Annotated in this window: 48 protein-coding genes (1 of these 48 running past the window's edge); 21 read left to right on the top strand and 27 right to left on the bottom strand. The window is 66.6% G+C overall.

Annotated features, from left to right (window positions below):
- Positions 1-16 carry the 3' end of a hypothetical protein gene (locus tag IFT54_RS15805; protein WP_244649112.1) on the top strand. It extends 1046 nt beyond the left edge of the window, so only the last 16 of its 1062 coding nucleotides appear in the window; its start codon lies beyond the left edge, outside the window; it ends in the stop codon at positions 14-16.
- 107 nt (positions 17-123) lie between these two features.
- Here IFT54_RS15805 and IFT54_RS15800 read toward each other — a convergent pair whose 3' ends face one another.
- Positions 124-3249, bottom strand: coding sequence for a TonB-dependent receptor domain-containing protein (locus IFT54_RS15800; RefSeq protein WP_192071335.1), 3126 nt, complete (start codon positions 3247-3249; stop codon positions 124-126).
- A 227-nt stretch (positions 3250-3476) separates the two neighbouring features.
- Between IFT54_RS15800 and IFT54_RS15795 the strand changes: the two genes are divergently transcribed.
- Complete coding sequence (locus IFT54_RS15795) at positions 3477-4010, top strand: hypothetical protein (protein ID WP_192071334.1); 534 nt, start codon at positions 3477-3479, stop codon at positions 4008-4010.
- A gap of 65 nt (positions 4011-4075) precedes the next feature.
- On the opposite strand, the gene IFT54_RS15790 is transcribed toward IFT54_RS15795, so the two are convergent.
- Together IFT54_RS15790 and IFT54_RS15785 are read right to left on the bottom strand one after the other, a co-directional pair.
- On the bottom strand, positions 4076-5563 hold the full coding sequence (locus IFT54_RS15790) for a glycosyltransferase family 39 protein (RefSeq protein ID WP_192071333.1): 1488 nt from the start codon (positions 5561-5563) through the stop codon (positions 4076-4078).
- A gap of 63 nt (positions 5564-5626) precedes the next feature.
- Entirely contained in the window at positions 5627-7933 is a 2307-nt protein-coding gene (locus IFT54_RS15785; protein WP_446740678.1) for a glycoside hydrolase family 3 N-terminal domain-containing protein, read from the bottom strand.
- A 164-nt stretch (positions 7934-8097) separates the two neighbouring features.
- On the opposite strand from IFT54_RS15785, the gene IFT54_RS15780 reads away from it, so the two are divergent.
- From IFT54_RS15780 to IFT54_RS15750, 7 genes are all read left to right on the top strand, one after another.
- Positions 8098-9165 carry a LacI family DNA-binding transcriptional regulator gene (locus IFT54_RS15780; RefSeq protein ID WP_192071332.1) on the top strand — a complete coding sequence of 356 codons (1068 nt, stop codon included), beginning with the start codon at positions 8098-8100 and terminating at the stop codon, positions 9163-9165.
- The gene (locus IFT54_RS15775) at positions 9162-12227 is read left to right on the top strand and encodes a TonB-dependent receptor (protein WP_244649110.1); all 3066 of its coding nucleotides are present in this window, start codon (positions 9162-9164) and stop codon (positions 12225-12227) included. Before IFT54_RS15780 ends, IFT54_RS15775 begins: the two co-directional genes overlap by 4 nt.
- Before the next feature lie 66 nt (positions 12228-12293).
- A complete protein-coding gene (locus IFT54_RS15770) occupies positions 12294-13748 on the top strand; it encodes a glucoamylase family protein (protein WP_192071331.1) in 1455 nt (484 codons plus the stop codon).
- 66 nt (positions 13749-13814) lie between these two features.
- Positions 13815-14714 carry a hydrogen peroxide-inducible genes activator gene (locus IFT54_RS15765; RefSeq protein ID WP_159511622.1) on the top strand — a complete coding sequence of 300 codons (900 nt, stop codon included), beginning with the start codon at positions 13815-13817 and terminating at the stop codon, positions 14712-14714.
- A gap of 93 nt (positions 14715-14807) precedes the next feature.
- On the top strand, positions 14808-16496 hold the full coding sequence (locus tag IFT54_RS15760) for an ABC transporter ATP-binding protein (RefSeq protein ID WP_192071330.1): 1689 nt from the start codon (positions 14808-14810) through the stop codon (positions 16494-16496).
- Positions 16486-17577, top strand: coding sequence for an efflux RND transporter periplasmic adaptor subunit (locus tag IFT54_RS15755; RefSeq protein ID WP_192071329.1), 1092 nt, complete (start codon positions 16486-16488; stop codon positions 17575-17577). Before IFT54_RS15760 ends, IFT54_RS15755 begins: the two co-directional genes overlap by 11 nt.
- Positions 17574-18977, top strand: a complete 1404-nt coding sequence (locus IFT54_RS15750) for a TolC family protein (protein WP_342354847.1) — start codon at positions 17574-17576, stop codon at positions 18975-18977. The genes IFT54_RS15755 and IFT54_RS15750 overlap by 4 nt, the downstream gene beginning before the upstream one ends.
- 16 nt (positions 18978-18993) lie before the next feature.
- Here IFT54_RS15750 and IFT54_RS15745 read toward each other — a convergent pair whose 3' ends face one another.
- From IFT54_RS15745 to IFT54_RS15730, 4 genes are all read right to left on the bottom strand, one after another.
- A complete protein-coding gene (locus IFT54_RS15745; RefSeq protein WP_192071328.1) occupies positions 18994-20862 on the bottom strand; it encodes a gamma-glutamyltransferase family protein in 1869 nt (622 codons plus the stop codon).
- An 83-nt stretch (positions 20863-20945) separates the two neighbouring features.
- Entirely contained in the window at positions 20946-22118 is a 1173-nt protein-coding gene (locus tag IFT54_RS15740) for an MFS transporter (protein ID WP_192071427.1), read from the bottom strand.
- Positions 22119-22255: 137 nt separating this feature from the next.
- Positions 22256-23617 (bottom strand): ATP-binding protein, encoded by a 1362-nt coding sequence (locus tag IFT54_RS20930; RefSeq protein WP_192071327.1) that lies wholly within the window; start codon positions 23615-23617, stop codon positions 22256-22258.
- Complete coding sequence (locus IFT54_RS15730) at positions 23614-24291, bottom strand: response regulator (protein ID WP_192071326.1); 678 nt, start codon at positions 24289-24291, stop codon at positions 23614-23616. Before IFT54_RS15730 ends, IFT54_RS20930 begins: the two co-directional genes overlap by 4 nt.
- Before the next feature lie 149 nt (positions 24292-24440).
- Here IFT54_RS15730 and IFT54_RS15725 point away from each other — a divergent pair, with 149 nt between their 5' ends.
- The 5 genes from IFT54_RS15725 (at position 24441) to IFT54_RS15705 (ending at position 30854) form a co-directional block, all read left to right on the top strand.
- The gene (locus IFT54_RS15725) at positions 24441-25736 is read left to right on the top strand and encodes a glycosyltransferase family 4 protein (RefSeq protein WP_192071325.1); all 1296 of its coding nucleotides are present in this window, start codon (positions 24441-24443) and stop codon (positions 25734-25736) included.
- A gap of 68 nt (positions 25737-25804) precedes the next feature.
- Positions 25805-26734: a lysylphosphatidylglycerol synthase domain-containing protein gene (locus tag IFT54_RS15720; RefSeq protein WP_192071324.1), complete on the top strand. Its 930-nt coding sequence runs from the start codon at positions 25805-25807 to the stop codon at positions 26732-26734.
- Between the two features lie 55 nt (positions 26735-26789).
- Positions 26790-27587 (top strand): hypothetical protein, encoded by a 798-nt coding sequence (locus tag IFT54_RS15715; protein WP_244649108.1) that lies wholly within the window; start codon positions 26790-26792, stop codon positions 27585-27587.
- Between the two features lie 87 nt (positions 27588-27674).
- Positions 27675-30140 carry a S9 family peptidase gene (locus tag IFT54_RS15710; RefSeq protein WP_192071323.1) on the top strand — a complete coding sequence of 822 codons (2466 nt, stop codon included), beginning with the start codon at positions 27675-27677 and terminating at the stop codon, positions 30138-30140.
- Between the two features lie 60 nt (positions 30141-30200).
- On the top strand, positions 30201-30854 hold the full coding sequence (locus IFT54_RS15705; RefSeq protein ID WP_192071322.1) for an SOS response-associated peptidase family protein: 654 nt from the start codon (positions 30201-30203) through the stop codon (positions 30852-30854).
- A gap of 103 nt (positions 30855-30957) precedes the next feature.
- Here IFT54_RS15705 and IFT54_RS15700 read toward each other — a convergent pair whose 3' ends face one another.
- From IFT54_RS15700 to IFT54_RS15690, 3 genes are all read right to left on the bottom strand, one after another.
- The gene (locus IFT54_RS15700) at positions 30958-31539 is read right to left on the bottom strand and encodes a hypothetical protein (RefSeq protein ID WP_156360467.1); all 582 of its coding nucleotides are present in this window, start codon (positions 31537-31539) and stop codon (positions 30958-30960) included.
- 12 nt (positions 31540-31551) lie between these two features.
- Positions 31552-31974 (bottom strand): hypothetical protein, encoded by a 423-nt coding sequence (locus IFT54_RS15695; protein WP_244649106.1) that lies wholly within the window; start codon positions 31972-31974, stop codon positions 31552-31554.
- A 179-nt stretch (positions 31975-32153) separates the two neighbouring features.
- Positions 32154-32612 (bottom strand): hypothetical protein, encoded by a 459-nt coding sequence (locus IFT54_RS15690; protein WP_056408993.1) that lies wholly within the window; start codon positions 32610-32612, stop codon positions 32154-32156.
- Between the two features lie 191 nt (positions 32613-32803).
- Between IFT54_RS15690 and IFT54_RS15685 the strand changes: the two genes are divergently transcribed.
- On the top strand, positions 32804-33175 hold the full coding sequence (locus tag IFT54_RS15685) for a hypothetical protein (protein ID WP_192071321.1): 372 nt from the start codon (positions 32804-32806) through the stop codon (positions 33173-33175).
- 67 nt (positions 33176-33242) lie between these two features.
- On the opposite strand, the gene IFT54_RS15680 is transcribed toward IFT54_RS15685, so the two are convergent.
- Positions 33243-35117, bottom strand: a complete 1875-nt coding sequence (locus IFT54_RS15680; RefSeq protein ID WP_197984715.1) for a putative bifunctional diguanylate cyclase/phosphodiesterase — start codon at positions 35115-35117, stop codon at positions 33243-33245.
- 316 nt (positions 35118-35433) lie between these two features.
- On the opposite strand from IFT54_RS15680, the gene IFT54_RS15675 reads away from it, so the two are divergent.
- Positions 35434-35592, top strand: coding sequence for a hypothetical protein (locus IFT54_RS15675; RefSeq protein ID WP_156363512.1), 159 nt, complete (start codon positions 35434-35436; stop codon positions 35590-35592).
- An 81-nt stretch (positions 35593-35673) separates the two neighbouring features.
- On the opposite strand, the gene IFT54_RS15670 is transcribed toward IFT54_RS15675, so the two are convergent.
- The 7 genes from IFT54_RS15670 to IFT54_RS15640 form a co-directional block, all read right to left on the bottom strand.
- Entirely contained in the window at positions 35674-36360 is a 687-nt protein-coding gene (locus IFT54_RS15670; protein WP_166747011.1) for a response regulator transcription factor, read from the bottom strand.
- Entirely contained in the window at positions 36361-39036 is a 2676-nt protein-coding gene (locus tag IFT54_RS15665) for a sensor histidine kinase (protein ID WP_192071320.1), read from the bottom strand.
- Complete coding sequence (kdpC, locus tag IFT54_RS15660) at positions 39036-39626, bottom strand: potassium-transporting ATPase subunit KdpC (RefSeq protein ID WP_192071319.1); 591 nt, start codon at positions 39624-39626, stop codon at positions 39036-39038. The genes IFT54_RS15665 and kdpC overlap by 1 nt, the downstream gene beginning before the upstream one ends.
- A 12-nt stretch (positions 39627-39638) precedes the next feature.
- Positions 39639-41675: a potassium-transporting ATPase subunit KdpB gene (gene kdpB, locus IFT54_RS15655; RefSeq protein ID WP_192071318.1), complete on the bottom strand. Its 2037-nt coding sequence runs from the start codon at positions 41673-41675 to the stop codon at positions 39639-39641.
- 12 nt (positions 41676-41687) lie between these two features.
- Positions 41688-43391, bottom strand: a complete 1704-nt coding sequence (gene kdpA, locus IFT54_RS15650) for a potassium-transporting ATPase subunit KdpA (protein WP_192071317.1) — start codon at positions 43389-43391, stop codon at positions 41688-41690.
- 14 nt (positions 43392-43405) lie between these two features.
- Complete coding sequence (gene kdpF / locus IFT54_RS15645; protein WP_037531783.1) at positions 43406-43495, bottom strand: K(+)-transporting ATPase subunit F; 90 nt, start codon at positions 43493-43495, stop codon at positions 43406-43408.
- A gap of 106 nt (positions 43496-43601) precedes the next feature.
- Positions 43602-44480 (bottom strand): TorF family putative porin, encoded by an 879-nt coding sequence (locus tag IFT54_RS15640; protein ID WP_192071316.1) that lies wholly within the window; start codon positions 44478-44480, stop codon positions 43602-43604.
- A 185-nt stretch (positions 44481-44665) separates the two neighbouring features.
- Between IFT54_RS15640 and IFT54_RS20775 the strand changes: the two genes are divergently transcribed.
- Both IFT54_RS20775 and IFT54_RS15635 read left to right on the top strand, forming a co-directional pair.
- Entirely contained in the window at positions 44666-44794 is a 129-nt protein-coding gene (locus IFT54_RS20775) for a hypothetical protein (RefSeq protein ID WP_274602307.1), read from the top strand.
- A complete protein-coding gene (locus tag IFT54_RS15635) occupies positions 44778-45257 on the top strand; it encodes an SRPBCC domain-containing protein (protein WP_192071315.1) in 480 nt (159 codons plus the stop codon). The genes IFT54_RS20775 and IFT54_RS15635 overlap by 17 nt, the downstream gene beginning before the upstream one ends.
- Before the next feature lie 390 nt (positions 45258-45647).
- Here IFT54_RS15635 and IFT54_RS15630 read toward each other — a convergent pair whose 3' ends face one another.
- The 3 genes from IFT54_RS15630 to IFT54_RS15620 are packed head-to-tail and all read right to left on the bottom strand — an operon-like array spanning position 45648 to position 46647.
- Positions 45648-46124: a hypothetical protein gene (locus IFT54_RS15630; RefSeq protein WP_192071314.1), complete on the bottom strand. Its 477-nt coding sequence runs from the start codon at positions 46122-46124 to the stop codon at positions 45648-45650.
- A gap of 32 nt (positions 46125-46156) precedes the next feature.
- Positions 46157-46411, bottom strand: coding sequence for a helix-turn-helix transcriptional regulator (locus IFT54_RS15625; protein ID WP_244649104.1), 255 nt, complete (start codon positions 46409-46411; stop codon positions 46157-46159).
- Positions 46411-46647: a hypothetical protein gene (locus IFT54_RS15620; protein WP_192071312.1), complete on the bottom strand. Its 237-nt coding sequence runs from the start codon at positions 46645-46647 to the stop codon at positions 46411-46413. Before IFT54_RS15620 ends, IFT54_RS15625 begins: the two co-directional genes overlap by 1 nt.
- Positions 46648-46857: 210 nt before the next feature.
- Here IFT54_RS15620 and IFT54_RS15615 point away from each other — a divergent pair, with 210 nt between their 5' ends.
- Complete coding sequence (locus tag IFT54_RS15615; protein ID WP_192071311.1) at positions 46858-47988, top strand: FIST signal transduction protein; 1131 nt, start codon at positions 46858-46860, stop codon at positions 47986-47988.
- Positions 47985-49874 carry an EAL domain-containing protein gene (locus tag IFT54_RS15610; RefSeq protein ID WP_192071310.1) on the top strand — a complete coding sequence of 630 codons (1890 nt, stop codon included), beginning with the start codon at positions 47985-47987 and terminating at the stop codon, positions 49872-49874. Before IFT54_RS15615 ends, IFT54_RS15610 begins: the two co-directional genes overlap by 4 nt.
- Before the next feature lie 37 nt (positions 49875-49911).
- Here the strand turns inward: IFT54_RS15610 and IFT54_RS15605 are convergent, their stop codons facing one another.
- The 3 genes from IFT54_RS15605 to IFT54_RS15595 all read right to left on the bottom strand — a co-directional run bounded on the left by IFT54_RS15605 (position 49912) and on the right by IFT54_RS15595 (position 52698).
- On the bottom strand, positions 49912-50622 hold the full coding sequence (locus IFT54_RS15605) for an SDR family NAD(P)-dependent oxidoreductase (protein ID WP_192071309.1): 711 nt from the start codon (positions 50620-50622) through the stop codon (positions 49912-49914).
- 85 nt (positions 50623-50707) lie between these two features.
- Positions 50708-51469, bottom strand: coding sequence for an SDR family NAD(P)-dependent oxidoreductase (locus tag IFT54_RS15600; RefSeq protein WP_192071308.1), 762 nt, complete (start codon positions 51467-51469; stop codon positions 50708-50710).
- A 143-nt stretch (positions 51470-51612) separates the two neighbouring features.
- Positions 51613-52698 (bottom strand): catalase family protein, encoded by a 1086-nt coding sequence (locus tag IFT54_RS15595; protein WP_192071307.1) that lies wholly within the window; start codon positions 52696-52698, stop codon positions 51613-51615.
- A 348-nt stretch (positions 52699-53046) separates the two neighbouring features.
- On the opposite strand from IFT54_RS15595, the gene IFT54_RS15590 reads away from it, so the two are divergent.
- A complete protein-coding gene (locus IFT54_RS15590) occupies positions 53047-53388 on the top strand; it encodes a PilZ domain-containing protein (protein ID WP_031395616.1) in 342 nt (113 codons plus the stop codon).
- Between the two features lie 63 nt (positions 53389-53451).
- On the opposite strand, the gene IFT54_RS15585 is transcribed toward IFT54_RS15590, so the two are convergent.
- The 3 genes from IFT54_RS15585 to IFT54_RS20560 form a co-directional block, all read right to left on the bottom strand.
- Positions 53452-54639 (bottom strand): DUF1624 domain-containing protein, encoded by a 1188-nt coding sequence (locus IFT54_RS15585; protein ID WP_197984714.1) that lies wholly within the window; start codon positions 54637-54639, stop codon positions 53452-53454.
- Entirely contained in the window at positions 54640-56709 is a 2070-nt protein-coding gene (locus IFT54_RS15580; RefSeq protein WP_342354846.1) for a TonB-dependent siderophore receptor, read from the bottom strand. It lies immediately after the preceding gene.
- A 649-nt stretch (positions 56710-57358) separates the two neighbouring features.
- Complete coding sequence (locus tag IFT54_RS20560; RefSeq protein ID WP_244649102.1) at positions 57359-57631, bottom strand: hypothetical protein; 273 nt, start codon at positions 57629-57631, stop codon at positions 57359-57361.
- Positions 57632-57671: the final 40 nt, after the last annotated feature.

Here is a 57671-nt window from a genome sequence, read left to right as displayed (position 1 = left end):
GCCCCTGCTGGGCTAGGCGCTCGTCCCGCCACCACGCGCAGCCGATAGTTTCGCGGTCGAGCCCGAACAAAAAAAGGGGCGGTTCCGAAGAACCGCCCCATTCAAGACCGAGATGGCCTGACCCTAGAAATGCAGGTTCGCACCGATCGCAAAGCGGCGGCCCAGTGCGTCATACGTCGACGGATAGGTGTTGCCGCTGTTGAAGCTGGTCGAACCCACCGTCGACCCGACGAGCGGCGGCTGCTTGTCGAACAGATTCTGGACCGTGACGGTCAGGTCGAAATTCTCGGCAATGCCGATCCGCGTCGACAGGTCGATATAGTCGTAGGACGGGATCCGCGTGAAATCCGCAGACTGGCCGGCGAGAGCGCCACCGGTGAGCGTACCACTGAACGCCGCCCCGTTACCGTTGACGACATCGTCCGGCTCCTGCTGGACGTTATCGATGTGACGCCACAGCACCGAAACGTCGATGTTGTCGACGAAGGTGAACGTCGCACGAGTGTTCCAGGTGAATTCGGGCTGGATCGAGCCCGAGCCCCCAGCCGCAGCGCTGGCCGCGCCACCGCAATTGACCGAATAATAGCCGATGCACTCACGGGTGATGAGGCCCGGTGCGGCCTGGAAGGTCGCAGAGTTCGACCAGTTGCCCTGGAACGACAGGCCCAGTTTGACACCCTGAGTCAGCGGCGTGCGATAGTTGATCGCGAGATCGATACCATCGGTCTTGACGGTGCCAAGGTTCGAGATTGCAGCCAGCAGACCCCGCGTGGTTGCCGGATCGCCGTCGAGGCCGCCCGTGACCGGGTTTCGCGAGATCGCGAGGCAGGCCGGGCTGGTGGCGCTCGCCGCGGTGATGGTGTCGAAGCAGCTGGAGATGATATCGCCCGGCGCGAACTGCGAAATCGCGCCCTTGATCTTGATGTTGTAGTAATCGACGTTGATCGAAAGGCCGGGAATGATCTGCTGCGGCTGGATGACGAGGCCGAGCGTATAGCTGTCCGACTTTTCCGGACGCAGGTCGAGGTTACCGCCGGACGTGATGTTCGCCTGACCCGCAGTCGGAACCGCAATGAGGCCGATGGTCGAGGCCGGCGCGCCCTGCGCGAGGCAGACGGCGCGCAGATTGGCATCGTTGACCGGCGCTGCACCGGCGCAACGATCGGTCGCCAGGTTGGTCAGACCCGTATTCACCGGCGAGAACAGCTCGCTGATCGTCGGTGCACGGACGGCACGCTGGTAGCTGCCGCGAACCTTCAGGCCCGTGACAGGCTCCCAGCTGCCGCCGCCCTTGTAGGTGGTCGTGTTGTACGAGGGCGAGTTGGCCGCGAACACCTTGTAGTGCGAGTAGCGGACGCCCGCTTCGAGCGTCAGGCTCTGGAAGAACGGACGATCCTGGACGAGCGGCGCGATAAGCTCGCCGAAACCTTCGCTGACTTCATAGCCACCGTCGATGTTCGGCGCGGCGCCACCGGCACCACCGAGTTCGCCAGCGGTCTGTGCCAGCGTATCCGAACGCTGCGACGCACGGTACTTGCGATACTCCGCACCGGCCGCGAAACCGATCGAGTCGCTCGCGAACGGTGAAGCAAAGCCGAAATCACCGTTGAGGACCGCGCGGGCCTGCGCCAGCGAGGTACGAACGGTCGTCGTGCTCTCACCCGTGATATACGAGGTCATATCGGGGGTGATCGAACCGTCGGCACCGAAGACGTTGAGCGGAACGCAACCGGTTCCCGCGTCGATCGCCGCACCGCCGGGCGCACCGCCAAGGCAGCTCGTGGTATTGGTTGCATAGACCGCGGACCGTACGCGCGACGTCAGGACATAGCCCTGCAGCGTCTGCGTATTCTCCGATTCACCGTAACCGCCCGAGACGTCGAGCTTGATACCCTCGGTCAGCCCCACCTTCACGCCGGCACGATAATCGAAGATCGTCGTCTGGAAGTTCGAGATGCGCGGCCCGACCTCGGTCGTCCGGCGCGACAGGTTTGTCGTGATCGTGCGGAAGTTCGGGTTTGCCGTCGTCACGCCGCCCACGGTGACGGTAGGGCTGGTCGCGGCTGCGGCAAGGTCGCACTGCGCCTGCGTGATGCTGGCGGCGGCGCAGAACTGATTCCGCGCACCGGCCGGCAGGTAGGGGTTCGACAACGGAACAACGATCGACGAGTTGAATACACCCGACGGCGCGATGATCGTGTCGACAGTATTCTTCGAGAACAGGCCGCGCGTATAGATTTCGACGCTGTCCGACACTTCGTAATGGCCGGCGCCATACATGTTGAACCGCTCGAACGGCGTCTGGAAGATGTTGTACGGGTTGAAGTTGAACGGAATGACCGCCGTCGTCAGCGAACCCGTGGCCGGGTTGATCTGGCGACGACCGCCAAGCGTGAAGACCGATGGGACCGTCGTGCCCGAGCCGCTGCTCGCGCCCGAGAACGAGTCGTAATTCTGCACCGAATAGTCGCGCTCGCCCTGATAGACGGGATCCGACTGCTGGTACCCGACCGAGAAGACCGCGTTACCGCGGCCATCGTCGAAATTGGCGCCGATCGTGATGTCGCCGCGGAAATACGCGCCATCGCCACGCTCGGTGATCTGGTTCGAGACCGAGGCGTCGATGCCCGAGAAATCCGACCGCGTGATGAAGTTGACGACGCCCGACACTGCGTCTGCGCCGTAGGTGGTCGCGGCGCCGCCGGTCAGCGTGTCGACCCGCTCGACCAGTGCGAGCGGGATGTTGTTGAGATCGACGCGACCGAGCAGACCCGAGGGTGCGATGCGGTTGCCGTCGAGCAGGACGACGTTGCGGAACGAGCCGAGGCCGCGAAGATCGACATAGGACGCGCCGCCATTGCCGTTGTTGACGGCCGAACCGATGCTCGGCGTTGCACCCGGCAGCGTGCGCAGAATGTCTTCGGCGGTGTTCGACTGACGAAGCTTGATTTCCTCCTGGCCGATGACAGTCACTGGCGACGAGGCGATCAGTGCGGGGTTCTTGATCAGCGAGCCGGTGACGACGATGTCACCCTGGCTGTTCTCCGTGCTCGGCGCGGCTTCCGACGTCGTCATGCCGACTTCGCCCTGGGCGTTGGCGCCCGGCGTGGTCGACTGAGTCGCGGTCGCGCCGCCGGCGCGGATCCCTGAATTGTCACCTTGGACCTGTGCGAAGGCTGGCGTGGCGAACGTCGTCGCCCCCATCAGCAACGTGGTCGCAAGCAAATGGGCGCGAGCAGCAGATGTCATAAATACCCCTTTGTCGCCGGTGATTGCACCGTGCATTTTCTCCGGTTTTTCCGGTTCTGGTCACGATCTATCCAACCACGCCATTGCGCTGCAACAATTATCGTCGATTCGGACCTTTTCTCATTTCGTTTGCGACATCACCGTGACATAACCGCAACATAGTGTCGTATGGCGAAACCCGAGGCCGGGTTCTGCCAAGCCAAAGCTCATAAGGCGATCATATGCGAATGTTGTCGGCCATCTCTGTTACCCTGTCAGCGCTGCTCGTCGGCGCCCTGCTGATCGCCCCGGCTGTCGCCGCGCAGGCCAGAGAAGACTCTTCGAAGACATTGGATGCGCTGGCCGCGTGCCGGGACATAACGGCCGATGCAGCCCGGCTTGCCTGCTTCGACACGACCGCCGGGCAGATTGCGCGCGCGCGCCAGGCAGGCGACCTGCTTGCGCTCGACCGTGGCAAGGTTATTGAGCGCAAACGCCAGCAATTCGGCCTCGCCGATGCCGGTCAGAGCCCGCTCGGCGGCGGTGAGGCGGATCGCGTCACACGCGTTACGGAGGTGCAGACCACGATCACCACGGCAAAGCCGGCGAGCTATGCGCGGTTCGCGCTGCAACTGGCGAACGGCATGGTCTGGGAAACGATCGAACCGCTCTCGCTGCAGCCCCGGCCGGGTACCGCAATTACCATCCGGCAGGCCGGCTTTGGCGGGTTCAAGGCGTCGATAACCGGCGAGCGCGCGATTCTGGTCAAACGTCGGCGCTGAGCCCGGTCGCTATCTTCGGCACCTCGTAAAAAGGTGGCGTCCTGCGTTCGTTGACGGGCTTCAGATCAGGGCCGACATGCTTGGCGCGCCCGCGGGATATCGATCAGCGTCACCGCCGGGGTGGTGTCACGGGTGAGCGGTCGGGCGGTCACCGCCGGATCGTCAAGTATCGGCGGATGAAAGGGTCCCCATTCGACCACCGCGGCGCAACCCCGGTCGCGAATCACCGCAAGCGCGGCGGCGGGCGACAAATGCGTGCCCGAATACAGCCCGTCGGCCCAGCGTTCACGATAGGCCGACTGAACGACGATCGGTCTCGCGCCCTTGAGCTCCGCGTTTGAGCGATAGCGATCAAGCGCCAGCGCGACCGCATCGTCGCCGACGATGACGAGCGCGGGCTTATGGCTCCCGATCAGGGCCACGGCCTGGTGCCAGTGCTCGCGCTCACGGCTGGGCAGCCAGCTCGCCAGGCCGATGGCACTCAGGCCGAGCAGGATGGCGCCGCTTGCACGGGCGACGGGGGGCGACTTTATGCGCGTCACGCCGAGCGCCACGAAGACCAGCTCGGGTCCGCTCGCCCAGCTCAGCGTGCGCGGCAGGAATATTGGCACCCGCTGGCTGATCGCGAACAGCAGTAGCGGCGCGCCGATCGTCAGGACAGCGAGCAGCCGCACTTCCGGTCGCGCCGCACGTACCGCACACGCTGCGAGCCCGGCGAACAGGCCTGCCAGCAGCAGCATACCCGCAATCCCCGTCTCATGGGGAAAGAGCGGCAGATAGACCTGCGCCGTCATCGCGACCGCGTCGCGCCAGGACGGCGTGGCGATCCACGCGATATTGGTCACGGGCATTGTCATCTGGCGGACGCTGATCATCGCCCACCATCCCCAGCCTGCCAGCACCGCGACGTTCGTCGCCAGCCACCGCGCCTGTGCCCGTCGGTCACTCCACAGCAACCAGAGCATTGTCACCCCCGCCAACCCGGCAAACAGCGCGACCGTCGTATGCGTATACAGGCCGATGAGCGTCGCAATGCCGTAGAGGACTAGGCCACCCAGCGTCCGGCGACGCAGATAGAGCACCATCCCGGTGCAGGCGAGCAGCACCGCCAGCTGCGCGAGCGCATAGCCGCGCAGCTGTTGGCTCAGATCCGTGCCCAGCGCGGAGAGCGACAGCAGCGCGGCGGCGAGCAGCCCGGCCTTCGCATCCCCGACCGCTCGCCCTAGCCCATAGGCCGCGCCGATCCCCACCATGCCGATACCGATCGGCAGGAGCCGCACCGCGACATCATCCTGGCCGACCAGCGCGATCCAGCCCGACAGCAGAGTGTAGAACAGCGGCGGGTTCGTCTCGCGCAGCATCCAGCTGCTCCACAGCCGCGCCACGGGCGCGCGCGCGAATTCGAGCGACGCCAACTCGTCATACCACAACGAATACTGTGCCGTGTGGATGCGGAATGCCGCAACGGCGACGAGCATCAGCGCCAGCATCAGCGGCGCGCGCAGGCGTCCCGCCGCCGCCGGGGAACCACCATGCTGATCGACCCGCTTCACCCGCATTGCCTTTCCCGATCACGCGCGCCCGCACAAGGGGCGGCCTCACCGCATCGATGATCGTCAGACGAGCTGGAACTCCCCGGATACACCCTCCGCCTGTGCGGACGGCGCGATCCACAGGCAGAAGCGGCCCGGCTCGACCGTCGGCACGAGATCCTGGCCGATGAAGAGCAGGTCGTCGCGACGCAGCGTGAACGACACGACCTGCCGCTCGCCCGGTTTTAGCGCGACACGGCGAAACGCTTTGAGTTCGCGCACTGGGCGCGTCACGCTGGCCGCGAGATCGCGGATATAGAGCTGCACGACCTCTTCGGCGGCGCGGGTGCCGCTATTGGCGATCGTTGCGCGCACCGTCAGCGCGCCATCGGTCGACAGACGCGCAGTGCCGAGATCGAGCGACTCATAGTCGATCGCGCCATAGGTCAGGCCATGACCGAACGGGAACAGCGCGGCATTGGCGAATTCGCGGTAACGCGCCTTATATTCAAGCAACGGGCCCGGCGGGTTGGGCCGCCCGGTGTTCTTGTGGTCGTAATGATAGGGCTCCTGCCCCGTGGCATGCGGAAAGGAAACGGGCAGCCGCGCCGACGGCCCGGTCTTGCCGAACACAATGTCGGCGATCGCCGGCCCATCCTCCGATCCCAGAAACCAAGTGACGAGGATCGCCGGCGCCTTGAGCACCGCGTCGCTGAGCACCAGTGCACGGCCGGTACGCAGCAGCACGACGATCGGCGTGCCAGTCGCGGCCACCGCCTCGGCCAGCGCCATCTGTGCCGCGGGGATCACGATCGACGCCCGCGACTGCGCCTCGCCCGACATGCGCTGACTCTCGCCGACCGCCAGCAGGACGACATCGGCCGCGCGTGCGGCGGCCACGGCTGCGGCAATCCCGCCGGGGAGCGGATCGTCGATCCCCGACCCTGGCGTCACGCTGACCTGCGCCGGATCGGCCACTGCGGCCCGGATACCGGTCGCCAGATCGACCGCTTCGGCGTCGGTGCCGTACACGTTCCACGGACCGATCAGGTCGTGCTGCCCGGCCGCGAACGGGCCGATCAGCGCGATCCGCCGTCCCTGTCGCGGCAGCGGCAGCAATGCGCCCTCATTCTTCAGCAGGACGATCGACCGCGCCCCCGCATCGCGGGCCAGCGCCAGCGTCTCGCGCGTCCGAATCCGCGTCTTCTCGCAACGCGGGTCGATCCGCCGGAACGGATCGTCGAACAATCCGAGCGCGACCTTGAGTGCGAGGACGCGGCGGACCGCCTGGTCGAGCCGCGCCATCGGCACCTCGCCCGCCGCGACGAGCGCCGGCAGATGCGCGAGGTAAAACCCGCTTTGCATGCTCATGTCGACGCCGGCCATGAAGGCGAGCTTGGTCGCTTCGCGCGCATCCGTCGCAAAACCGTGCGCGATCAGCTCCTCGTCACCGGTATAGTCGGACACGACCAGCCCGCCAAAGCCCCATTCACGGCGCAGGATCTGCGTCAGCAGCCACGCATTCGCGGTCGCCGGAACGCCCGAAATCTCGTTGAACGCCGCCATCGTCGTCGCAGCGCCGGCGTCGAAGGCCGACTGGAACGGCGGAAAATACACCTCGCGCAGCGTACGCTCGGACACGTCCACCGTGTTGTAGTCGAGCCCGGCTTCGCCCGCGCCATAAGCCGCGAAATGCTTGGCGCAGGCCGCGACCGCGTCGGACGCCGCCAGTCCCCGCTCGCCCTGGAACCCGCGGACCCGCGCGGCCGCCATCATCCGGCCGAGCAGGACATCCTCGCCCGCCCCCTCGACACCACGGCCCCAACGCGCGTCGCGCGCGACATCGACCATCGGCGCGAACGTCCAGTCGATCCCCGATGCCGCCGCCTCGGCCCCCGCGGCCCGGGCGGTGCGCCGCGCAAGTTCGGGATCGAAGCTTGCCGCCTCTGCCAGCGGGACCGGAAACACGGTGCGCAGCCCGTGAATCACGTCGGCGGCGAACAGCAGCGGGATCTTCAACCGCGACTGGCGCATCGCAGCGGTCTGCATCCGCTGCGCCATCACCGCGCCATTGCCGTTGAACACCCCGCCCAGTCGCCCGGCGCGGACCGCTGAGAGCTGTTCGTCGAAACTCGACGACCCGCCCGCCGGGTTGAGCGCGGTCGCCGCCCCCCCCGCCCAAGCCGCCGCCATCAGCGTCAACTGCCCGGCCTTCTCGACGACGGTCATGCGCGCGAGCACGGCTTCGACCGATGCAGGCAGGGCACGCGCCTGCGCCGTCTGCTGCAGCAGCGCGCGCGCCGGGCTTGCTGCCCAGGCGGTGACGGCGCCCGCCCCCATGATCATCGCCCGTCGTGAAATCGTCCGTTGTGCCATCGTCGCCGCCGTCATCCGCTAACCCTTCGCCCGTGCCTGCTTCGACCGCCCGGCTCCACCGGGCTGATGATCGTTGCAAGGTTCTTGATCCCCGTTTCTGGATCATGTAACCGGTTACATCAAGAACAACATTTCCAGCCGCGAACGACGGCCGACACCAGAGGGGATCCTGACCAGCCATGTCGCACGCCACGATCCGTGATATTGCCCGTGAGGCGGCGGTGTCGGTGGCGACCGTGTCGCGCGCGATGAACGGGCTTGCCAGCGTCCGCCCCGAATTGCGCAAGCATATCGAGGAGGTCGCGACGCGGCTCGGCTATGTCCCGCATGCCGCGGCGCGACACCTGAGCTCGGCCCGTTCGGGCATGATCGGCGTGGTGATCCCCGATCTTCACGGCGAATTCTTCTCCGAACTGCTGCGCGGCATGGACCGCGAGGCGTCGGAGCGCGGGCTGTACCTGATGCTGATGAGGATGCACGGCGACGCGGCGCGCGGTGTGGCGGCGCTGAACGCGATGCGCGGTCGGGTCGACGGGCTGCTGGTGATGGCCCCTCAGGTCGCGGCGGACGAGCTGCTCGCGCACCTGCCACGCGACATGCCCGCGGTGCTGCTGAACTGTGCGCCGGGACAACTCGGCCGCGCCGAACTGCGTATCGACAACGCCGCCGGTGCCGCCGCTATCGTCGAGCATCTCATCGCGATCGGCCGCCGCCGGCTGGTCCATATCACTGGCCCCGAGGGAAATATCGATGCGGAGGAACGGTGTCGCGGCGCGCGCGACGCCTGCGCGCGTGCGGGCGTCATGCTGCGCATCCTGCCGGGGGACTTCAACGAACCCTCGGGCATCGCCGCCGCCGCGACCCTTCTCGACGAGGGGTGCGACGCGGATGCGATCTTCGCCGCGAACGACATGATGGCGATCGGCGCGATGATGACGCTGAAACGGGCCGGGATTGCCGTTCCGGAGCAGATTGCGATCGCCGGTTTTGACGACATCCCGCTCGCCCGGCTCATCACGCCGTCGCTGACCACCGCGAGCATCGATATCGCGGCCTTCGGTGCGCGCGGCGTCGCACGGCTGGCAGGCGCGATTTCCGGGCAGGACGATGGCCTGCCCGAGCAGCGCATCCCGGTCGTCGTCATCCGTGAATCGACCGGCCAGCCCGACCCGGCACGAACCAACGCATTTCTATCCACAATCCACAACGAGACACCCGATCAATCGGGAACAGGGGAACGACCATGACCAAGATGATGTTGCGTGCGGCAGCGCTTTCGCTGACGGCGCTGTCCGGCGGGGTGCTGTTCGCCCCCGCGCCGGCAGCCGCCCAGGTCGGCCAGGCGTCGCTACGCGGCACGATCACCGCGCCGGCGGACAATCCGATCGTCGAAGTCACCGCGGTCGAGGTCGCGACCGGCCTGCGTCGCACCGTGCCCGCCGACGCCGGTGGCGGCTACAACTTCGCGTCGCTGCGCGCAGGCACCTATCGCCTCGAAATCAAGCAGCGCACCGGTACGCGCAATTCCGACAGCTTCACGCTGCGCGTCGGGCAGAGCGCCGGGCTCGACCTCGACCTGTCGAGCGCCGCGACGCCCCCCGCCACGCAGCCGGCCACGCCCGGTGCCGAACCCGATCCGACGGCGGACACCGGGGCGACTCCGGCCGCCGGCGGCACGGGCGACGAGATCGTCGTCACCGGCAACCGGATCCGCTCGCTGTCGGGCGGCCAGGTCGGCAGCAACATCACGCAGCGCCTGATCGAGCAACTGCCGCAGAACAACCGCAACTTCCTTGCCTTCGCCGATCTCGCACCGGGCGTCCGCTTCATCGAGGACGCCAGCGGCGCGTCGCGCATCCAGGGCGGCGGCCAGGACAGCCGCACCGTGAACGTCTTCGTCGATGGCGTCAGCCAGAAGGATTACGTCCTCAAGAACGGCATCACCGGCCAGGATTCGTCGCCCGGCAACCCCTTCCCGCAGCTCGGCATCGGCGAATATCAGGTGCTGTCGTCCAACTACAAGGCGGAGTTCGACCAGGTCAGCTCGGTCGCGATCACCGCGGTGACCAAGTCGGGCACGAACGAATTCCACGGCGAGGGCTTCTTCGACTACACCAACCAGAAGCTGCGCGACCGTCGCCCGAGCGAGATTTTCCCGACCACGATTCCGAAGGTGGACACGAGCAACAAGCAGTTCGGCGCGGCCCTGGGCGGCCCGATCATTAAGGACAAGGCGCACTTCTTCTTCACCTATGAAGGCAAGCGCATCACCAGCCCGTACGACGTGCGACCCGAGAACGGCTATCCGGTCGCGTCGATCCCCGAACAATATCGGGACGATTTCGGCACCTTCGCGCAGCGGTTCAAGGAAGACCTGTATTTCGGCAAGATCGATATCGTGCCGACGGACAATGATCTGATCGAGCTGTCGGGCAAATATCGCAACGAATCCGGGTTGCAGAACGCGACGGGTATCAACGGCGCGAGCACGTCAACGCTGAACAAGGTCGTCGACAAGCGCGGCCTGCTGCGTTGGCAGCATACGGGCAATACGTGGATCAACGACGCGCGCGTCTCGTATGAGGATGTGGTCTTCTCGCCGACGCCCGCGACCGACGGCATCACGCAATTCTTCCAGGCGACGCAGCGGATCGGCAGCGGCACGCAGCGCACCGATCTGCTTCGCGCCGGCGCCGGCGGCAACTTCCAGACCAAGGGGCAAAAGGGCTGGACCGTCCAGGACGATTTCACCTTCACCGGCCTTCAGGGGCACACGATCAAGGTCGGCGCCAAGGCGAAATGGGTGAAGCTCAACACGCGCGAGCAGAACCTGACCAACCCGCAATATACCTATGACGTCAACGCGATCCCCGGCGTCGCCTTCAACGACACGCTGCCCTACCAGCTCCAGTTCGGCGCCGCCGTCGCGGCGGGCAATCCCAACGTCCGGTCGAACAATTTCCAGATCGGTTTCTATGCGCAGGATGATTGGGACGTCACCGATCACCTGACGCTCAATCTTGGCCTGCGCTGGGATTATGAGCGGACGCCGGCCTATCTCGATTATGCCACCTCGGCAGAGAATGTCGCAGCAGTGTCACCCGCCAATTACGGCAACCTCATTGGCGCCGACTACGACATCAACGACTATATCTCGACGGGCAACAACCGGAAGGCGTTCAAGGGCGCTTGGCAGCCGCGTCTGGGATTCACCTATCGCTTCGACGAAGCCGGACGCTTCTCGATGTTCGGCGGCTATGGCCGTTCCTATGATCGCAACCAGTTCGACTTCCTGCAGCAGGAGGTCAGCCAGGGCGCCTATCAGGTCCGCACGTTCAACTTCATCGGCAATGATTCACTCAACCCCTGTGTACCCAGCCAGACCTGTATCGCATGGGATCCGGTCTATCTGACCGAGGCCGGACGTCAGCAGCTGGCAACCTCGGCGAGCGGCGGCGGCCGCGCGATCGTCATGATGAACAACGACCTGAAGCTGCCCTATTCGGACCAGTTCAGCCTTGGTCTGCGCGGCCGCTTCTCGCCGGTCGAACTCGAGCTGGGCTTCACGCATATCGAGAGCAATGACGGGTTTGCATTCCTGCTCGGCAACCGCCGCCCCGATGGAAGCTTCTTCTTCAACGATCCGGCCAACCCGACCGACGTGCCGCAGTCGCCGTTCTCCTTCTCGCCGAACGGCTTCGGGTCGATCATTCTCGGCACCAATGGCCTGAAGACCAATTCCGATGCGGTCTATTTCAAGCTGACCAAGACCTATTCGGCGGCCTCGCCGTGGAGCATCGACGCAACCTACACCTACACGCAGGCCGACGAGAACCGGCAGTTCGGCGAAACCTATTCGCTCGATTTCGCCCAGCTCTCCGATTATCCGACCTTGCGCTCGTCGGGCGTGCCGCGCCACCGGTTCGTCATTGCGGGCAGCGTCGATACACCGATCGGGGTGACGATCTCGACCAAGTTCCAGATCGAATCGCCGATCTATCTCAAGGCGTTCATCGACAATTCGGATCCGTTCTCGCGGACGCTGGTCGGGCGCGAGGCCGATGGCCTTGGCGATCTCTGGGGTCGCCGACAGCTCGATTTCGCGTTCACGAAATATATCCCGCTCGGCTTCATCTCCGATCAGACCAGGATCCGCATGCGGCTCGATATTCTGAACGTGATGAACGACCGCAATTACGTCGATTTCAACAATAGCCCGCTCGACCCGAATTACGGTCGGCGGTCGACCTACAGCACGGGCGGCAACGCACCGCGCACGGTCAAATTGTCGGCGGGTTTCTCCTTCTGACCTGCCCCGGGGGACGTGGCTCAGCCACGCCCCCGCTTTTTTTGAAGACCAGACCCGAAGGACATCATGATCGATCGCAGGCAGATGCTGGGCCACAGCACGCTCGGCCTGGCGGGACTCATGGCCGGTTGCGCCGCGCCGTTCCGCCCCAGTGCGCCCCTCCCCAGCGCGGCCCTACCCCGCCCCGGGACCATCGCCACGCCGATGCCGAGCGCGTTGCTCGCCGACCTCCATCACCGCAGCTTCCGCTATTTCTGGGACACGACCGATCCCGTCACGGGTCTTGCACCCGATCGTTGGCCCACACCGTCCTTCGCGTCGATCGCCGCGGTCGGCTTCGCGCTCACCGCCTATCCGATCGGAGTCGAGAATGGCTGGATCACGCGCGACCAGGCGCGCGCGCGGACCCTGGCCACGCTCGAATTCTTCGCGGCCGCCCCGCAGGGCGACAGCCGTAGCGACGACAGCGGCTTCAAGGGCCTGTTCTACCATTTCCTCGGCCGGACCAAGGGTCACCGCTTCGCGCGGGCTGAACTGTCGACGATCGACACTGCGCTGCTGATCGGCGGCGTGCTGTTCGCACAGAGCTGGTTCGATACCGAGCATCCGGGCGACGTCCGGATCCGTGCGCTGGCAGACCAGCTCTATGCCGCGATCGACTGGACCTGGATCACCCCGCGTGCGCCGTTCATGGCGATGGGCTGGCACCCCGAAAGCGGCTTCATCCCGCATGACTGGAACATCTACAACGAAGGCCTGCTGCTCTATATCCTCGCGCTCGGCTCGCCGACGCACGCGCTGCCGGCAGAGAGCTGGGATGCGTGGACGAGCCGGTTCGACGCGCAGTGGGGCGACCGCTGGGGCGGCGAGCCGCACGTCCAGTTTCCCGCGCTGTTCATCCATCAGTACAGCCATTGCTGGATCGACTTTCGCGGCATTCGCGACCGCTACATGACGGCGAAGGGCATCGATTATTTCGAGAACAGCCGCCGCGCGGTCCGCGCGCAGCGCGCCTATGCGATCGCCAACCCCGAAGGCTGGGTAGGCTATGGCCCCGACGTCTGGGGGCTGACCGCATGCGACGGCCCCGGCGATTTCGCCACCGACATCGGTGGCCGCCGCCGCGAATTCTTCAGCTATGCGGCCCGCGGCGTCGGCGACCGGGACGACGGGACGCTGGCCCCGACCGCGGCGGCGGCATCGATCGCGTTCGAACCAGAATTGTCGCGCCGCGCGATCGAGACGATGCACGCCCGCTACGGCGCCCGCATCTACGGCAAATACGGCTTTCTCGATTCGTTCAACCCGACGCTGACGGCCACGTCGGTGCCGCTCAAGCATGGCAGCGTCGATCCCGCTGCGGGCTGGGTGGACGACGATTATCTGGGCATCGACCAGGGCGCGATCGTGGTCATGATGGAGAATTGGCGCACGGGCCTCGTCTGGACGACCATGCGCCGCAATCCGCATATCCGCCGCGGCTTGCAGCGCGCGGGGTTTACCGGGGGCTGGCTGACCTGATCGCAGCACCGGGCGATGACGCGATAACAGGTGCGCACGGCCGGCTCGGGCGCGATAGGATGACGCATGCATCGCCCCAGGACCACCATCCGCCAGCTCAGCTATTTCGTCGCGCTCGCCGAAAACGGCAGCTTCACCCGCGCGGCCGAACGGATGGGCGTGTCCCAGCCGTCGCTCTCGCAACAGATCCGCGCGCTCGAGACGATTCTCGGTGCGCCGCTCTTTGAGCGCGGCGGGCCTGCGATCCCGACGCCGCTCGGCCGCGAGCTTCTCGAGCGCGCGCGTCGGATCCTGTTCGACCTCGCGGACCTGGAGGAGGTGCGCGTCGCTTCGGCGGACGCGCTGGTCGGGACGATCCGGCTGGGCGTATCGCCAACGCTAGGCGCCTATCTGCTGCCGACCTTCGTCGCGCGTCTGCACCGTGACCATCCGACGCTGCGCATTCATGTCCGCGAAGGCCTGCCCTCCGCGCTGACCGCGGGACTCGCGGCGGGTGACCACGACCTGATCCTCGCGCAGCTCCCGGTCGCGGGGCGCGGGTTCCACACCGAGCGTCTGTTCCGTGAGGCGCTGTATCTGGCGATGGCGGCGGACCATCCGCTGAGCCCCAAGGCTGGAATCGAGATGGCCGATCTGCGCGGCCAGAACCTGCTGACGCTCGTCGCGGACTATCGCCTCGCGCAACAGGTCGCCGCGATCGCCGGCGAAGTCGGCGCGGTCGTGCTCAATGATTATGAGGGCACCAGTCTCGACGCGATCCGGCAGATGGCCGGGATGGGCATGGGGCTGGCATTGCTGCCCGAGCTCTATGTCCGCCAGGAAGTGCGCGACGGTGGCGACGTCATCGTGCGGCCGTTCAGCCATGGCCGACAATATCGCGAGATCGGACTGCTGTGGCGCATCGGCGCAGGCCGTGCCCCCGCCTATCACCTGATCGCCGACCTGTTGCGCGCGGTTGGCCCATAGGTTTATCCTATCGATGATATAGCCGCCCCGTAGTTGTATCAATAAGGCTGTGCGGCGATTCTAATTGCGGACTCGAGCAGTTGGATGACGCAGGTGGCAGGCAAACGAATCGGATGGCGTGAAGCGCGCGGCTGGCTGGGTGAGATCGTCGGACCCGATACGCCCTATCTCCGCCTCGCGATGGTGTACGGCGTCGCGATCAGCCTGTTGTCGCTCGCCACGCCGATCTCGGTGCAGCTGCTGATCAACAGCGTCGCCAACACCGCGCTGCCCGCACCGCTCTGGACGCTGGCCGGGCTGTTGCTCGTGCTGCTGCTGTTCGTGGCCGGGCTCAGCGCGATGCGCTTCTGGGTCATGGCGCTGTTCGAACGGCGCTTTTTCGCGCGCGTCGTCGCCGAAATCACCGAACGCGCCGTCCACGCGCAGAACCCCTTCTTCGCCGATCAGAATCGCGGCGACCTGTTCAACCGCTATTTCGATCTCGTCGTGGTGCAGAAGGCGGTGCCGAGCCTGGTGATCGGGGCGTTCACGATCATCCTCCAGTCCGCGGTCGGGCTGGTCGTGACGAGTTTCTACCACCCCTTCTTCCTCGCGTTCAACGCGCTGCTGATCCTGCTGGTGCTCGCGATCTGGACGATCTGGTCGCGCGGATCGATCCGGTCCGCGGTCGCGCTCAGCCACGCCAAGCATGAGGCCGCCCGCTGGCTCGAAAGCCTGGGCGGATCGAACGGTTTCTACAAATCGAGCCGTCATCTCGATTTCGCGATGGATCGGTCCGAAGCCGTCACTGCCACCTATGTCGACCGCCACGAACGCTATTTCCGCTACAGCTTCGCGCAGACCGTCGCCTTCCTGCTGCTCTATGCCTTTGCCAGTGCGGCGCTGCTAGCGCTCGGCGGCAATCTGATCCTGCGCGGCGAACTGTCGATCGGACAGCTGGTCGCGGCCGAGCTGATCCTGAGCGGCGTGTTTTACGGCGTGTCGCAGCTCGGCTGGTATCTCGACACGCTCTATGATCTGATCGCGAGCGCGGAGGAATTGTCGCTGCTGTTCGCGATTCCCCAGGAACAGGCGGCCGCCACCGCGGGACAGGCGCCCGGCGATGGTGCCGTCCGGCTCGAGGCGGTCGAGGTGGAGGGTGCGCGCTTCGACTTCTCGCTGGCGGCGGGCGAACAGCTCGTCACGCTGGCGGATGGCGGGGCGGAACGGCTGCTGGCGATGGTGCTCAAGCGCCACATCGTGCCCGAGCGCGGGCTGGTCACGGTCGGTGGCGCCGACATGGCGACGTTCGACATGTATCTGTTGCGATCGGCGGTGATGGTGCTCGACCGGCCGACGATCGTCGAGGTCACGATCCGCGAATATTTGTCGCTTGCCGCAGCGGCTGGGTCGGACCCGGGCGGGATGCTCGAAGTCCTCGACGCCGTGGGCCTGCGCGAACGCGTTGCGCAGTTCCCGCACGGGCTCGACACCCCGTTAGCCGCGTCGGGCTATCCGCTGGCGATCGGCGAGGTCGTCGCGCTCAAGCTTGCCAGCGCGCTGCTCGTGCGACCACGCGTGCTGATGCTCTCGCAGCTGTGCGACCTGATCCCCGCGGAGCGGCTGGCGGACGTGCTGCGCCGGCTGAAGGCGGCCGGGACGACCACCTTGCTGTGCACCGGCCGGCCCGAAGACATCGTCCTCGATGGCTGGTTCCGGCTCGAACCGCATCGCCAGCGACGCTTCGCCACCCATGCCGCGCTGATCGCCGACGCGCATACGGAGTCGAACGATGCCGTATAGTCCCGATCGCGTCGCACATTTCCCGACACTGGCGAAGATGCGCGCGCCGCGCAGCGCGGTGACGGTCGCGTGGCTGCTGTTTATCGGCATCGTGGTCGCGGTCGCGATCATGGCGCTGGTCCCCTGGGTGCAGACCGCCAACGGCACCGGCCAGGTCGTCGCGCTCGATCCCGACGATCGCCAGCAGCAGGTGACGGCGTTCGTGCCGGGCCGCGTCGAACGCTGGTACGTGCATGACGGACAGCATGTCGAACGCGGCGATCCGATCGCCCGCGTCGTCGATCTCGACCCCGATCTGCTGTCACGTCTGCGCGCCGAGCGCGCGCAGGTCGAGGCGGAGATCGCCGCGGTCCAGCAAAGCCGCGCGGTCGCCGGCATCGACGTGTCGCGTACTGCGCAGCTCTTCGCCGAGGGGCTGGCGGCACGGCGCGATTATGAGCAGACCCAGATCAAGGTCGCCGATGCAGGCGCCAAGCTGGCCGAGGCGCGCGCCAAGCTCAACCGGATCGACATCCAGCTCAACCGCCAGTCCGCTCAGATGGTCCGCGCACCCCGCGACGGTCGCGTCCAGCAGCTCAACGCCACGACCGGCGGATCGATGGTGTCGCCCGGCACGGTGCTCGCGGTTATCGCCCCCGAGCGCGTCGAGCGTGCGGTCGAACTGTTCGTCGACGGTCGGGACGTGCCCGTGCTGCGTCCCGGCCGACCGGTCCGCCTCGAATTCGAGGGCTGGCCCGCGATCCAGTTCAGCGGCTGGCCATCGGTTGCACAGGGCATGTTCGACGGCCGCGTCCGCACGATCGATCCCAATGCCGCGCCAGACGGGCTGTTCCGCATCCTGGTCGAGCCCCAGCCCGGCAAGCCCGCCTGGCCCGCGCGCGAATTCGTCCGCCCCGGCGGCAAGGTGCGCGGCTGGGTCCAGGGCGAGACGGTGCTGGTCGGTTATGAACTCTGGCGCCAGCTCAACGACTTTCCGCTCGAATTCGGCCGGCGTCCGGCCGCGGCAGCCTATGGCGCAGCAAAGGGCGAGGCCAAGGGCATGGACGCGAAGGCCTCCGACGAGGAGGGCGGCAAGAAGTGACCCGGTTCTTCGCCGCACTGCTAATGCTGCTGTCCCCGGTGGCAGCGATCGCGCAGGCCGCCCCACTGACACTCGACGAGGTGCTAGGTGCCTCCGCGCGGTCCGCCCCGCAGATCGTCGAGGCACTCGCGCGCGTCCGCCAGGCGGAGGGGCGATCGCTGTCGGCGGACGGCGCGTTCGACACGGTGTTCGACGTCGACGGCAAGTCGCGCGTCGCGGGCTATTATGACGGCACGGTGGTCGAGAGCCGAGTGACCCGGCCGCTGACGACCAATGGCGGCTATGTCTATGGCGGCTACCGCGCGTCGCGAGGCACTTTTCCGGTCTATGAGGATCAGGCCTATACCAACCGGCTGGGCGAGGCGAAGGTCGGCGCGCTGTTCGCCTTGCTGCGCGACCGCGTGGTCGACGAACGCCGGACGCGGCGCAGCGTCGCCGGCGCGGACATCGACGTCGCGCGGTTCGAAGCCCAGATGGTCGCGATCGGCGTCCAGCGCCGCGCGGTCGACGCCTATCAGGCCTGGGTCGCCGCAGGGTTGCGACTGCGTGCCTATCGCGACCTCCTCGATCTGGCGGAACGGCGGCGCGGCGCGATCGGGCGGCTGGTGACGCTGGGTGCACGACCCGAGATCCTGTTGACCGAAAACGACCAGAACCTTGTCCGCCGGCGCGCGCTCGTCGTGCGCGCCGAACAGGATATCGCCACCGCCGCCAACACGCTGTCACTCTATCTGCGCGACGATGCGGGGGCGCCGCTGCTCGTATCACCCGACCGGCTGCCCGCGGACATGAGCGCGCTTGCCGGCGTCGCGCCGACCGGATCGAGCGCGGCAGCGGTCACGCGGCCGGACTACCGGGCGATCCTGACCCGGATCGACCAGTCGACCGCGCGGCTGATGCTGGCGGAAAACGATCTGTCGCCCCGGCTCGACCTGCGCGGTGAAGTCGGCAAGGATGTCGGCCCGGTCGGTCTGGGCGGACCGAACCGCACGCCGCTCGAAGCGGCGGTCGGCTTCCGCTTCAGCGTCCCGCTTCAGAATCGCGCCGCCAAGGGACGCGTGGCCGAAGCCCGCGCCGAGATCGACGCACTGGCACAGCGCAGTCGCTTCCTGCGCGACCAGATCGCGATCGAGGTCGAGGGAATCGTCATCGCGGTCGGCGCGACCGAACGGCTCGCCGGGATCGCGGAGGAGGAACGCAGCCTGGCCGACCGGCTCGCGGTCGCCGAACGCCGCCGCTTCGAGCTGGGATCGGGCGACTTCTTCCTGGTCAACCAGCGCGAGGAGACCGCGACCGATGCGCGCGTCCGCCTGATCGACGCGCAGGCCCGCATCGCCTCCGCGCGCGCCGAACTCGCCGCCGCGACGGCCGACCGTGTCGCACTGGGGCTGGACCGCTAGGCCAGCCCCGCCCTGCTCAATAGGCGAGCGCGCACCCATCGGCGCGCATCTCGCTCGCCGCGGCATAGACGCGGGTGTCGCCGTCCATCCGGTGCTCGACGCATTCGTAGCGCCCGAAGCCGCCATCGGGATCGCCGATCGTCCAGCCCATGTCGGCCAGCCGCTTGCGCGTCGCGACCGGCACCCCGGTCTCGAGGCGAAGCAGCCCAGTGGGCCCGAGCCCCGGCGAATCCTCGCCCATCGATTGCGACGATCCCTCGTGATGCCAGCGCGGCGAATCCCCTGCCGACTGGATCTCGAGCCCGTAGTCGACGCGGTTGACGATGATCTGCGTCTGCCCCTGCGGCTGCATGTCGCCGCCCATCACCCCGAAGCTCATCCACGGCGCGCCCTTGCGCGTCGCGAAGCCCGGGATGATCGTCTGGAACGGCCGCTTGCCCGGCGCATAGATGTTGGGGTGACCGTCCTTCAGGCTGAACAACTGCCCGCGATCCTGGAACATGAAGCCGAGGCCATCGGCGACGAGGCCCGATCCCATCCCGCGGAAGTTGGACTGGATCATCGACACCATCATGCCGTCCTTGTCCGCGCAGCTGAAATAGGTGGTGTCGCCGTGGCTCGGGGCCTGGCCCGGATAGACCGGGGTAAGCAGCCGGTCGGGCCGGATCAGCTTGGCGCGCTGTGCGGCATAGTCCTTCGAGATCAGCCACTCGACGGGCACCTTGGCGAAGTGCGGATCGGCATAGTATCGCGCGCGATCCTCATAGGCGAGGCGCTTGGCCTCGGCCTGCAAGTGGATCGACAGCGCGGACTGGAAGCCTGCGCCCTTCAGGTCGAACCGTTCGAGGATGTTGAGCATCTGGAGCGTCGCCAGCCCCTGCGTGTTCGCGCCGAGCGCGTGGACGGTGGTGCCGCGATAGTCCGTCGTGCTGGGCGCGATCCATTCCGAATGGTGCGCGGCGAGATCCGCCGCCGACAGCCACCCGCCGATCCGCTTGAAATAGCGTTCGATCGTCTGCGCGATGTCGCCCTCATAGAACGCATCGCGTCCACCGCTCGCGATCGCGCGATAGGTGCGTGCGAGGTCGGGATTGCGGAACACGCCCCCCGCCGCCGGCCCCTTGCCGTCCGCCAGCCCATAGGTGCGCAGCGCATTGGCGGACTCCTCCAGCCCGTTCCCCGGACGGCGGAACGCGGTGAGGCTGCGGCGGATATAATAAGCGATGATGTCGGGCACCGGCGCGCCCGCTTCGGCGAGCGCGATCGCGGGCTGGAACAGGTCCGCCCAGGGCAGCTTTCCGTAGCGCTGGTGCATCGTCCACCACGCGTCGACCGTCCCCGGCACCGACACGCTGAGCGCGCCGAGCGGCGGCAGTGCGTCGTTCCTGGCGCGCGACCGCACCGTTTCCAGGCTCAGGCCGCGCGGCGATGCACCCGACCCGGCGAGGCCGACCACCGCCTTGGCCTTGGGATCCCAGATCATCGCATAGGCATCCCCGCCAATCCCGCTCGACGTCGGCTCGAGAAAGCCGAGGCACGCGTTGATCGCGATCGCCGCATCGACCGCCGACCCGCCCGACCGCAGGATGTCGATTCCCGCCTGCGTCGCGAGCGGGTGCGCGGTCCCCGCCGCGCCGTTGAGCCCATAGACCGCGGTGCGCGACGCGAAGCTCGCGCCGATCGGCCGGTCGCCGGCATGGACGTCGGGGCGCAAGAAGCGCTCCTCGCCGGGCGCCCAGAATGTAGGATTGATATCCGTCGCGGGTGCTGCCCCCTGACCCGGGCCGGGGGCGGGGTCGGTGCTGGCTGTACCGCGCTGCGCAGTAGCGAGTGTCGGAAGCATCGCAGCCGCCGGCAGCGATGCGATGAAGGTGCGACGATGCATTGGCGAACTCCCAGGACCCGGCATGGTTGTTGCCCGCAGGGGCGATCGGCGCAAGTGGCTGAAATCGGAGGCGCGTCGACGGATCAGCGCCGGCGTCCGGCCGCGACGACCTGAAGCAGCAGCGCCGCCGCGGACAAGGCCGCGCCCAGGCCCGTGACCGCGACCCAGCCGTCCATGTGCCATGCCCAGGTCGCGCCGGCCGATCCCGCCGCGCCGCCGAGGAACATCGCCCCCATGAAGATCGTGTTGAGCCGGGCGCGGGCCTCGGGCCGCAGGGCGTAAACGACATGCTGGTTGGAGACGAGCGCGCTCTGCACACCGAAATCGAGCAGGATCACGCCGACCACCAGTCCGGCAATCGAACTCCACAGCGCAAAGACCGCCCAGCTTGCCAGCGTCAGCACGGCCCCGAGCAGGATCACCAGCCTGGGACCGCGGCGGTCGGCGATACGCCCGGCGACCGGCGCGGCGAGCACGCCGACCGCGCCGACCACCCCGAACAGACCCGCAATATCCGCCCCCAGACCGAAGCGCGGGCTCTGCAGATGGAGTGCGAGCATCGTCCAGAACACGCTGAACGCGCCGAACAGCAGCGCCTGCGTGATGGCCGCCTTGCGCAGCGTGCCGAACTCCCGCCAAAGACCGCCGAGCGACCGCAACAGCCCTGCATAACCGAGATCCGCGGTCGGGACGCTGCGCGGCAGCCGCATCGCCATCACCACCCCCGCGCCGAGCGCCATCGGCACGCCCAGCCAGAACATCGCCCGCCATCCGGCATGCGTCGCGACGAAACCCGCCAGCGTCCGGCTGAGCAGGATGCCGCACAACAGCCCCGCCATGACCGTCCCGACCGTTGCACCGCGTCGTTCCGGGCTTGCGAGATGCGCGGCGAACGGCACGACCTGTTGCGCGACGGTCGACAATATCCCGACGAGCAGCGACGCGGCGATCAGCATCGCCGCGCTCGGGGCGATCGCGGCGAGGATCAGGGCCGCGGCCAGCCCCAGGAACTGCACGACGATCAGGCGCCGGCGTTCGACCAGGTCGCCGAGCGGCACCAGCAGGAACAGCCCCGCGGCATAGCCAAGCTGGGTCGCGGTCGGCACCAGGCTGGTCGCGGCCCCGGGCAGGTCGCGCTCGATGATCCCCAGCATCGGCTGGTTGTAATAGATGTTGGCGACGGCAACGCCGGCCGCCGCGGCCATCACGAACGTCAGCCCCCGACCGAGATGGTGCCCGCTCGACGGGCCTGGCATCGACGCATCCGGCTCCAAGGGGCCACGGTCGTCCGCAATACTCGTCATACCAAATTCCTCTGCGACCGCGTGCCCGCTATGTGGACCATAGTGCAATGCCCGATAAGAGCGCGTCAGTGGCGAAGATGGGCTCGCGATCAGCGGCGGATCAATGCGGCGCGGAAGGTAATCGCGAACCGGGTCCGCCCCGGCTGCGACGCGAGCACCACCCGCGTCGCGTGCGCCTCCGCGACCTGGGCGACGATCGCCAGGCCCAGCCCGCTGCTGGCAGATGCGGCACGATCGCGTTTCCAGAAACGGCGAAAGATCGACGGCTGATCCGCCTCGGGGATGCCGGGGCCGTCGTCGCAGACCGCCAGCGTGCCGTCTGTCCCGATCGTCACGTCGATCCGACGGCCAGGCCCGCTATGCTTGACCGCATTCTCGATCAGGCAGCCCAGCGCCTTGGCGATCCAGGCCGCATGGCCCGCGACCATCACGCTGTCCGCCCTCGTCGACAGCGCGATCGACTTGCCCTGGCGGATCGCCAGCGGTGCGATCGAGGCCACGCCGTCGGTCGCGATCGCGACGAGATCGACCGATGCCGCGGTATCCAGCGCGACGGTTTCGAGCTCGGCGATCTCCAGCACCTGCTCGACGATGCGGCCGAGCGTGTCGAGATCGCTGCGCAGCGTCGCCCGCAACGCGGCATCCTCGACCTCCTCGACACGAAGCCTGGCCACCGCGATCGGTGTGCGCAGTTCGTGCGCCGCATCGGCGATGAAGTCGCGCTGCATGCGGTAGCTCGACGTCAGACGCTCCAGCAGCGCATTGACCGCGCGCGCAAGTGGACGCACCTCGGCCGGAAGCCGGTCGTCATGCAGCCGCAGATCGAGCGGCAGCGCATCGTCCGTCCGCAGTGATGCGGAGGCTTGCCGTACCGGCGCGACCGCACGCCGGATGATCAGCACGTCGATCGCCAGCAGCAGCAGCAGGACCGGCGTCACGATCGCCAGGCCGTAGAGCAGGAACTGCGCGAGCAGGTCGTCGAGAATATAGTCCGGGTGGGTCAGGTTCTGCAGGACGACGATCCAGACGCGTGCGCTTCCGACGCGCGCCGGACTGCTGGCGCCGGCATAGAAGGCGTGCCGCGACTGCCGGCGGAAGAAGCGCTCCTCGTCGCTCAGCGGGATGGCCGCGAGCGGCACCATGATCGGCGAGTCCGACCGGAACAGGACCGCACCCCGCGGATCGACGATGCGGAATGCAAAGCCCGCACCCGGCGCGAACACCGCGGCGCTGGTCCCGTCCTGGGTCAGGTGCAACCGGCCGCGCGCGTCCTGCGACAGCGCCTGGCGCAGGGCCTGGGTATGGACGTGGACCGTCTGATGCTGGATCCGCGCCGCCGTCGTGTCGAGAAACAGATAGACCCCGCCGGCCACCGCGACGGCGGTGATCAGCACTGCGATCGCGTGCCAGCGCAGGATCTGCGCCATTAATGATCGTGGCGGCCGCGTCACGCGTCCCGCTCCAGCAGCATGTAACCGACCCCTCGGACCGTAACGATATCCGCGGTCGCCTGCGACTCCGCCAGACGACGCCGCAGCCGGTGGACATAGACCTCGACTGCATTCGACCCGAGATCGTCGGCAAGCCCGAACAGCAGCTGTTCGAGATGCTGCTTGGTCACCACCCGGCTCGCGCGGCGGATCAGCCCGGCGAGCACCTCCAGTTCGCGCGCCGACAAAACGGTCGGCCGGCCGGCAACGGAGACCTCGCGCGTTGCCGGATCGAACCGGACATTGCCGCAATCGATCGTCCGGTCGACGATCGTGCCGCTGCGCCGGAGCAGCGCCTGGATGCGGGCGAGCAGTTCCTCGGGCGCGAACGGCTTGGCGAGATAGTCGTCGGCCCCCGCCTCAAGCCCGGTCACGCGGTGTGCGACGCTCGCCCGCGCGGTCAGCGCGATGACCGGCGTGGGATCGTCGCGGTCGCGCAATTCGCGCACGACCGACAGGCCATCGCCGTCCGGCAGCCCGAGATCGAGGATGACCGCGGCATAGCGCGTATAGGACAGGATCAGCCGTGCATCGGCGGCCGTCGCGGTCGCGTCCGCGGCATAGCCCGCCTCGCCGAGCAGCCGGATCAGCATCGTGACCAGATCGGCATGATCCTCGACGATCAGGATCCGCATCGACGCTCCCCGGTCGGGCTGCCCGGATCGCACCGCCCGCGCCCATCGCCGCCTGTAAGGCTGGCGTAAGCCGGACGGGATAGGCCGACCGATCCTCGATCCCGATCGATGTCGCGCGATGCGCCGTCAGCAAAAATCAGAGTGTCTCCATGTCCGATATCCTTGGCCCGTTCGAACGGCTTGCAGCGACCCGCGCCGCGGTGTCCCGCGACCGTGCGGCGCCTGACCAGCCGCGCCGGGTCGCCCTGTTCTCGGGCAACTACAACTATCTGCGCGACGGCGCCAACCAAGCGCTCAACCGCCTCGTCGGGTATCTCGAGCGCGACGGCGTCGACGTTCGGGTCTATTCACCGACATCGCCCCGCCCCGCCTTTGCCCCCACGGGCACATTGGTGTCGGTCCCGTCGGTCAGCATTCCAGGTCGCGGCGAGTATCGGCTGGGGCTCGGATTGCCGGCGGGCGTGCGGCGCGATGTCGAACGTTTCCGCCCCGACATCGTCCACCTGTCCGCCCCCGACTGGACCGGCGTTGCGGCGCAGCGGCTGGCGCGGACGATGGGCGTCCCGATCGTCGCCAGCCTGCACACGCGGTTCGAGACCTATGCGCAATTCTATGGTGCGGGATTGATCCGGCCAATGTTGGAACGGCATCTCGACCGGTTCTACACCGGCAGCGCCGCGATCCTCGTGCCCACCCCTCCCATCGCCGCCGAGTTTTCCGCCAAGGGGCTTGGCGAGCGGACACGTCTCTGGGGTCGCGGAGTCGATCGCGACGCTTTCTCCCCGCGCCACCGCGACCTGGCCTGGCGCCGGCACACGGGCATCGCCGACACCGACATCGTCCTGCTCTTCTTCGGCCGGCTGGTCCGCGAGAAGGGACCGGCGCTGTTCGCCGACATCATCGACGCGGTTCGCACGGGTAGCGGAGATATGTGCGGATCATCCGCCACGATCCGGGCGGTGGTCGTCGGCGACGGGCCCGAACGGGACTGGCTGGCGCGGCGACTGCCCGACGCGATCCTCCTCGGCAGCCTGTCGGGCGACAGGCTGGCCCGCGCGGTCGCCAGCGCGGATATCTTCGTCAATCCGAGCATTACCGAAGCCTTTGGCAACGTAACGTTGGAAGCGATGGCATCGGGATTGCCGAGCGTGTGCGTCGACATCCCCAGCGGACGCAACCTGCTGCGCAAGGAAACGGGCATGTTCTTCGCCGCGAACGATCTCGATGCGGCGGTTGCCGCGGTTCGCCGTCTTGCGCTGTTCTCGGCTCTGCGCGCTTCGATGGGTCGGGCCGCACGCGCGGCAAGCGCGGCCTACGACTGGGACACGGCGTCGGCGATGGTCCTCGACGCCTATCGTGCGCTGTTGGGGACGGACACGGTGTCGGCAACCGCCGATCCGGGTGCCGCGTCGGCACTCCGGCGGAACCGGTCGGCCGCGGGCTGAGCGTCGTGACAGAACAGCGCCGCGCCCGGGCGCCGTCAGGATGGCGCCGCCGCCTGTCATCGTCGTCGGTGCGAACGGCAGCCGCCGCCGCGATGCTCGCCGTCGTCGCGATCGCCCTGTCGGCGCTCGCGAGCCTGCTCGACGGGGTCGACTGGTCCGACGTCCGCGACGCGCTCACGCGGATCGGCTGGGTCCGGCTGCTGCTCGCGGCCGGGATCACCGCAACCAGCTACGGCGTGCTGACCGGCTATGACGTGATCGCGCTGCGGGTCATCGGGCGACGGGTTGCCTATCCCCGGGCGGCGCTCGCCTCGTTCACCAGCTATGTCTTCAGCCATAATTTCGGGTTCGCGCTGTTGACCGGCGGAACCGCGCGGTGGCGGATCTACCGGCCCGCAGGGCTGACGATCGGCGAAGTCGGCCATGTCATGGTGCTGACCGGCCTGACCTTCTGGTCCGGGGTGCTCCTGCTGCTGGGGATCGGGCTGATCGCCAGTCCCGACAAGCTGGCGATTGCCGGCATTGCGATGTCCTACCCGGTCCACGCCGCGATCGGCACGGCGAGCCTTGCCCTGCTGGGCGTGGTGCTGATCCTGCTCCACCGGCGTGGCGGTCGGATGATCGTCGCATTCGGCCGCTCGATCCCCGTGCCTCGCACGCGGCAGGCGCTGATCCAGATGATGCTGGCGAGCATCGATCTCGTCCTCGCGGCGCTGGTCTTGATCGTCCTGCTGCCCGGCGCGTCGCTTGCCCTGCTTCCCGGCCTGTTGCTCGGCTATTTGGTGGCGATCACGACGGGACTCATCACCCACGCGCCGGGCGGCGTGGGCGTGTTCGAAGCGGTGATGCTGGCAAGCCTTCCCGAGATCGACCGCGCGACGCTGTTCGCCGCCTTGCTCGCCTATCGGATGGTCTATTTCCTGATCCCGCTCGCCATCGGGATGGTGCTGTTCGCGCTTCATGAAGTCGACCTGCGGGCCCGCGTAAGGTCGGCGTAAGTCGGCGCGGCGATGAGCGCATGTCCTCATGCTCCAGCCACCGGAACCCGTCACCATGATCATCCGCGCGCGGCCCTGTGCCCCGTTCTCCCTCGCAGCGTTCTGCGCCCCCGCCCTCCTTGCCGCCAGCACCGGCGCTGTCGCGCAGACGCGATCGGCAGAGGCCCAGCCGGTGCCGGGCGCGACCGCGATTGCGGGGGCGACGTCCGCGGCGATCCCCGCCATCCCCGAACCGATGATCTTCGACATGGTGCGGCCACTCGGCGCACGGCGCGGCGAGCTCGAGACCAACACGCTCGCCCAGGTCAATCTCAGCGGACCGTCGCGCCATGTCGAATGGGCGCCCGAGGTCGAATATGCGGTCGCCGACGGCTTTGCGGTCGAGCTCGAGCTGCCGTTCACCAATGGCCGGCTGACCGATCTCAAAATGGGGCTGCAGGGGACGTTCGGCACGTTTCGCGGCGGACGCAGCATCCATGGCGTCCAGTATCTCGGGCTTCACAATCGCCGCGATGGGGGCTGGTCGAGCAGCCTGGTCTATCTGCTCGGCAACCGCTTCGGCGAACGGTTGAGCACGATGACGATGATCGGCGCGGGCGACGTGACGCTCAGGAGCACGAAGGGCACCGGGCTGATCGTCAATCACTCGACATTCTGGGATGTCGATGACGGCACCGTGCTCGGGTTCGAGGTGAACCGGCAGACGGGGGCGAGCGGCCATTGGCTCCTGATGCCACAGCTGCACCGCGCGATCGGGCGGAAGGTCTCGGCGCAGATCGGTGCGGGCGCCGAACGGGCCGTGTCGGGTCCATTCCGACCGCGCGTCGGCCTGCGCATCATCCGCGAATTCTGAGGTGCCAGCTGCCACGCAGGCCGGGGCCGCTGGTGCCGGCCCGCCCGACATGCCACACCCCTGACATATCAGAACAAGGGGTTATGAATGCGCGCCAGTGCCTGTTTGATCGCTCTCCTCCTCGTCACCACGACCGCTTTACCCGGCGCGGTGGTCTCCGGCGCCAGCGCGCAGACACCGGGCACGCCCTATCACCGCGCGCCCGATGCGATCGCGCGGGCGCTGGAGACGCCGCCGACCCCAGGCGTCTCGGTCAGCCCCGACCACCGGACGCTCGCGATCCTCGGTCGCGAGAATCTCCCGTTGATCGCCAATCTGTCCAAACCGATCCTGCGGCTCGGTGGCTATCGCATCGATCCCGCGACCAACGGCCAGGCCGAGGTCCGCGTGCAGTGGCTGAACGCGCTGCAGTTCAAGGATCTGGCGAGCGGCAAGACCATTAATGTCGCGCTGCCTGCCGGACTGCGCTTTGCCGCACCCGACTGGTCGCCCGACGGCACCCGCCTCGCCTTCTACGCGCAGCAGCCCGACGGTCTCTCGCTGTGGATCGCCGCGTGTGACGGCAGCGCGCGCATGGTGGCCAAGGGCCTGAACGGGACGTTCGGCACGCCGTTCACCTGGATGCCCGACAGCACGGCGCTGATCGCCTACACCGTCCCCGCGAACCGCGGCCCCTCGCCCGTCGCCGGCGACACGCCGACGGGGCCCGTCGTCCAGGAAAGCGCCGGCCGATCGTCGGCGGCGCGCACCTATGAAGACCTGCTCGGCGATGCGCACGACGAGGCCCTGTTCGATCATTATTTCACCGGCCAGCTCGTCAGGATCGCGCTGTCGGGTGCCACCCGACCGATCGGGGCACCCGGGCTCATCACCGAGTTCAGCGTCTCGCCCGACGGTCGGTATCTGCTGACCGAACGGCTCAAGCGCCCCTATTCCTATCTGCTGCCCGCGCGCTATTTCCCGACCGAGATCGCCGTCGCGACGATCGATGGCCAGCCGGTACGGACGCTGGTCGATCGCCCGCTCGCCGACGATCTTCCGGTCGACTTCGACTTCGCCGTCAAGGGACCGCGCGAGGCGATGTGGCGATCCGACGCCCCCGCCACGCTCGTCTGGGCCGAGGCGCTCGACGGCGGCAATCCGCGTGCGAAGGTCGCCTTCCACGACGTGGTCAAGATGCAGGCGGCACCGTTCGAAGCGGCGCCGGTCGATCTGGCAATGACCCCGGCGCGCTATGCGACGACCTTCTGGGGCGATGACGGCTTCGCGATGGTCGTCGATCGCGAATGGCGGTCGCGGACCGAACACCGGCTTGCGGTCGCACCGGCGCGACCGGGCCAGGCGCGGACGCTGCTGACCCGCAATTATCAGGACCAATATGGCGACCCGGGTCGGCCGGTCGTCGAATCGAACGCCGCGGGCAAACCGGTGATGCGCTTCACCCCGGACCATAAAGCCGTCTACGTCACTGGCGACGGTGCGACCAAGCCGGGCGCCTTCCCCTTCCTCGCGACGCTGCCGCTTACAGGCGGCGAACAGACGCGGCTATGGTCCGCCAAGCCGCCCTATTACGAAACCGTCGTCGCGATGCTCGACGATACCGGGCAGCGCATCCTCACGCGCCGCGAAAGCGCAAAGCTCGCCCCCAATTACGTCGTGCGCAGCGTCAGGGGCGGCAGCGCCAAGCCGGTCACCGCGTTCGCCGATCCTGCCCCGGTGTTCGCGGGCGTGACGCAGCGCACGATCACCTATCCCCGCGCCGACGGGCTTGCACTGTCGGGGTCGCTCTACCTGCCCGCGGGCTATGACGCGAAGCGCGACGGGCCGCTGCCGACCTTGCTCTGGGCCTACCCCGCCGAATTCACCGATGCGAAGGTCGCCGGGCAGACCGTCGACCAGGGCAATCGCTTCGTGCGCCCGCGCGGCATCAGCCACCTGTTCCTGCTGACCCAGGGCTATGCGATCCTCGACAATCCGGCGATGCCGATCATCGGCGAAGGCGGCACGGAGGCGAACGACACCTACGTCAAGCAACTCCAGCAGGATGCGCAGGCGGCGGTCGATGCCGTCGTCAAGCTCGGGGTCGCCGACCGGACCCGCATGGCGGTCGGCGGGCACAGCTATGGCGCGTTCATGACCGCCAATCTGCTCGCGCATACCGATCTCTTCCGCGCAGGCATCGCCCGGTCTGGCGCGTATAACCGCACGCTGACCCCGTTCGGGTTCCAGGCCGAACAGCGGACCTATTGGCAGGCGACGCCGACCTATACCGAGATGAGCCCTTTCACCTATGCCGACCGGATCAAGGCCCCGATCCTGCTGATCCACGGCGGCGCGGACGACAATAGCGGCACCTTCCCGATCCAGTCCGAACGCATGTACGCTGCGCTCAAGGGCAATGGTGCGACCGTGCGCTACGTCGTCCTGCCGAACGAGCCGCACGGCTATCGCGCGCTCGAGTCCACCGAAGAGACGCTGTGGCAGATGACGGACTGGCTGGACCGCTACGTGAAGCCGAAGCCGGCGCCGGAGACGGCGGAGCACCGGCCATGACCGGCCGTTGCTCCTTTCCACGGGCTTGCGCGACGGCCGGTCGCATCGCATCGGCACCCCATGTGTAATCGCGCGCGGTTCGAGGGCGAGCCCGAAACCCTGACCCAGGTCTTTGGCGCGGGCTGGCTGACGCCAAGGCCGATGGATAACCGGTTCAATCCGACCGAGCTCTACCCCAAAAGCCGCGCCTATGTGATCCGCGAGCAGGACGGGGCCCGCGGGCTCGACGTGATGCAGTGGGACGTGACCGCCGGGCAGGCGCCATGGCCGATGACCAACGTCCGCAACCTCGCGCTGCCGCAGTGGAAAGCCCTTGCCGCGAACCCCGAGAACCGGTGCCTGATCCCGCTCACCGAATTCTGCGAATGGACGCCCGACCCCGTTGATCGCGGCGACGGGAAAAAGCCGATGAAGGGCGAGATGTGGTTCGACGTCATCGACCAGGACGTGTTCGCGATCGCCGGATTCTGGCGCCAGATTGGCGAGCAGCGGTATTTCGCGATGGTCACCTGCGACGCGAACGAACTGGTCGCGCCGATCCACCCCAAGGCGATGATCACCATCCTGCATCCGGACGATCACGCGCTCTGGCTCACCGGTCGCTACGACGACGTCGTCGCACTGCAGCGCCCCTATCCCGCCAGCCGGATGACCGTGCGCGGCCCCGTCTTTCCGACCCGCACCGCCGCACCGATGGGCCGCACCCTGCTATAAGCGTCGAACCACCCGGCGCGGCATCGGGCCGCGCGCCGACGCCAAGCGGCAATCACCCGCAATCATGGTCAGGCGGGCGGCGTACCGCCCGCCTGACCGATCGTCACTTGGGGGCGGACGGCGCGGCGGGCGCGACCGTGGTGGCGACAGGCGTCGCTGCGATCGGCGCACCCGGCGAAGCCACCGTCGCGGCCGGGGATTTCATCGTCTGGCGGATGAACACGGTCTGGTTGATCTGTTCGAACGCCGTCTGATAGACCGACACGTCGTAGATCGGCTCTTCGTCCTGCGCCCCCGAGCCATAGACGGTCGATTTGACTTTCCCCATGACGAAGCTCAGCCGCACATGCGTCGTCGACGGGCTGGTCTGCTCGATAAAGGCCGAGACGATCGGCGTCTTCTTCGATTTACCGAAACCGGTCCACAGGCTGTACGACATCTTGCCCTTGGTCGAGGCGATACCGGTGATCAGCCCGGTGTCCTTGTCGGCGGCCTGGATACGATAGCCCGAATCCTGCAGCACCGACATGACGGCGCCGAACACCTGATCCTTGCTCGCCTCGATATCCCGACCCTGCAGCTGCTGCAGTTCGAGCGACGACATGACGACCGGCTTTTTTGCAAGGACGACAGACGCGTCGAGGCATGCACCCGCCATGGCGAGCGCTACAAAAAGCTTCTTCATTGATATTCCCCCTTAGAACGAACTGCTGCGGCTTTGGAAATCGCTGACGACCTTGTTCGCGTCGAACTTGATCACGAGTGTCATGGCGCGCGACGACTGGCTCGACCGCGACTTCTTGTTGCTGAACCCCAGACCGCCCAGCCCCGCGGCGCCGCCGCCACCACCGCCGCCGAACAGGCCAATCGAAAACCCCGATGTCTTGTCGTAAGACACCGTGGCATGGCGGTCATAGACCCACATTTCCTGTCCGGAACCATCGATAGTGGTAATGTTCGGCCCGCCAAACGCCTCGATGATCTGTGCCTGCGTCGTGGTGCCGACCTTCAGGTTCATCTGCACCATGCCGTGCGTCAGCGTGTTCGGATCATCCTTCGCCAAAGCCCCTGCTGGAACCGTCGCCGCAAATGCCGCAGCCAGAATGATTGCTCGAATCATAGATCCCCCCGTAATATCCCGCGCTTATCACTGTTGTTTGTGTGCGAGAAGGTGGAGCCGGAGGCAATAGATCGATATCTGATGTATTGTGACGAAGCGAAGTATTAGAATAGCCAGATCTAGTCGGAGATCGTGCCGTCAGCGAAGGCGCGGCGGCCGCCGCTGACGGCGATCCGGCGTCAGGCGTGCGCCGGCCTGGCGTGAACGATCGCGGTCGCCGCGGACATCAGGATCGCGTCCTCGACGAACCCGGTGCTCGTCTGCCCCCAGCGTTCCATCGCCCATTTGCGGGCGGCGAGGCCACCATAGGATGACAGGATCGCCGCGCCGATCCCGACCGCTGCGCCCGTCAGCTGACGCTTTGGCGGGGCGAGCGCCGCGCCGGCAAAGCCGCCCGTGATCGTGCGCGCGAGCAGACCGAGGAACACGGTACGATCGGGCGCGGTCTTCATCTTGTCGCCCGCCATCTCGGCCGCCGCCATCGCCACGCCCCCGGCGCTGATCAGCGGCACCGCCATCAGACGCGCTCCAGCGGTATCCTCAGGGAGCGTGCCGCGCTGTGCGGCGCCGGCCAGTGCAGCAAGCGGCGTCATCGCACGCTGGCCGGCCACCAGGCCTATCAGAAGGGAACGAAGCATAAGGGATCCTGTCGGTTGGAGCGATCGTCTGATCGGCTCCGTCAACGGATGACACCGTCAATGCGCTCCATACCAGCGCGCCGCTCGATCCCGCACCGACCCGGGCATCACGCTGATACGCAGAGCGGCGCCCGCAAACGCGCTTGAACGTCCCCGATTTGCGCATATGCCGGAATGCATTGGAGCGAACGATGAATGATCCGGCGAATACCAAAAGCGCGGCGTGGGACGGGACCCTAGTCAAAATCTGGCTCGAGCGGCGGCTTGCCGCGGCGAAGCTTGACCAGGCAATGGCGGACCGGCGCGGCTACGAGGCGCAGGACGATTATGACAAGGCGGCCGCCGAGGAATGGGCCTGTCGGGCGCTTCAGGCACCGGACTGCACCGCGGATCAGACCGGTTTTGCAAAACGGCTCAAGGAGCTGATCGCGCAGGACGACTATACCGCGACCGGCATCTACGACGATATCCGGTTCCAGCGCCATGTCCGCAGCCAGCTGCGCAAGATTGCCAAGATGGCCAAGACGAATGAAGGGTTCGAAAAGACCCTCCGCTACCAGTAAGGCCAAGCCATGGGTGCCGCGCCACCCCGGCTCGCGGGATACCGCCGGCACTGGGCCGGCCGCATCCTCACGAGGCCCGTGCCATCCCGCCACTGCCGACACGCCGCGCCTCGCGCTGCCCGTGCATCGTCAGGAGCGCGGTCGTCGCATCCCGGTCGACGGCCGGAGAAAATACAAAACCTTGGCCAAGCACGCAGCCGATCGCGCGAAGCTGCGCGATCTGCTGATCCGACTCGATTCCCTCCGCGACGATCCGGATGCCCATCTTCTTGGCGACACGGATCAGCCCTTCGACGATCGTCGCGCTGACACTGTCGGGTTCGAGATGATCGACGAACGTCTTGTCGATCTTGATCACGTCGACGGGCACCGTCAGAAGATGCGTAAGCGACGCGAAACCGGTCCCGAAATCGTCGAGCGCCACCCGGATGCCGTGGTCGCGGAGTGCGCGGATCGCCTTCTGGATCGCCTGGTCGCCCCGGCCCATATACACGGTCTCGGTGACCTCCAGGATGACATGTTCGAGCGGGACACGGTGGCGTTCGAACGCCGATGCGAGCACGCGCGCAATCGCCCCGCCGCTCAAATCCTCCGACGAGACGTTGATCCCGACATGCTGGACCGCGAGACCCAGATCGAGCCAGGTCCGGATGTCGGCGGCGACAAGCCCCATCATCCGCTCGGTCAGCGCGGTCGAAACCCGCGCATCGCTAGTGGCTTCGTGGAACGCCGCGGCAGAAATGATCCGGTCGTCAATGCGCATCCGGCACAGCGCTTCCAGACCAACGATCTCGCGCGTGTCGAGCCGGAAGATCGGCTGGTAATAGGCCTCGATCCGTCCGTCGCAGAGTGCTGCGCTGACATCGCGGATCGCGTGCAGGCGCCGCGTCATGCTCGAACCGAGCGCGGCCGAATACATCACGAAGCTGCCGCGCGCGGTGTCCTTTGCATGGTACAGCGCGAAATCGGCATTCTGGCGCACAGGGTCGGTCACGGGATCGCCCGCGATATAGACCGCGCCACCGATGGTCGCGCGCGGCACGACGATCTGGCCGCCGCAATCGGCGGGTCGGCCCAGCGCATCGAGGATCCGCTGCGCGATCGCATCGGGTTCGGCCAGGTCGTCCGCCGACTCCAGGATCAGCGCGAATTCGTCGCCCCCGACCCGAAAGGTCCGCCCGGGCTCCCCCGCCGCCGCGATGCGCTGACCGACGATCCGCAGGACAGCATCGCCGGCCGGATGCCCGAACGTGTCGTTGATCACCTTCAGATTGTCGAGATCGAGCACGAACAGCGCCCAGCGCGCGACCGCCCGTTCCCGGATATCGGCCAATGCCGCATTGAAGGCGGCCCGGTTGGGCAGCTCGGTCAGTGTGTCGGTAAAGGCGCGCCGCTCATGTTCGACGACGCGATTATGGCGGTCGATGGCGATCAGGCAGAGATGCAGGCAATGTTCGACGAGCACGCGTTCGAACGCCGTCGGCCCCCGCGCTTCGCGGTAGTAGAAAGCAAAGGTCGCCACGATAACGCCGTCCGGATTCAATATCGGACTCGACCAGCAGCCGCGCAGACCGAGCGGCGCCACCAGATGCTTGAAATCGGCCCAGCGCGGATCAGTCGCGATATCCGCGACGCTGACGTCGGTGCCAAGATACGCGGCGGTGCCGCACGACCCCGCCAGCGGCCCGATCGCGGCGCCATCGATCGCCTGCGAATACGACTCCGGAAGACTGGGGCCGGCCAGCGGATGCATCCTGCCCGCGCGGTCGACCGTCAGGACCGAACAGATCACGCCGGGCACCAGCTGCTCGACCTGCTCGCATAACGACCGGCAGGTCACGTCCAGACTCTCGCCCCGTGCAATCCTCTTGAGTATCGCGTTCTGGAGTTGCAGCACCACACGCTGGGTATCATCACCGACTGGATAGGATAGATCGGTCATGGGGAAATCATAAGCCATGGATGCATCTGAGAACAATTTCTATTTACTTTTCATGAACATCCCAAACGGCTATAGTTCAGCCCGATTTGGCATGTATCCATTCGCCAACGGACGCGCACCCAGAACTGTACTGCAGGAGCCCTCCGGAGTCCGACCGACACGCACTGACTTCGCCACGGATTGAGGATCCTTAGTCAAAGAACATATAGCGAACAATAGCTCTTGTCGCAATCTGGTCCCGCGCCTAGGACGCCGCATGGCTGGCACTCGCCGGCGGCGGAACACACGCGGGCGATGCTGCGCGAGGGGCTTGACGATGACGGACGCAGATCGGTGCTATTTCGAACGGCGAGCCGAGCAGGAAATTGCAATGGCCGCCGCCACCGAAGATCCAAGCGCCTGCGCCCGCCATTACGAACTCGCGAACCTGTATCTGTCGCTCATTTCGGAAACGCCCGTCAGCACGGCCGCCTGACGAGGACACCGGCATCGGTCAGGCATCCAAGTCGCGGTGCCCGTCGATGCTATGTCAATCGAGATATCCGCAAGGACCTCGCTACGCATCGGCACGCAAGCGGTAGCCGACGCCCAGTTCGTTGGCGATCACGCTGCCGACTGGTCCCGGGTGCTCCAGCTTCTGCCGCAGGTTGCGGATGACGATGCGGAGGTATTCGACGCGCGGGTCTTCCTCGCCGCCCCAGGCCGCCGCGAGCACGCGCTGATGCGTCACGACGCGGCCGATGTGCCGGGCGAGCACCGCGAGCACGTCATGCTCCTTGCGGGTGAGATGCAGTTCCTCTTCGCCCCGGAACACGACCCGGCGATCGAGATCGATGCTGACGTCACCGGTGCGCACGATCTTAGGCGTGGTTTCGGACAGTCCATGATGACGCAGCGCCACCCGCAGGCGGGCGAGCAGTTCCTCGCTGTCGAACGGCTTGGTGATGAAATCATCCGCCCCCAGATCGAGTGCTGTGACCTTCTCGTCGACCGCATCGCGTGCCGACACCACCAGAATCACCGCATCGCCGTGCGTCCGCAGCAGCGGGATCAGGCTCAACCCGTCGCGGTCGGGCAGGCCGAGGTCGAGCAGGACCGCGCTCGGATGCTCGACCGCTGCCTGCTGCAGCGCCTGCCGCCCGTCCTCGGCCTCGACAACCGCATAGCCCGCGCGGGTGAGGGTGTTGCGGAGCAGGCGGCGGATCGCGGCTTCGTCGTCCACCACGAGAATCTTTGCGGGCATTCAGGCGATGCTTTCCGGTTTGAGGTCGCGGACGATGAGTGCGCGCGGGAAGATCAGTGCGAAGGCGGCTCCGCTACCATCGTCGCGGTTCCCGGCCTCGACCGTCATGTCCATCGCCTCGGCGAATGCCTTGACGATCGCGAGGCCGAGCCCCGTTCCGCCCACCGCGCGATCGGACCCTTCGAGGCGGCGGAACGTCTCGAACACTTCGGTTTCCTTGCCCGGCGGCAGGCCGGGTCCGTGATCCATCACGGCCAATCGAAGCTCGCCGAACCGGTGCCGCCCCTCGATCACGATCTCGGTCCCGGGATCGCCGTAGCGGCCGGCATTGTCGAGCAGGTTGAGCAGGCAATGATGGAGCAGCTGAGGGTCGGTGTAGACCAGTGGAAGATCGGGCGGGACGTCGAGCCGGACCGCATGGCCCTCCAGCGCGCGCCGCGCGTCATGGGCCGCGCCGGTCACCGCATCGCTGAGGTCGGTCGGTTCCACGTTGAGCTTCAGCGCGCCCGCCTCGACCCGTGCCATGTCGAGCAGGTTGGCGACGAAACGATTGAGCCGCGCGGCCTCGGCCTTGATCGTCGCGATCAGGTCGGGCGTCGCGCCATGCTCGAGCTGGTCCGCCGCGGCAATGACCGCGGTAAGCGGCGTGCGCAGGTCATGGCTCACCGACGACAGCAGCGCGGCGCGCAGGCGGTCGCGCGTCCGCACGGTCTCGACATCGCGCATCTCGACCTCGAGCCGCAACCGCTCGAGCACCAGCGCGGACTGGTCGAGCAGGCTGCTGAGCAGCGGCAGCTGGTCGGCGCGGACCGGGTCGGCCGCGCTATCCTTCGCCACGCCCAGCACGCCCAGCACGCGGCCGCCGGCCTTCAGCGGCTGAAACAGCCACTCCGATGCCGCAAGCGTGCCCGATCCTTTCCCGGCCGCCATGCCCGTGTCCAGCGCCCAGGTCGCCGCGGCGGTATCCATCGTGCCGAGATGATAGCCGGCATCGCTGGCCGCGAGGATCTCCAGGTTCTTGCCGATCCCGGGCACCAGCAGGACGACCTGTACGTCGAGCAGCCCGCGGACGTCGTCGCAGATCATCTGCGCCGCGACGTCGAGGTCGTTCACGCTCGTGATCTGGCGCAGGAAACCGGCAAGCGTCGCGTTGGTCCGCGCACTCGCCGCGGCCAGATCCGCCTGCGCCCGGACACGTGAGGTCAGCTGGCTCGTCGCGACCGCGATGGCGAGCAGGACGAAGACCGAGACCAGATTTTCGGGATTGCTGATGCTCAGCGTACCGACCGGCGGCAGGAAGAAGAAGTTGTAGGCAAGGCTGGAGGCGATCCCCGCGTAAAGACCGGTGCGCAGGCCATAGAGGCTGGCGGCGGCCATGACCGGCAACAGGTACAACAGCGCGACGTTGCCGAGATCGAGGATGTGGAACAGGGCGCTGGCGACGCCCGTGACGCTCGCGACGAGTGCGGTCGTAACCACATAGCCGGCGGGCGTACCCCACCGCGCCGGCCGGCGGCGACCACGGTCCCGACCGCGTGGGTCTGCAGCCACGGGCAGCACATGGACGGTGACGCCCGGGGTATCGCGGATCACCCGGTCGACGACCGAACCGTGCAGAAACTCGAACCACCGCGACCGGTGCGACTTTCCCATGACCAGCTGCGTCGCGCGGGCATCGGCGAGAAAGCCCTGAATACCCGCCACCACATCGGTCGCGGGCACCGTCGCGACGGCTGCACCGAGCTGCGTCGCCAGCGTCATCGCCGCGGCAACGCGCTGATGCTGGGCATCGGAGAAATTCGCGACGCGCGGGGTTTCGATGAAGAGCGCGGTCCAGGGCCCCCGAAGCCCGTCGGCCACGCGTTTGGCGGCGCGCACCAGCGCGTCGGCACCGGGCAATTCGTTGATCGCGACGACGATCCGGTCGCTGCCAGCCCAGGTGCCGCCGAGACCCAATGCGCGGACGTCGTCGAGCATCCGCGCGTCGACCGCCTGTGCCGCTCGCCGCAGCGCAAGTTCGCGCAAAGCGGACAGGTTGGATTTGGAGAAAAAGTGCGACAGCGCCCGCGTCGCCTCGTGCGGCAGATAGACCTTGCCGGCGCGCAGTCGCTCGATCAACTCGTCGGGCGGGATGTCGACGACCTCGATCTCGGCCATTTCCAGCACGCTGTCGGGCACCGTCTCGCGCACGCGGACGCGGGTGAAGCTGGCGACGATGTCGTTCAGGCTCTCGACGTGCTGGATGTTGACGGTCGAATAGACGTCGATTCCGGCAACCAGCAGTTCCTCGACGTCCTGATAGCGTTTGGGGTGGCGACTGCCCGGCGCATTGGTGTGTGCGAGCTCGTCGACGAGGACGAGGCGCGGCGCCCGCGCGAGGATCGCATCCAGATCCATCTCCTGGAGCGTGCGGCCCTCATAGGCGATCGCCCGCCTCGCGATGATCTCGTGGCCGCGGGTCAGCGCCTGGGTTTCCGCCCGGCCGTGCGTCTCGACCACGCCGACGACGACATCGGCTCCGTCGCGTCGGCGCGCCGCGCCTTCGGACAGCATCTCGAAGGTTTTGCCGACTCCGGGCGCGGCACCGAGGAAGACCTTGAGACGCCCGCGACCCTCCTGCGCGGCGGCGCGCAGGAGGGCGTCGGGATCAGGTCTGCCGTCGCCCGAGACCGGCATCAGCGCGCGGGCGCGCCGGAGGCTGGCAAGGCGTCGAGCGCACGGTTGAGCGCGAGGACATTGACGCGCGGCTCACCCAGGATCGATGCATCCGTCGCATCGGTGACCAAAGTGCGAACCCGCGCGACCGGCACGCTGCGAACGCGCGCGATGCGGGGTGCCTGCGCCAAAGCGGCGGCGGGCGACAGGTCGGGGTCGAGCCCCGAACCGCTGGCGGTGACCAGATCGGCAGGCACCGGACCGGCCACACCCTCGGCACGGCGTTTCGCGACGTCGGGCGTCACGCGATCGACCAGCGCCTGGCTCGCCGGTCCGAGATTCGACCCCGACGACGCCAGACCGTCATAGCCCTTGCCGGCCGCCGATGGCCGCGTCTGGAAGTAGCGATCGGTCGTGAACGCCTGTCCCACCACGGTCGAGCCGATGACGGTCCCGCGGGCATCGCGCACCAGGCTGCCGTTCGCCTGAGAGGGGAAGATCGCCTGGCCGATACCGGTCATGGCAAGCGGGTAGACGAGCCCGAGAAGGACCGCGAACAGGATCGTCATGACGATCGCCGGCCGCAGCGCGGAGGTGAAATCCTTGCCCATGTCTGTCTTTCCTTATGCGAGACCGAGGCCACCGACCACAAGGTCGATGAGCTTGATGCCGATGAACGGTGCGACCAGGCCACCCAGGCCGTACACCGCGAGGTTGCGTGCGAGCAGCGGTCCGGCTGCCATCGGCCTGTAGGCGACGCCGCGCAGCGCCAGCGGGACGAGGCACGGGATGATGACCGCGTTGAAGATGATCGCCGACAGGATCGCGCTTTCCGGTGACCCGAGACGCATCACGTTCAGCACGCCGAGCCCCGGATAGAGGACGACGAACATCGCCGGGATGATCGCGAAATATTTCGCGACGTCATTGGCGACCGAGAAGGTCGTCAGCGCACCGCGCGTCATCAGCAACTGCTTGCCGAGGCCGACGACTTCGATCAGCTTGGTCGGATCACTGTCGAGATCGACCATGTTGCCCGCTTCGCGCGCCGCCTGCGTGCCGGTGTTCATCGCGACACCGACATCGGCCTGCGCGAGCGCGGGCGCGTCGTTGGTGCCGTCGCCGCACATCGCGACCAGCCTGCCGCCGGTCTGTTCCTTGCGGATCAGCTCCAGCTTGTCCTCGGGCGTCGCCTGGGCGAGGAAATCGTCCACCCCGGCCTCGGCCGCGATCGCCGCCGCGGTCAGCGGATTGTCGCCGGTGATCATCACCGTGCGGATCCCCATCGCGCGCAGCTCGCCGAACCGTTCGCGGATGCCGGCCTTGACCACGTCCTTGAGGAAGATCGCGCCGAGCAGGCGCCCGTCCTGCGCGACCGCCAGCGGTGTCCCGCCCGCGCGGGCGATCTCGTCGGTGATCCGGCGCAGTTCGGTCGCCGCGGCGGTTTCGCCCGATCCGGCATTGGCGCGCAGGATCGAATCCACCGCGCCCTTCTGGATCAAGGTGTCGGCCATCTTCACCCCCGAAATGCGGGTCTGCGCGGTGAACGGGATGATCTCGGCCCCGGTAGGGAGCGTGGTAGTCGCGACGTTGAACGTCTGCCGCGCGAGCAGCACGATCGAGCGACCTTCCGGCGTCTCGTCGGCAAGGCTGGCGATCAGCGCGGCTTCGGCCAATTGCTGGGCGCTGGTGCCGGAGACCGCGCGGAACTCGCTCGCCTGCCGGTCGCCGATCGTGATCGTCCCGGTCTTGTCGAGCAGCAGCACGTCGATGTCGCCCGCGGCCTCCACGGCGCGCCCCGACTTGGCGAGCACGTTGAAGCGCACCAGCCGGTCCATGCCCGCGATCCCGATCGCCGACAGCAACGCCGCGATTGTCGTCGGGATCAGCGTGATCAGCAGCGCCGCCAGCATCGCCACCGGTATCGACCCGCCGGCATAGGACGCAAAGCCCGGGACGGTGCCGACCGCGATGAGAAAGATGACCGTCAGCCCGACGAGCAGCAGCGTCAGTGCGATCTCGTTCGGCGTCTTCTGCCGCTCGGCACCCTCGACCAGCGCGATCATCCGGTCGAGGAAACCCTTGCCGGGTTCGACCGTCACCTTGACGCGGATCTCGTCCGAAATGACGCGCGTGCCCGCGGTCACCGCCGAGCGGTCGCCGCCCGCCTCGCGGATCACCGGCGCGCTCTCGCCGGTGATCGCCGCCTCGTTGACCGAGGCGACACCCGAAACGACGTCACCGTCGGACGGGATCAGGTCGTTGGTCTCGACCAGCACGATATCACCGACCTTGAGCTGGCTGGCGGGCACCGCGTCGAACTCGCGCCCGTCGCCTTTCAGCCGCTTGGCGGTTAGTTCCGCCTTGGTCGCGCGCAACGACGCCGCCTGCGCCTTGCCGCGCCCCTCGGCGAGCGCTTCGGCAAAGGTGCCGAACAACACGGTCAGCCACAGCCAGATGACGAGCTGGAGCTTGAAGCCGATCGACAGGCTATCCTGCCCGACCACGAGCAGGACGGTCATCAACGCCGCGACCACGGCGGTGACGAACATCACCGGATTGCGGACCAGCTCCCTGGGGTTGAGCTTGAGGAACGAGGCCTTGATCGCGGGGACGACGAGGTCGGCCGTGAACAGGCTTTTTGTCTGGGTCTTTGCCATGGTGGCCCCCGATCAGGACAATGTGCCGCTGATCATCGCGAGATGATCGGCGATGGGACCGAGCGCGAGGCCCGGCAGGAAGGTGAGACCACCCAGGATGAGGATGATGCCGACCAGCAGCCCCACCCACAGCCCGCCCGTGGTCGGGAACGAGCCTGCGCTTTCCGGCGTGTACTTCTTCGCCGCGAGACTCCCCGCGATCGCGAGCATCGGCACGATGATGAAGAACCGGCCCACCCACATCGCGACGCCCAGCAGCCCGTTGTAATAGGGCGTGTTGGCGGTCAGGCCCGCAAAGGCGGAGCCGTTGTTGGCGACCGCGCTGGTGAAGGCGTAGAGGATCTCCGAGAAGCCATGCGGCCCCTTGTTGAGCGGCCCCGCCAACCCCTGTTGCAGCACCGACGACAGCGCGGTCAGACCTAGGATCATCAACGGCAACACGGCGATCGCCAGCACCGCGAGCTTCACTTCGCGGCTTTCGATCTTCTTGCCGACATATTCGGGCGTGCGCCCGACCATCAGCCCCGCGACGAACACAGCGAGGATCGCGAACAGCAGAAAGCCGTAAATCCCTGCGCCGACGCCGCCGATCACGACCTCGCCGAGCTGCATGTTGAACAGCGGGATCATCCCGCCGAGCGCGGTGAAGCTGTCGTGCATGCTGTTGACCGCGCCGCACGATGCGGCGGTGGTGACGACCGAGAACAAGGCCGACGCGGCGATCCCGAAGCGGACCTCCTTGCCCTCCATATTGCCGCCCGCGACGCCGAGATGCTGGAGCACCGGGTTGCCCGCGGCTTCCTGCCAATAGGTGACGGTGGCGCCCGCGAGGAACAGGATCACCATCGCCGACAGGATCGCCCAGCCCTGCTTGGTGTTGCCGACCGCCTTGCCGAACGTCCAGGTCAGCCCGAAGCCGATCAGGAAGATCGACAGCATCTGGACGAGGTTGGTCAGCGCGGTCGGGTTCTCGAACGGGTGCGCGGAGTTCGCGTTGAAGAAACCGCCACCATTGGTGCCGAGCATCTTGATCGCCTCCTGGCTCGCGACCGGGCCGAGCAGCAGCGACTGTTTCGCGCCCTCCAGCGTCTGGACGTCGACGACGCCCGCCATCGTCTGCGGCACGCCGCTGGCGATCAGGAACAAAGCATAGACGATCGAGATCGGCAGCAGGACATAGAGCGTGACGCGCGTCATATCCGCCCAGAAATTGCCGATCGCCTTGGACTCGCGCCGCGCGAAACCGCGGAACAGCGCGAAGGCGAGCGCGATGCCGGTGGCCGCGCTCAGGAAATTGTGGATCGTCAGCCCCAGCATCTGGCTGAGGTTCGACATCGTCGATTCCCCGCCATAGCTCTGCCAGTTGGTGTTGGTGGTGAAGCTGATCGCGGTGTTGAACGCGAGGTTCGGGCTGAGCCCGGCCAGCCCCTGCGGGTTCCCCGGCAGCACGCCCTGCAAGCGCAGCACGGCATAAGTAAACGCCATCAACATAACGTTGAACAGCAGCATGTGAAGCGCATACCGCCGCCACCCCTGCTCGGCATTCGGGTCAATCCCGGCCAGTTTGTAGAAACCGCGCTCGACCGGGCCGAGCACGATGTGGAGCGGCGTCCTCCGTCCCTCGTACAGCGTGAAAAGCCACACGCCGACCGGTTTGGTCAGCGCGAGCAGGATGGCGACGAAGCCGAGGATCAGGATCCAGCCCTGGAATGTCATGGTGTCCGCCTCCTTCAGAAGCGTTCGGGGCGGATCAGGACCGCCACCAGGTAGACGAGAAGGCCAAGCGCGGTCAGCGCCGCGAGCCAGAGGTCGAGCGTCATGCGTGCGTCCTCACGCGTTGTCGCAGAGCCGGGCATAAGCGAGCGTCGCCGCCACCAGCCCGACCATGACGAGGATCCAGATCAGGTCGTCCATCACCATCTCTCCTCAAAAGGCCGCGGTGAGCGACGCGACGATGGTGCCGCCGGCGATATTGCCGCTGCCGTCCTGTCCCTTGCTGAAACTGGGGCGCAGATAGATCGCCTCGGCGCCCGAAATGTCGGTGTCGATGTACGACACGTTGAAGGTGAGGTTGTGCCAGGTCGCATCCGCGCCGAGCGACCAGTCCCAATATTCGCCGGTCGGCGCGACCGCGGTCGCGTTGGGGCCTAGCCCGTCCTGCCCCCAGCTATGCCCGACATGCGCCTTGGCGGTGATCGGCGTACCGGCCAGCGCAAGCGCGCCGTCGCCCCACAGGTACAGATTGTCGTCCTTGTCGCCCGGACTCGTATAGAGGCCCGCCGCGGCATCGGCGCCGGTCGCATACCATTTGCCGATCGCCTGCTGTTTGGGCGCATAGGCGACGCCCGCGGTCAGCGTTGCGGGGCCGGCGGTGCCGCTGAGCTTGGCATAGGGCTCGGCAAAGTCGGTGTTGTCCGCGCCACCCGGATACATGTACCAGGTCAGCCCGGCGTCGAGCGTCGCATTGTCGGCCAGCTTCACCTTGTAGCCCCCGATCAGATCGAGCTCCATATTGGCGCCGCCGAACGTCCCCCAGCCGGCAAGGTTCGATCCCCAGACGCCGGCATAGAGACCGCTTGCGTGCGACACCGTGATGCCGCCCTGGACGGCCATTTCCCGGTCGGACTGGGACACGCCGCGAAACCGATAGTCGGAGGCGATCGCCGCCGAACCGCTGACCGTCAGCGTTGCCGGGGGAGCGGTGTCTGCAGCGGCCTCGGCCTTGTCGCCGGGTGTCGATTGCGCCTGCGCGGTGACGGGAAGAGCGAGGATCGCGACGACCATGGCCGCATGACGGAACTTCATTGATGCACCCCTTGAACGGCGCTCGTCACACGACGATGCCTTCAGGGATGTGCGATTAGGCGCATCGATCGTAGCAATTCGAGATCGATTCCGGGGAATGGCATATAGCGCGCATATAGCTGGCGCATTTTTCACGCTGGGGACCGAGATGTCCGGTGATAAACCTACGCCAAATTGGCGATGGCGTGCGCGGCCTCGCCGCGGGGGCGATGTGGATCGAGGCGCACCGGCAGCTTTGCGAGGCCCGCTTTGCCGCATTGGAGAATGTGATCGGTGACCTGAAGCAGGAGGAAAACGATGAACAGCCAGGGTAGCGATGCGGTCGAGCGCTGCGGCGATCGCGAACTCGTCGTAACGCGGATATTCGATGCACCGCGCAGCACCGTCTATGAGGCGTGGAGCCAGGCCGATCTCTTCCAGCGATGGTGGGTACCGAAGTCCGCCGCGGGCATTTCGCTGGTCTCTTGCGACCTGGACGTCCGCACCGGCGGGACATACCGGCTGGGATTCAGCGCCGGCGGCTCCGATATCATGACCTTCTACGGCCGCTTTATCGAGGTGGTACCGAACGACCGCATCGTCTGGACCAATGACGAAGGCGAAGAGGGCGCGATCACGACGGTGACCTTCGAGGACCGCGATGCACAGACGCTGCTGACGTTTCGCGAATTCTATCCGTCCCGGGAGGCGCTCGACGAGGCACTGCACGGCTCGGCCGCGGGATTGCCGGAGCAGCTCGAACAACTCGGCGCATTACTCGCCGGCCAGGATCGATAGCGCGGGTCGGGGACCGCTGCTCTGGGAGTATATGCTCGCCGGAGTCGTGGAGCGTTTGCCAGACCCGCCCGGCTGTCCGCGACGGCATGGATCCCGTGTCTTGGCCAAAGACGAGAAAAGCGCCCCGCATGTCCGTGTGAAAGATCATGGCGGGGCGCTGAGGGTACTCGTCACTGGAGGCGAGAGCCTCGAGTGCTTGATTAGGATCAACTAGTTGATAATGTGTGAAGCATCCCGCCCGCTCCGTGTGACACCGTCGATGTCGCGGGCGGGATGCCGAGCTCTTACCGTCTTGGAGCAGTAAGCTCTGCGACGAGCGTCTCAAATATGGCCGCGGCGGACAAGCCTCATGTCATCCGCGAATCCCGGATCGAGACAGACAGCGCCCCGTCACGCGCCCTGCCCTCCTTTTCCAACGGCAGCATCACGACCGGGCGAGCGTCCAGCGGCCTTTATCGGGTCGCCACGGTCGTCCTGTGGCTGCTCTGCCATTTCCGAGCGCAGGCAAGCGGCGGGCGGCCGTTCATAGGTCGGCAGGCCGCGCGCCTTGCGCAGCCCGATCAGCATATCGACGCTGAGCGGCATTCCGACCTGCCGGCAGATCGCGCTGAGATAGGTCCGGGCATAGGTCGCCCGCGTGTCCGGCGTCCGCGTGATCGCATTGGGTGCCGCGGTGACGACGCGCCAGAACTGGTCGAACGGCGACCGGTCGCCCTCACCCCAGAAATGCAGCAAGGCCAGCGCCAGCCGCAGCCCCGGATTTGGCTTCACCGGGTGCGGACAGCAATCGTCGATCGTCTGGTCGAGCACGCACAGCGCGGTGTAGATCAGCCGCGCACGCGTGGGCGGTTTTGCAGGATCGGACATTGGTCACGCACGGCGCCCGATGCAGCGCCGCGTCATGTGCGCGGGACCCAGATGTCGCGAATCCCGAGCCCGAACTCCCCCGCGCCGAGATACGTGCAGAGCCGCTGGTGATTGTCGCTGGTCAGGGCCGCCGGACGCCCCTCGTTGATGAAGCGCGCCAGATAGCCGGGCGACCGGTCGATCAGACGCGACAAGGCGGAAAGACTCTCCCCGCGCTCATCGGCCAGCTGGCGCAATGCCTGGCGCGGATCTGCCGGCACCAGCGCCAGGCGAAGTCGCGCGCCCATTACTGCACCATCCATTCCAGTTCGGCATCGTCAATCGCCGCGAACGCATCGCCATCCGCCGACATCTCGCGCAGGCGCTTGCGGACGGCTTCCGGGTCGCCGTCCTTCGGAAACTGACGATCGGCGCGTGCCGCATCCGCGACCGGATCGATCCAGTCGCCGCGATCGCGCTGTTTCAGCAGCCACCTGCCGAATGTTTCACGCGTCGTTTCAACCCCGTCATCGTCCCTGTCCATCACCTGATCCTCCTGCCGACTCGATGACGGCACTTCTATCCTGTTCCTGTTTCGTTCTCAATGGGCTTGGCCGTTCATGTGCGATCCGTCAGCTCCGGGGTGGAGGAATCGACGCGCTGACTAAGGGGTTTCCCTTAGGTCGCCGGCAACAGGCCGGAAACCAGTCCACCGGCACAAGCAGCGTTCACTGCCATTTCCGGGACGGCGCTCATGTGGTCGAAGCAAATCAACGCGAACAGCGAATCGGCGATGTTCCCAGCGGCCCCCGATCTGGTGATCGTGTTCGGCCCGACCGACCGCCTTGCCGATCGCACGCTCATCGACCGTCTCGCGCACCGCTACGACACCGCGATGATCGTTGGCTGCAGTTCGGGGACGATGGTCGAAGGTGATCGGCTCGACGACGACGGGGTCGTCATCCTGGGCATGGGATTCGACCGGACCGAGCTGCGGCTCGCGGTCCAGCCGCTGCCGTCGTCCGACCTGTCGTTTTCGGCCGGTGCCGCGCTTGGCAAGGAACTCGCGGGCGACGAACTGTCGGGGATATTCGTCCTGTCGAACGGCCTGAACGTCAATGGCAGCGCCCTCGTCGCCGGTCTGCGCACGGTGATCGGCGATCGCGTCGCGCTGAGCGGCGGGCTGGCAGGCGATGGCGCGCGGTTTTCGGACACGCGGATCCTGGCACGCGGCGAACACCACGCAGACGTCGTCGCCGCCATCGGCTTCTACGGCGACCATGTCCGGTTCGCGCATGGCAGCGCGGGCGGCTGGCAGCCGTTCGGCCCCGTACGCACGATCAACGATGCGGCGGGATCGACACTGCGCGGACTCGACCATGAGCCGGCTCTCGCGCTGTACGAGCGCTATCTCGGTGAGGAGGCGGTGGATCTGCCTGCATCGGGGCTGCTCTATCCGCTCGAGATCTGGGATCCCGCCCACCCCGATGTTCGCGTCGTGCGCACATTGCTCGCCATCGACCGTGACGCCGGGACGCTGACCTTTGCCGGCGACATGCCGCAGGGGTGGAAGGCACGGCTGATGCGCGGGATGTTCGACGAGCTGATCAACGGCGCGTCGACGGCGGCGCACCATGCGCTCGACCAGACCGCCGCATGGGGAACGTCACCCTCTGCGTGCCTCGCGATCAGTTGTGTCGGGCGGCGGCTGCTGATGGGCCAGCGTACCGAAGAGGAAATCGCCGCGGTCGCCGCCGCGCTCGGCCCGGGCATCGCGCTGGCGGGCTTCTATTCCTATGGCGAGATCGCGCCGCAAAATCAGACCGCGGTGCCGTGCCTCCACAATCAGACGATGACGATCACGCTGATCGGGGAATGTGCGTGAAGCCCCCGCCCCCGATCACTATCGAGCCGCCGGTGCTCCACCGGATCGCGGCACGCCAGGCGGAACGCGCGCGACGGCCCGACGGCGGGATCGACACGGATCGCCTGCTCGCGCTGGTGTCGGCGACCTATGCCGAAACCGACGTCGACCGGCGGCGATCGGATCGCGCGAACCGCCTGATGGCGCAGGAACTGGAGGTCGCGCTGGCGGAAAGCGCGCTTCAGAATTTGCGGTTCAAGGCCGCGCTCGACAACATGAACCAGGGGCTCGCGTTGTTCGATGCGTCCCGGCGGCTGGTGCTGACCAATCAGCGGTTCCTCGACATCTACGGGCTCGATCATGCCGTCCCGGGCCTGACGCTCGACCAGCTGCTCAGCAACAGTCCCTGTCTGTCGGTCAGCACGGCTGACGAGCATCGTCGACTGGTCGAGGAATATGACGGCGCGGCCTTCGCCTATGGCGCGAGGATCGAACAGCGCTGGCCGGATGGACGGACCATCACGATCGAGCGCACCCGGCTGGTCGATGGCGGCTTTCTCGACACCGTTGCCGACGTCACCGAAGCGCGCAACGCGTCCGCGCGCCTCGCGCATCTGGCGCGGCACGATGCCCTGACCGATCTTCCCAACCGTACCATGCTGCGCGAACGGCTCGACGAGATGATGCGCAACGCCCGCAGCGGTGATCGCTGCGCGATGCTGTGTCTCGACCTCGACCGGTTCAAGCTCGTCAACGACACGCTCGGCCATCCGGTCGGCGACGCGCTGCTCGTCGCGGTGGCATCGCGACTGGTCACGCTGGTTCGCCATCATGACGTCGTGACCCGGCTCGGCGGCGACGAATTTTCGGTCCTCGTCCAGCATGTCACGTCGGACCATGCGATCGAGCAACTGTGCCGCCGCATCATCGAGGCACTGACGCAACCCTTCGAGATTGGTGGTCACCATATCCAGATCGGCGCGAGCATCGGCGTCACCATGGTCGAGGTCGACGCGCTCGACCCCAACGTGATGCTCCGCAATGCCGATCTCGCGCTCTACAGCGCCAAGGCGGGCGGGCGCGGCAATTATTGTTTCTACACGCCCGACATGCACGTCTTCGCGACCCGCCGGCGCGAGCTCGAGATCGAACTGCGCCGTGCACTGAAATCGGAAGAGTTCGAGGTTCACTACCAGCCGCAGGTCGCGATCGGCACGCATGCGGTGGTCGGCTTTGAGGCACTCGCACGCTGGTATCATCCCGAGCGCGGCATCATCCCCCCGAACGAATTCATCAGCGTGTGCGAGGAGATCGGGCTGATCGGCGCGGTCGGCGAATTCGTCCTGACGCGCGCCTGTCGGGATGCGGCATGCTGGCCGGACAGCGTCAAGATCGCGGTCAATCTCTCGGCGCTGCAGTTCAAGTCGGGGACGCTGCCGGCGGTCGTCGCACATGCACTGCGTGTCAGCGGCCTCGATCCGCGCCGCCTCGAACTGGAAATCACCGAAAGCGCGATGCTCGACGACACGGCGAGCGTCCTGAAACAGTTGCGTGACATCAAGCAACTCGGCGTGCTCATCTCGCTCGATGATTTCGGCACGGGCTATTCGTCGCTGAGCCATATCCGCAATTTCCCGTTCGACCGGGTCAAGATCGATCAATCGTTCGTCCGCGATCTCGGCACCAACAGCGACAGCCTGGCGATCGTGCGTGCGGTGACGGGGCTTTGCGGGAGCCTCGGGATCCTGTCGACTGCCGAGGGAGTCGAGACACTCGATCAGCTGAATATCCTGGTCGCGGAGAAGTGCGACAGCGCGCAGGGCTATTATTTCAGCCGCCCTGTGCCGTTCGTCGAAACGCTTCCCTTCGTCTCTCGCATGCACGCGCTTCACTCACAGGCCGCCTGAGCCGGATGCGGCACACGACCGCGCCGCGCCCGGGTTATCAGTGGCCCGCGACCTGTCCCCCGTCGACGTGAAGGATCTCGCCGGTCACGAAGGTCGCGTCTTCGAGATAGAGCACCGCGCCCACCACGTCGGCGATGCTGCCCATCCGGCCGAGCGGGTGGTATTTTCCCAGCCCCTCGCGCGTCTCGGGCGGATGCATCGGTGTCGCCATGATCCCGGGCGACACGGCATTGGCGCGAATGCCGCGCGCCGCATATTCGACCGCGAGGCTGCGCGTCGCGGCCGCGAGCCCGCCTTTGGTCAGCGAGGCCAGGACCGACGGGAATTCGGCGTTTGCATGCTCGGCAAGCGTCGTGACGATCTGCACGACATGGCCGCTCCCCTGTTCGACCATCAGCGGCAGCGCCGCCTGCGTCATGTGGAAGAAGCCATCGAGATTGGTCTGCGTGATCTGGCGGTACTGCACCGCCGTGTAGTCCGTGAACCGCTCACCGATAAACATGCCCGCATTGTTGACCAGGGTGTCGACCCGCCCGAAGCGATCACGCGCCGCCACAATCGCGCGTGCCGCAGTGTCGGGATCGGCGACGTCGCCCGCTACCGTGATCCAGTCCGCATCGTCCGCGGCCGCGATCGATCGCGACACGCCGACGACCCGCCAGCCGCGCGCGCGAAACCCGCGTGCGATCCCCTCACCCAACCCCTGCGATGCGCCGGTAACGATGGCGACTTTCGATGCATCAGACATGTATCACCTGATTCAAGACAATATTGGTGGCCGTGCCGCGGTCCGGGCTTTCAAAACGCGAAAGTCCGCGGCCGCCCGCGTCCTGTCACGACAGCGGCGGCTGCCCGTTCGATGCGGTCAGTCCGCCGTCGACAGGCAGGTTGACCCCGGTCACGAAGCGCGCGTCGTCGCTCGCCAGGAATGCGATCACGCCGGCGATGTCCGAAGGCTCTGCGCCACGCCCGATCGGGATCCGCTCCTCGAACTTGGCGATCAGATCGGGCTGTTCCTTCATCCCCGCGGTCAGCGCGGTGTAGGTCAGCGACGGATTGACCGCATTGACGCGGACGCCGTGCGTCGCCTCGTCCATCGCGAGGGCCCGCGTGAAGTTGCTGACCGCCCCCTTGGCCGCACAATAGAAGCTGTGGTTCCAGTCGCCGCCGAGCCCCGACACCGACGACACGTTGACGATGCAGCCTTTCGCCGCACGCAGATGCGGGATCGCGGCGCGGCTCATATGCACGACACCGTACAGGTCGGTCTCGATCACCTTGGTGAAGTCGGAGAAATCACCTTCGTCGAGCTTGCCCAGATGATCGACGCCCGCGTCGTTGACGAGCACGTCGATGCGACCGAAGCGCTCGACCGCGGTCCCGACCAGCGCCTCGCAGGCAGCGCGGTCGGTGACGTCGGTGTTCTGGACCGCGACGGTGCCGCGCAGTTCATCCGCAAGCCGGTCGAGCCCGGCCGTGTCGATGTCGCCGAGCACCAACGTCGCGCCTTCGGCGGCAAAGCGGCGCGCGGCACCCTCGCCAATTCCCGATGCGGCACCCGTGATGACGACGACCATGTCCGAAAAGCGCGCCATTACGCGTTGTCCGCCCGTGCCCCGTGCTTGCCCTCGCAGAAGGCAGGACGATCGTCGGTGCCGCGGGGTGCGATCAGGATCGCGATTGTCTTGCCCTGGAGTGTCATGACTGTCCTTTCGATTCTGACGAGGTGCAAATGGCGTCAGGCCGGTATCTCGGTGACGTTCGCGGTATTGGCGGCGGCAATGCCGGTCTCGCGGTGGCGGAAATCGCTCAGCGCGCGATACACCTGCATGCGCGCGCGCATCACGCCGCCCAGCGGGCGATGGGCCTCCAGGCTGTGCGCCGGCCGGAACGTCATCACCTCGTCGAAATAGCGGACGCGATCGGGGCCATAGGCATGCTGGCGCGGCAGACGGATCGTCGCGACGGTCCGATAGTCGCTGTCCTGCACCGGCCATTCGACCGAGCTGTCCTCGATCGGCTGGGTCTCCGCATTCGCCCAGAGCTGCGCGCGCAATTCAAACACCGCATCGTTCGCGTCGAAATAGTCGATCGCGGCATGACGAAAGCCGTCCTCGTCCTGACTGGAATCGAGCCGCCAGGCATCGAGCGCACGCTGCTCGGCGGATACCGGAAAGGCCCCAATCTTGGCGACATGATCGCCAAAGCGGATCGGGCACTGGCTGAAATAGCACTCGTCGAGCGGGTGGCTGAACGGATGACCGTAGAAGTCGAGCGTCGGGCTGGGGCTCCCGGTCACTGCGTTCAGCACCGTGTTGATGCTGCGCGCAATCGATGCCGCGGCGCTCTTGACGCCCTCGGGCATCGGCACGGTCATGCCGATCTTCTTGGCCTGGCTCAAAAACCCTGCCGCAGTACCTGCGGGAAAAGTCGTGCCGCTCGCCAGCACGAAATCCTGGGTCGGCGCGTCGTGACCGGGCAGTCTTGCACCCTCGACGCCAAAGACCTTGATCGCCATGCCGCGATGGGTCGACACCCGGTCGCCAAGCTTCTCACCCGGCCCCTGCGCGAAGCGGACCGCGACGGCAAAGGTCCCGGCCTGCGCGTACAGCCCCTGCGCCAGTTCGGGCGGCAGATCGTCTGCAACGACGAGTTCGCCGATGACACAGGCGGTGCTCTTCGCGTGGCTCGCCCGCACGGCATGGCCGTCGCGCTTTTCCACCGTCTGGCTTTCCTGCGTCATGCCCTTGATGATGCCATCGATACTCGCCTGCTCATCGGCTTCGAGCGTCTCGATGTCGTCGCGATAGGGTAGATAGGCCATGGGACGCTCCCGTTGAATCAGGAGCTAAACACCGACGACCGCTGCGACGTTTCCGTACGGTTCCGGGCAGAGGCACCGCCCCGCCGAGCCTTTCAGTACTTGTCGACGACCCGCCGCACAGGCCAGGCCTGTGCCGCGGCTCGAACGTTGCCGTGAAACCGCCGTTGCCTTTCCGTCCGATATGCCCGTGCGCAAGAGCAGATAAATGCCTCGGCCGTTGTCCCCGACCAATCGCTAAGCGACAAGCATCTCGGCGCCGATTGCCGGATGCCGTTGAAAGAGGGCGGCTCGTGTGCGGAATGGTGCATGCTTAACGCGGCATTAGGGTTGATGGCCTAGATGTGGCGTATGAAGACCTACCGCCGCCTCGCCAGCGACATCAGCCACGATCTGCTCGATCGACGCAATTGCACGCGGCGTGCGATCAGCCTCCCCGTGACGATCGTCACCGGCTTCGGCGACACACACGCGGCGATCGTTCAGAATGTCTCGTCCCGGGGTTTCAATATCCAGTCCGAATATGGCGTCACGATCGGCCGGTTTCTCTCGCTCGACATACCCGGGCTCGCCCAATATCCCGGTTGGGTGGCGTGGTCCTATCTCGGGGGATTCGGGCTGGAGGTCGCCAACCCGATCCCCGAACAGGTGATCGAGCATATCGTCGCGATGGCCGTCAGACACGCCGCCTGAGCTGCGGCATGCCCGGCGGGGGCCGCGTGATCGCGTCGTCACCGCACCGATGCGGACCTGCCATCAGAAAAACCGCAGCCACGCGATATCCCGACGACGCTGCTTCAACCGTGCGAACCACATCGTCGGAAGCGCAAACGGTATGATCAGGACGACGTACCAGATGAGCACCCAGGCATAGCCATCGACCATGAAGACCGCGCCGTCGGTCGGCCCCCACCACGCCAGCGCCGCGTGATAGAGGATGCGCAGCATGGTGAGATGAAACAAATAGAAGAACATCGGTGCGGCGCCAAAGACGGCCAGACCGGAGACAAGCCGTGAGCTCGCCCGTCGCTCGCAGTGCGCCAGCAGCAGCGCTCCGCCGCCCAGGGTCGGCAGCAGGAACAGGAGCGACGGCGGATATTTCGTCATCGACAGGAAGCTGATCGCCGTCCGCAGCGGGCTGTTATCGACCACATGCCAGGGCGCGTCGCCATAGAGGTTGAAAGCGCGCAGCGTGATGAAGCCCACGATCATCCCGATGCCGAGCCGCGTCAGATATAGCCTGCGCTGCGCGGATGCGACCATGCGGTCAAACCACGGCCCGATCGCGTGACCGAGCAGCATGACCCCCAGCCACGGAAGGATCGGATAGGTCGTCCTGGCCAGGAACCCGAACGGCAGGGCGATGACGTCGCGCTGGTGCAGCAACGCCCAGACCGGGAACAGCGTGTCCCCCTGGTGCAGCCGAACGGGATCGAGCAGATTGTGGCCACATACCAGCACCAGTCCCAGTGTGATCCGTGCCGGCCGGGGGAGCCGTATCAGCCCGGCGAGCAGGATCATGCACAGGCCGAGGCACCAGATCACCTGCAGCCAGAAGGTCGGCTGTGGCACCACCCCCCAATAGAGTGGCGACAGGTACAGCACGTCGATCGCCATCAGCAGCAACCCGCGCTTTGCCAGGAACGCGGCGGTTTCGCGCGGCGTGTGGCTGACGCCGAAGAGATAGGCGGAAAGGCCGGTCAGCGCGACGAAGATCGGCGCGCAGAAGCTGGCGGCGAAGCGCGCGATCGCGAGTGCCGGCATGACCGTGTTGGCATCCACCGGATCGGGCATGGGAACAAGGACAAGCCATGTCTCGCGCAGATGGTCGAGCAGCATCAGGATCATCACGATCCCGCGCACCGCGTCGATGCTCTCCAGTCGCCTGCGCGGGATATCGCGATCGGGTGCGGCAGCGCGCGTCTGGTCCGTCATTATCGCCATTCAGAATTCCGCTCGCAGCGACGCGCGCACGGTGCGTGGCGCGCCTGGATAGATCCAGACCGAATTATACGAGCTTTGCGCGTAGCGCTCGTCGAACAGGTTATCGACCTCGGCGCGGACCGTCAGCGAACTCGATAGCGGAATGTCGGCGGACGCCTTCACCTTAATATAGTCGGGCAGCATGAGCCCGCTGGCGTCGGTCGCGCCAGACCGCTTGCCGACATAGGCGACACCGCCGCTGATCTGCCAGTCCCGGCCGGTGCCGGGATCGAAGCGGTGCACGATGAAGGCCGTCGTCGAATGATCGGGGACGTTCAGCGCCAGCGGCGTGGCGAACGACCGATCGTCGGTGCGCGCGCGCGTCCAGGCATAGTTCACCACCGCCTGCCACCGCGCGGCAAGCCGCAGCGACGCATCGAATTCGACGCCGCGGCTCGTCAGCGATCCTACCGGCGCCAGGAAATTGGCGTCGTTCGGATCCGTCGTGAGGACGTTGCTCTTTTTGATATCGAACCAGGTCAGGCCGACATCGATACCGCGCCAGCGGCCCGCCGCGCCGATCTCGTAGCCATGCCCCTGTTCGGGGGCGAACGCGACACCCCCCGCGCCGCTGCCGGAATTCAGCTGGAACGACTCACCCCAGTTGGTGTGGACCGAGAGCGCGTCGCTGACGGCATAGCGCGCGCCGAGCCGGAAATTGACGGGGCGCCCCCTGGACACGGTCGTCGCCTTGACGAGATTGCGCGCGAGTTGCTGCCGGTAGGCGTCGAGGCGGACGCCACCGACGAGATCGAGCCGATCGGTCACCGCCCAGGCGTCCTGTGCGTAGAGCGACACCACGCGTCGCGTTTCGCGCTGATCGATACTGGGCAGGAGCGGCAAGGCCTGTGTCTCGCCATAGACGGGGTTTAAGACGTCGATCGCATAGGGATTGGCGGCGGTCGGATTTCGCCGGTTCAGCAATTCGAGATAGTCGAGCGTGTAGCCTTTGATGCCCAGGCTCGGACGATGGAGCCCGAGGGCGTGCACTTCGCCGCGCACTTCGAGACGCGCGGACAGATCCTCGACTTCGTAACCCCGTTCGCGACGCTGCCGCCACAGCGTGTGTCCGTCGACGACGCGCGATGGATCCGCCGAAAAGCCCCGCAACGTGCCGGTCCGATAGGCGACGCCGCCGACGAGCGACCATGTCCCACCCAGCCGCGCTTCGCCGGTCAGCTGGTGGCGGGTGTCGCGTGCGCGCGTCGGCCTGTTCGAGGGTTCGCCGAGGAACCGCGACGCCGGCAGCGCGAGCGGATCGCCATCGACCGCCGCCACACCGCGATCGAACGGCGCGTCATAGACGATATGCTGGGCAAGATAGGTGAGCTGTACGGCGTCGCTCGGCCGGAAGGTCAGCGACGGGGACACGACGCGGCGCTTCACCGTGACGAAATCGCGGTAGCCGTCGCTGTCTTCGGTCGCGACCACGATCCGCGCGGCGAGCGTCCCGGTCAGCGGCCCCGTCGCGTCCAGTTCGATCCGACGCGTGTCGAACGAGCCATAGTGCAGCGAAGCCGACGCCTGTGATGCAAAACGCGGCGTCTTGCTGACCATATTGACCCGTCCGGCGGGATCGATATCGCCGAAGACGGCACCGGCAGGGCCCTTGAGGATCTCGATGCGCTCGATCGTCGCGGGGTCCCGCGCGGGGGCGCTGCCGCGATTGGCGATGAAGCCATCGGTATAATATTCGCCGCCGCCATCGGCGGTGCTCAGGAAGCCGCGGATCGCGAAATTATCGGCAAAGCCTCCGCGATTATTCTGCTGGCTGCTGCCGCTCACCAATTCCAGCGCGTCGCTCAACCGGTAGGTGCCCGCCGCACGCAGAATGTCCTGTTCGAGCGACCGGCTCGATTGCGACATCACTTCGGTCGCGCGATCGGAGGAAAGCGTCGCGTCCCGCGACGTCCGGGTCCCGAGCACGACGATCTCGTTCCGCTCCGCCGGCTCCTCGACGGCCTGCGCAACCGCCGGCGACCCTGCCATCATCCCGATCGCGCCAAGCGTGTGCCGCAGCCGAAGCGGCACAGCCCCGCTCGATAATCGTGTCACAGTCCGCATCGTCCAGCGTGCCAAGAGACTTCCTCATATGCGATGATATGTTGTCTCCTAACGTTGCCACTCCGCGATGGCAACGCGGCAGTCTGCAGTGGTGGCCAGGTGTACGAACGATCGACCTGAACCTGCAGGGCAGGATGCAAAACAAGAAGCATCGAGCTTTGCCGCCCGTCCTCGCGACGCTCGATCGCCGGCTATGGGCCGAATACGCGACCTCACGTAAATCAAATTGGGGAACCGCGCCGGCCTCGGCTGGCTGGTCAATTATCACGGGCGAGCGGTGCAGGATGTCGACCGGGCCTGGGACACCTTGCTTACGAAGCTCGGACTGCCGAAGGGCCGCGAGTGGCGCTCGTACCTATTGCGCCACAGCCTCACGACGCTCGCGCGCAACCGCGGCGCTACGAAGTGGGGTTTAGAAGGTTTCATGGGTCACAGCAACGGCCGTTCAGCCCCTCGCGTCGCGCAACGCTTCCAATGTAGCCATCTTGACCGGGTCTTCAACTGCAAGAGCCTCTTCAAGATAGTAGCCATAAGATATGTTGCGCACCACCTCTTGCGCCTCGCCACTATATTCCTCCGCTATGATCGGAAACGCATTCACGAGCTCACGGAGAAATCACTTGTCCATCTCTTGAAGATGGCTAGCTAAGGCTTCCATCATTTTCACGGCGGTATCAGGGTTAAGTTCCTCGTCGTCGGTCAGTTCGAGGAACACGGCATACTCCGCGATAATTTCTGCAACCTGCATAGCGATCATGGCTTCACAACCTTTACGTGAATGTTCGTGATGCTCATCTGCTTGAGCAGTTTCAGTGCCTTGGTTTTCTCGACAGGCGTAGGGACCTCCCACGTCCCGATCAGACGGTGTTGTGCTAGGGTCAGGACTCATTGGTCATAGCCAGAAGATGACGGTGGCCGCGAGCGCGACG

Source organism: Sphingomonas sp. CFBP 13714 (assembly GCF_014842205.1).
Classification (GTDB): Bacteria; Pseudomonadota; Alphaproteobacteria; order Sphingomonadales; family Sphingomonadaceae; genus Sphingomonas; species Sphingomonas aerolata.
The sequence above is the reverse complement of the archived record's forward strand: the minus strand, read 5'-3'. Positions and strand labels throughout refer to the sequence as shown.

Excerpts from the sequence above, each read along its gene's own strand:
- IFT54_RS15725 (WP_192071325.1), top strand. The coding sequence starts at position 24,441 with ATGTCCGATATCCTTGGCCCGTTCGAACGGCTTGCAGCGACCCGCGCC.
- IFT54_RS15685 (WP_192071321.1), top strand. The coding sequence starts at position 32,804 with ATGAATGATCCGGCGAATACCAAAAGCGCGGCGTGGGACGGGACCCTA.
- IFT54_RS15665 (WP_192071320.1), bottom strand. The coding sequence starts at position 39,036 with ATGCCGGTCTCGGGCGACGGCAGACCTGATCCCGACGCCCTCCTGCGC.
- IFT54_RS15700 (WP_156360467.1), bottom strand. The coding sequence starts at position 31,539 with ATGAAGAAGCTTTTTGTAGCGCTCGCCATGGCGGGTGCATGCCTCGAC.
- IFT54_RS15715 (WP_244649108.1), top strand. The coding sequence starts at position 26,790 with ATGATCATCCGCGCGCGGCCCTGTGCCCCGTTCTCCCTCGCAGCGTTC.
- IFT54_RS15600 (WP_192071308.1), bottom strand. The coding sequence starts at position 51,469 with ATGGCGCGCTTTTCGGACATGGTCGTCGTCATCACGGGTGCCGCATCG.
- IFT54_RS15675 (WP_156363512.1), top strand. The coding sequence starts at position 35,434 with ATGACGGACGCAGATCGGTGCTATTTCGAACGGCGAGCCGAGCAGGAA.
- IFT54_RS15590 (WP_031395616.1), top strand. The coding sequence starts at position 53,047 with ATGAAGACCTACCGCCGCCTCGCCAGCGACATCAGCCACGATCTGCTC.
- IFT54_RS15615 (WP_192071311.1), top strand. The coding sequence starts at position 46,858 with ATGTGGTCGAAGCAAATCAACGCGAACAGCGAATCGGCGATGTTCCCA.
- IFT54_RS15635 (WP_192071315.1), top strand. The coding sequence starts at position 44,778 with ATGAACAGCCAGGGTAGCGATGCGGTCGAGCGCTGCGGCGATCGCGAA.
- IFT54_RS15705 (WP_192071322.1), top strand. The coding sequence starts at position 30,201 with ATGTGTAATCGCGCGCGGTTCGAGGGCGAGCCCGAAACCCTGACCCAG.
- IFT54_RS15745 (WP_192071328.1), bottom strand. The coding sequence starts at position 20,862 with ATGCATCGTCGCACCTTCATCGCATCGCTGCCGGCGGCTGCGATGCTT.
- IFT54_RS15620 (WP_192071312.1), bottom strand. The coding sequence starts at position 46,647 with ATGGACAGGGACGATGACGGGGTTGAAACGACGCGTGAAACATTCGGC.
- IFT54_RS15775 (WP_244649110.1), top strand. The coding sequence starts at position 9,162 with ATGACCAAGATGATGTTGCGTGCGGCAGCGCTTTCGCTGACGGCGCTG.
- IFT54_RS15710 (WP_192071323.1), top strand. The coding sequence starts at position 27,675 with ATGCGCGCCAGTGCCTGTTTGATCGCTCTCCTCCTCGTCACCACGACC.
- IFT54_RS15690 (WP_056408993.1), bottom strand. The coding sequence starts at position 32,612 with ATGCTTCGTTCCCTTCTGATAGGCCTGGTGGCCGGCCAGCGTGCGATG.
- kdpF (WP_037531783.1), bottom strand. The coding sequence starts at position 43,495 with ATGACGCTCGACCTCTGGCTCGCGGCGCTGACCGCGCTTGGCCTTCTC.
- IFT54_RS15695 (WP_244649106.1), bottom strand. The coding sequence starts at position 31,974 with ATGATTCGAGCAATCATTCTGGCTGCGGCATTTGCGGCGACGGTTCCA.
- IFT54_RS20560 (WP_244649102.1), bottom strand. The coding sequence starts at position 57,631 with ATGAGTCCTGACCCTAGCACAACACCGTCTGATCGGGACGTGGGAGGT.
- IFT54_RS15795 (WP_192071334.1), top strand. The coding sequence starts at position 3,477 with ATGTTGTCGGCCATCTCTGTTACCCTGTCAGCGCTGCTCGTCGGCGCC.
- IFT54_RS15625 (WP_244649104.1), bottom strand. The coding sequence starts at position 46,411 with ATGGGCGCGCGACTTCGCCTGGCGCTGGTGCCGGCAGATCCGCGCCAG.
- IFT54_RS15630 (WP_192071314.1), bottom strand. The coding sequence starts at position 46,124 with ATGTCCGATCCTGCAAAACCGCCCACGCGTGCGCGGCTGATCTACACC.
- IFT54_RS15765 (WP_159511622.1), top strand. The coding sequence starts at position 13,815 with ATGCATCGCCCCAGGACCACCATCCGCCAGCTCAGCTATTTCGTCGCG.
- kdpA (WP_192071317.1), bottom strand. The coding sequence starts at position 43,391 with ATGACATTCCAGGGCTGGATCCTGATCCTCGGCTTCGTCGCCATCCTG.
- IFT54_RS15640 (WP_192071316.1), bottom strand. The coding sequence starts at position 44,480 with ATGAAGTTCCGTCATGCGGCCATGGTCGTCGCGATCCTCGCTCTTCCC.
- IFT54_RS15770 (WP_192071331.1), top strand. The coding sequence starts at position 12,294 with ATGATCGATCGCAGGCAGATGCTGGGCCACAGCACGCTCGGCCTGGCG.
- IFT54_RS15585 (WP_197984714.1), bottom strand. The coding sequence starts at position 54,639 with ATGGCGATAATGACGGACCAGACGCGCGCTGCCGCACCCGATCGCGAT.
- IFT54_RS15780 (WP_192071332.1), top strand. The coding sequence starts at position 8,098 with ATGTCGCACGCCACGATCCGTGATATTGCCCGTGAGGCGGCGGTGTCG.
- IFT54_RS15595 (WP_192071307.1), bottom strand. The coding sequence starts at position 52,698 with ATGGCCTATCTACCCTATCGCGACGACATCGAGACGCTCGAAGCCGAT.
- IFT54_RS15605 (WP_192071309.1), bottom strand. The coding sequence starts at position 50,622 with ATGTCTGATGCATCGAAAGTCGCCATCGTTACCGGCGCATCGCAGGGG.
- IFT54_RS15785 (WP_446740678.1), bottom strand. The coding sequence starts at position 7,933 with ATGACGGCGGCGACGATGGCACAACGGACGATTTCACGACGGGCGATG.
- IFT54_RS15800 (WP_192071335.1), bottom strand. The coding sequence starts at position 3,249 with ATGACATCTGCTGCTCGCGCCCATTTGCTTGCGACCACGTTGCTGATG.
- kdpC (WP_192071319.1), bottom strand. The coding sequence starts at position 39,626 with ATGGGCAAGGATTTCACCTCCGCGCTGCGGCCGGCGATCGTCATGACG.
- IFT54_RS15670 (WP_166747011.1), bottom strand. The coding sequence starts at position 36,360 with ATGCCCGCAAAGATTCTCGTGGTGGACGACGAAGCCGCGATCCGCCGC.
- IFT54_RS15680 (WP_197984715.1), bottom strand. The coding sequence starts at position 35,117 with ATGACCGATCTATCCTATCCAGTCGGTGATGATACCCAGCGTGTGGTG.
- kdpB (WP_192071318.1), bottom strand. The coding sequence starts at position 41,675 with ATGGCAAAGACCCAGACAAAAAGCCTGTTCACGGCCGACCTCGTCGTC.
- IFT54_RS15740 (WP_192071427.1), bottom strand. The coding sequence starts at position 22,118 with ATGCCAGGCCCGTCGAGCGGGCACCATCTCGGTCGGGGGCTGACGTTC.
- IFT54_RS15730 (WP_192071326.1), bottom strand. The coding sequence starts at position 24,291 with ATGCGGATCCTGATCGTCGAGGATCATGCCGATCTGGTCACGATGCTG.
- IFT54_RS15755 (WP_192071329.1), top strand. The coding sequence starts at position 16,486 with ATGCCGTATAGTCCCGATCGCGTCGCACATTTCCCGACACTGGCGAAG.